This is a genomic window from Shinella sp. CPCC 101442, assembly GCF_024704725.1.
In the GTDB taxonomy this organism is placed as follows: domain Bacteria; phylum Pseudomonadota; class Alphaproteobacteria; order Rhizobiales; family Rhizobiaceae; genus Shinella.
Genome location: NZ_JALIQS010000003.1, coordinates 794,030 through 849,607 on the forward strand (window position 1 = coordinate 794,030; position 55,578 = coordinate 849,607).

57 protein-coding genes (2 of these 57 only partly in view) are annotated in these 55,578 nt (G+C 63.8%); 31 read left to right on the forward strand and 26 right to left on the reverse strand.

Annotated features, from left to right (window positions below; all coding sequences use genetic code 11):
* Positions 1–709, reverse strand: partial view of a branched-chain amino acid aminotransferase gene (locus MUO32_RS14330; protein WP_257948992.1) — the 5' portion only. It extends 179 nt beyond the left edge of the window; the window shows 709 of its 888 coding nt (coding positions 1–709); it begins with the start codon at positions 707–709; its stop codon lies off the left edge, out of view.
* A gap of 265 nt (positions 710–974) precedes the next feature.
* On the opposite strand from MUO32_RS14330, the gene MUO32_RS14335 reads away from it, so the two are divergent.
* From MUO32_RS14335 to MUO32_RS14350, 4 genes are all read left to right on the forward strand, one after another.
* On the forward strand, positions 975–1,451 hold the full coding sequence (locus tag MUO32_RS14335) for a MarR family winged helix-turn-helix transcriptional regulator (protein WP_257949227.1): 477 nt from the start codon (positions 975–977) through the stop codon (positions 1,449–1,451).
* A 24-nt stretch (positions 1,452–1,475) separates the two neighbouring features.
* Entirely contained in the window at positions 1,476–2,183 is a 708-nt protein-coding gene (locus MUO32_RS14340; protein ID WP_257948993.1) for a response regulator, read from the forward strand.
* Positions 2,184–2,274: 91 nt separating this feature from the next.
* Positions 2,275–3,657, forward strand: coding sequence for an ATP-binding protein (locus MUO32_RS14345; RefSeq protein ID WP_257948994.1), 1,383 nt, complete (start codon positions 2,275–2,277; stop codon positions 3,655–3,657).
* Between the two features lie 11 nt (positions 3,658–3,668).
* Positions 3,669–4,253, forward strand: coding sequence for a DUF1349 domain-containing protein (locus tag MUO32_RS14350; RefSeq protein ID WP_257948995.1), 585 nt, complete (start codon positions 3,669–3,671; stop codon positions 4,251–4,253).
* A gap of 2 nt (positions 4,254–4,255) precedes the next feature.
* On the opposite strand, the gene MUO32_RS14355 is transcribed toward MUO32_RS14350, so the two are convergent.
* From MUO32_RS14355 to MUO32_RS14370, 4 genes are all read right to left on the reverse strand, one after another.
* Positions 4,256–4,597: a tRNA-binding protein gene (locus MUO32_RS14355; RefSeq protein WP_257948996.1), complete on the reverse strand. Its 342-nt coding sequence runs from the start codon at positions 4,595–4,597 to the stop codon at positions 4,256–4,258.
* Positions 4,598–4,678: 81 nt separating this feature from the next.
* A complete protein-coding gene (gene proC / locus MUO32_RS14360) occupies positions 4,679–5,491 on the reverse strand; it encodes a pyrroline-5-carboxylate reductase (RefSeq protein WP_374708649.1) in 813 nt (270 codons plus the stop codon).
* A gap of 2 nt (positions 5,492–5,493) precedes the next feature.
* A complete protein-coding gene (locus tag MUO32_RS14365; protein ID WP_257948997.1) occupies positions 5,494–5,994 on the reverse strand; it encodes a YbjN domain-containing protein in 501 nt (166 codons plus the stop codon).
* 392 nt (positions 5,995–6,386) lie between these two features.
* Positions 6,387–6,644, reverse strand: a complete 258-nt coding sequence (locus MUO32_RS14370; RefSeq protein WP_257948998.1) for an accessory factor UbiK family protein — start codon at positions 6,642–6,644, stop codon at positions 6,387–6,389.
* 242 nt (positions 6,645–6,886) lie between these two features.
* Between MUO32_RS14370 and lgt the strand changes: the two genes are divergently transcribed.
* The 7 genes from lgt to MUO32_RS14405 all read left to right on the forward strand — a co-directional run bounded on the left by lgt (position 6,887) and on the right by MUO32_RS14405 (position 13,634).
* A complete protein-coding gene (lgt, locus tag MUO32_RS14375) occupies positions 6,887–7,699 on the forward strand; it encodes a prolipoprotein diacylglyceryl transferase (RefSeq protein ID WP_257949230.1) in 813 nt (270 codons plus the stop codon).
* Positions 7,700–7,711: 12 nt separating this feature from the next.
* Positions 7,712–8,812, forward strand: coding sequence for a class I SAM-dependent methyltransferase (locus MUO32_RS14380; RefSeq protein WP_257949000.1), 1,101 nt, complete (start codon positions 7,712–7,714; stop codon positions 8,810–8,812).
* Positions 8,813–8,910: 98 nt separating this feature from the next.
* Complete coding sequence (pgeF, locus tag MUO32_RS14385; protein ID WP_257949001.1) at positions 8,911–9,702, forward strand: peptidoglycan editing factor PgeF; 792 nt, start codon at positions 8,911–8,913, stop codon at positions 9,700–9,702.
* 36 nt (positions 9,703–9,738) lie between these two features.
* Complete coding sequence (locus MUO32_RS14390) at positions 9,739–10,890, forward strand: Xaa-Pro peptidase family protein (protein WP_257949002.1); 1,152 nt, start codon at positions 9,739–9,741, stop codon at positions 10,888–10,890.
* A gap of 126 nt (positions 10,891–11,016) precedes the next feature.
* Positions 11,017–11,769: a hypothetical protein gene (locus tag MUO32_RS14395; RefSeq protein WP_374708650.1), complete on the forward strand. Its 753-nt coding sequence runs from the start codon at positions 11,017–11,019 to the stop codon at positions 11,767–11,769.
* A 126-nt stretch (positions 11,770–11,895) separates the two neighbouring features.
* Positions 11,896–12,828 (forward strand): ribose-phosphate pyrophosphokinase, encoded by a 933-nt coding sequence (locus tag MUO32_RS14400; RefSeq protein WP_257949004.1) that lies wholly within the window; start codon positions 11,896–11,898, stop codon positions 12,826–12,828.
* A 155-nt stretch (positions 12,829–12,983) separates the two neighbouring features.
* Positions 12,984–13,634, forward strand: coding sequence for a Kazal-type serine protease inhibitor domain-containing protein (locus MUO32_RS14405; protein ID WP_257949005.1), 651 nt, complete (start codon positions 12,984–12,986; stop codon positions 13,632–13,634).
* 66 nt (positions 13,635–13,700) lie between these two features.
* Here the strand turns inward: MUO32_RS14405 and MUO32_RS14410 are convergent, their stop codons facing one another.
* From MUO32_RS14410 to MUO32_RS14420, 3 genes are all read right to left on the reverse strand, one after another.
* Positions 13,701–14,075 carry a DUF779 domain-containing protein gene (locus MUO32_RS14410; protein WP_257949006.1) on the reverse strand — a complete coding sequence of 125 codons (375 nt, stop codon included), beginning with the start codon at positions 14,073–14,075 and terminating at the stop codon, positions 13,701–13,703.
* A gap of 128 nt (positions 14,076–14,203) precedes the next feature.
* On the reverse strand, positions 14,204–15,712 hold the full coding sequence (gene adh, locus MUO32_RS14415) for an aldehyde dehydrogenase (RefSeq protein WP_257949007.1): 1,509 nt from the start codon (positions 15,710–15,712) through the stop codon (positions 14,204–14,206).
* Between the two features lie 150 nt (positions 15,713–15,862).
* Positions 15,863–16,822 carry a helix-turn-helix domain-containing protein gene (locus MUO32_RS14420; protein ID WP_257949008.1) on the reverse strand — a complete coding sequence of 320 codons (960 nt, stop codon included), beginning with the start codon at positions 16,820–16,822 and terminating at the stop codon, positions 15,863–15,865.
* A 208-nt stretch (positions 16,823–17,030) separates the two neighbouring features.
* Between MUO32_RS14420 and MUO32_RS14425 the strand changes: the two genes are divergently transcribed.
* On the forward strand, positions 17,031–18,215 hold the full coding sequence (locus MUO32_RS14425) for a benzoate/H(+) symporter BenE family transporter (protein ID WP_257949009.1): 1,185 nt from the start codon (positions 17,031–17,033) through the stop codon (positions 18,213–18,215).
* Positions 18,216–18,218: 3 nt separating this feature from the next.
* Here MUO32_RS14425 and MUO32_RS14430 read toward each other — a convergent pair whose 3' ends face one another.
* Positions 18,219–19,664, reverse strand: coding sequence for a hypothetical protein (locus tag MUO32_RS14430; protein ID WP_257949010.1), 1,446 nt, complete (start codon positions 19,662–19,664; stop codon positions 18,219–18,221).
* 241 nt (positions 19,665–19,905) lie between these two features.
* Between MUO32_RS14430 and MUO32_RS14435 the strand changes: the two genes are divergently transcribed.
* The 5 genes from MUO32_RS14435 (at position 19,906) to MUO32_RS14455 (ending at position 25,147) form a co-directional block, all read left to right on the forward strand.
* The gene (locus MUO32_RS14435; protein ID WP_257949011.1) at positions 19,906–20,514 is read left to right on the forward strand and encodes a 50S ribosomal protein L25/general stress protein Ctc; all 609 of its coding nucleotides are present in this window, start codon (positions 19,906–19,908) and stop codon (positions 20,512–20,514) included.
* A gap of 243 nt (positions 20,515–20,757) precedes the next feature.
* Positions 20,758–23,139: a bifunctional diguanylate cyclase/phosphodiesterase gene (locus MUO32_RS14440; protein WP_257949231.1), complete on the forward strand. Its 2,382-nt coding sequence runs from the start codon at positions 20,758–20,760 to the stop codon at positions 23,137–23,139.
* 19 nt (positions 23,140–23,158) lie between these two features.
* Positions 23,159–23,908, forward strand: coding sequence for an ABC transporter substrate-binding protein (locus MUO32_RS14445; protein ID WP_257949012.1), 750 nt, complete (start codon positions 23,159–23,161; stop codon positions 23,906–23,908).
* Positions 23,909–23,979: 71 nt separating this feature from the next.
* Positions 23,980–24,696, forward strand: coding sequence for an aminoacyl-tRNA hydrolase (gene pth, locus MUO32_RS14450; RefSeq protein ID WP_257949013.1), 717 nt, complete (start codon positions 23,980–23,982; stop codon positions 24,694–24,696).
* A gap of 1 nt (position 24,697) precedes the next feature.
* Positions 24,698–25,147, forward strand: coding sequence for a GNAT family N-acetyltransferase (locus tag MUO32_RS14455; protein ID WP_257949014.1), 450 nt, complete (start codon positions 24,698–24,700; stop codon positions 25,145–25,147).
* Between the two features lie 3 nt (positions 25,148–25,150).
* Here MUO32_RS14455 and clpS read toward each other — a convergent pair whose 3' ends face one another.
* Entirely contained in the window at positions 25,151–25,462 is a 312-nt protein-coding gene (gene clpS / locus MUO32_RS14460) for an ATP-dependent Clp protease adapter ClpS (RefSeq protein ID WP_257949015.1), read from the reverse strand.
* A gap of 179 nt (positions 25,463–25,641) precedes the next feature.
* Between clpS and ychF the strand changes: the two genes are divergently transcribed.
* Positions 25,642–26,745, forward strand: a complete 1,104-nt coding sequence (ychF, locus tag MUO32_RS14465; RefSeq protein ID WP_257949016.1) for a redox-regulated ATPase YchF — start codon at positions 25,642–25,644, stop codon at positions 26,743–26,745.
* A gap of 36 nt (positions 26,746–26,781) precedes the next feature.
* Here the strand turns inward: ychF and MUO32_RS14470 are convergent, their stop codons facing one another.
* Positions 26,782–27,900 (reverse strand): hypothetical protein, encoded by a 1,119-nt coding sequence (locus MUO32_RS14470; RefSeq protein ID WP_257949017.1) that lies wholly within the window; start codon positions 27,898–27,900, stop codon positions 26,782–26,784.
* Positions 27,901–28,019: 119 nt separating this feature from the next.
* On the opposite strand from MUO32_RS14470, the gene MUO32_RS14475 reads away from it, so the two are divergent.
* Entirely contained in the window at positions 28,020–28,490 is a 471-nt protein-coding gene (locus MUO32_RS14475; protein ID WP_374708651.1) for a MaoC family dehydratase, read from the forward strand.
* The gene (locus tag MUO32_RS14480) at positions 28,477–28,944 is read left to right on the forward strand and encodes a MaoC family dehydratase (RefSeq protein WP_257949019.1); all 468 of its coding nucleotides are present in this window, start codon (positions 28,477–28,479) and stop codon (positions 28,942–28,944) included. Before MUO32_RS14475 ends, MUO32_RS14480 begins: the two co-directional genes overlap by 14 nt.
* A 15-nt stretch (positions 28,945–28,959) precedes the next feature.
* Here MUO32_RS14480 and MUO32_RS14485 read toward each other — a convergent pair whose 3' ends face one another.
* From MUO32_RS14485 to MUO32_RS14510, 6 genes are all read right to left on the reverse strand, one after another.
* Positions 28,960–29,502, reverse strand: a complete 543-nt coding sequence (locus MUO32_RS14485; RefSeq protein ID WP_257949020.1) for an adenine phosphoribosyltransferase — start codon at positions 29,500–29,502, stop codon at positions 28,960–28,962.
* A gap of 107 nt (positions 29,503–29,609) precedes the next feature.
* Positions 29,610–30,488, reverse strand: coding sequence for a cytochrome c1 (locus MUO32_RS14490; RefSeq protein WP_257949021.1), 879 nt, complete (start codon positions 30,486–30,488; stop codon positions 29,610–29,612).
* A gap of 24 nt (positions 30,489–30,512) precedes the next feature.
* Positions 30,513–31,781 carry a cytochrome b N-terminal domain-containing protein gene (locus tag MUO32_RS14495; RefSeq protein WP_257949022.1) on the reverse strand — a complete coding sequence of 423 codons (1,269 nt, stop codon included), beginning with the start codon at positions 31,779–31,781 and terminating at the stop codon, positions 30,513–30,515.
* 14 nt (positions 31,782–31,795) lie between these two features.
* Positions 31,796–32,374 carry a ubiquinol-cytochrome c reductase iron-sulfur subunit gene (gene petA / locus MUO32_RS14500; protein ID WP_257949023.1) on the reverse strand — a complete coding sequence of 193 codons (579 nt, stop codon included), beginning with the start codon at positions 32,372–32,374 and terminating at the stop codon, positions 31,796–31,798.
* A 262-nt stretch (positions 32,375–32,636) separates the two neighbouring features.
* On the reverse strand, positions 32,637–34,505 hold the full coding sequence (locus tag MUO32_RS14505) for an ABC transporter ATP-binding protein (protein WP_257949024.1): 1,869 nt from the start codon (positions 34,503–34,505) through the stop codon (positions 32,637–32,639).
* Between the two features lie 90 nt (positions 34,506–34,595).
* Entirely contained in the window at positions 34,596–36,452 is a 1,857-nt protein-coding gene (locus MUO32_RS14510) for an ABC transporter ATP-binding protein (RefSeq protein ID WP_257949025.1), read from the reverse strand.
* Between the two features lie 348 nt (positions 36,453–36,800).
* Between MUO32_RS14510 and MUO32_RS14515 the strand changes: the two genes are divergently transcribed.
* Complete coding sequence (locus MUO32_RS14515) at positions 36,801–37,262, forward strand: tRNA (cytidine(34)-2'-O)-methyltransferase (protein ID WP_257949026.1); 462 nt, start codon at positions 36,801–36,803, stop codon at positions 37,260–37,262.
* A gap of 1 nt (position 37,263) precedes the next feature.
* On the opposite strand, the gene MUO32_RS14520 is transcribed toward MUO32_RS14515, so the two are convergent.
* On the reverse strand, positions 37,264–38,472 hold the full coding sequence (locus MUO32_RS14520; RefSeq protein WP_257949027.1) for an MFS transporter: 1,209 nt from the start codon (positions 38,470–38,472) through the stop codon (positions 37,264–37,266).
* Entirely contained in the window at positions 38,469–39,041 is a 573-nt protein-coding gene (locus MUO32_RS14525; protein ID WP_257949028.1) for an NADPH-dependent FMN reductase, read from the reverse strand. Before MUO32_RS14525 ends, MUO32_RS14520 begins: the two co-directional genes overlap by 4 nt.
* A 97-nt stretch (positions 39,042–39,138) precedes the next feature.
* On the opposite strand from MUO32_RS14525, the gene soxR reads away from it, so the two are divergent.
* Positions 39,139–39,582, forward strand: a complete 444-nt coding sequence (gene soxR / locus MUO32_RS14530) for a redox-sensitive transcriptional activator SoxR (protein ID WP_374708652.1) — start codon at positions 39,139–39,141, stop codon at positions 39,580–39,582.
* Here the strand turns inward: soxR and MUO32_RS14535 are convergent.
* Positions 39,579–40,862: a hemolysin family protein gene (locus tag MUO32_RS14535; protein WP_257949029.1), complete on the reverse strand. Its 1,284-nt coding sequence runs from the start codon at positions 40,860–40,862 to the stop codon at positions 39,579–39,581. The two genes, soxR and MUO32_RS14535, sit on opposite strands and share 4 nt — an antisense overlap.
* Before the next feature lie 112 nt (positions 40,863–40,974).
* Entirely contained in the window at positions 40,975–41,844 is an 870-nt protein-coding gene (locus MUO32_RS14540) for a LysR substrate-binding domain-containing protein (RefSeq protein WP_257949031.1), read from the reverse strand.
* Positions 41,845–41,935: 91 nt separating this feature from the next.
* Here MUO32_RS14540 and MUO32_RS14545 point away from each other — a divergent pair, with 91 nt between their 5' ends.
* Positions 41,936–42,328, forward strand: a complete 393-nt coding sequence (locus MUO32_RS14545; protein WP_257949032.1) for a tautomerase family protein — start codon at positions 41,936–41,938, stop codon at positions 42,326–42,328.
* A gap of 5 nt (positions 42,329–42,333) precedes the next feature.
* Here the strand turns inward: MUO32_RS14545 and MUO32_RS14550 are convergent, their stop codons facing one another.
* The gene (locus tag MUO32_RS14550; protein ID WP_257949033.1) at positions 42,334–43,509 is read right to left on the reverse strand and encodes an MFS transporter; all 1,176 of its coding nucleotides are present in this window, start codon (positions 43,507–43,509) and stop codon (positions 42,334–42,336) included.
* A 67-nt stretch (positions 43,510–43,576) separates the two neighbouring features.
* Positions 43,577–43,834 (reverse strand): hypothetical protein, encoded by a 258-nt coding sequence (locus tag MUO32_RS14555; protein ID WP_257949034.1) that lies wholly within the window; start codon positions 43,832–43,834, stop codon positions 43,577–43,579.
* Between the two features lie 185 nt (positions 43,835–44,019).
* On the opposite strand from MUO32_RS14555, the gene hemF reads away from it, so the two are divergent.
* From hemF to MUO32_RS14570, 3 genes are all read left to right on the forward strand, one after another.
* A complete protein-coding gene (hemF, locus tag MUO32_RS14560) occupies positions 44,020–44,931 on the forward strand; it encodes an oxygen-dependent coproporphyrinogen oxidase (RefSeq protein WP_257949035.1) in 912 nt (303 codons plus the stop codon).
* Between the two features lie 78 nt (positions 44,932–45,009).
* Positions 45,010–45,261, forward strand: a complete 252-nt coding sequence (locus tag MUO32_RS14565; RefSeq protein WP_257949036.1) for a hypothetical protein — start codon at positions 45,010–45,012, stop codon at positions 45,259–45,261.
* A gap of 163 nt (positions 45,262–45,424) precedes the next feature.
* Positions 45,425–45,616, forward strand: coding sequence for a DUF1059 domain-containing protein (locus MUO32_RS14570; RefSeq protein ID WP_257949037.1), 192 nt, complete (start codon positions 45,425–45,427; stop codon positions 45,614–45,616).
* Between the two features lie 12 nt (positions 45,617–45,628).
* On the opposite strand, the gene MUO32_RS14575 is transcribed toward MUO32_RS14570, so the two are convergent.
* From MUO32_RS14575 to MUO32_RS14585, 3 genes are read right to left on the reverse strand one after another with little or no spacing between them, the layout of a single operon-like run.
* On the reverse strand, positions 45,629–46,888 hold the full coding sequence (locus tag MUO32_RS14575) for a CCA tRNA nucleotidyltransferase (RefSeq protein ID WP_257949039.1): 1,260 nt from the start codon (positions 46,886–46,888) through the stop codon (positions 45,629–45,631).
* On the reverse strand, positions 46,885–47,517 hold the full coding sequence (locus MUO32_RS14580; protein ID WP_257949041.1) for a CoA pyrophosphatase: 633 nt from the start codon (positions 47,515–47,517) through the stop codon (positions 46,885–46,887). Before MUO32_RS14580 ends, MUO32_RS14575 begins: the two co-directional genes overlap by 4 nt.
* The gene (locus MUO32_RS14585) at positions 47,514–48,131 is read right to left on the reverse strand and encodes a DUF1285 domain-containing protein (RefSeq protein WP_257949042.1); all 618 of its coding nucleotides are present in this window, start codon (positions 48,129–48,131) and stop codon (positions 47,514–47,516) included. Before MUO32_RS14585 ends, MUO32_RS14580 begins: the two co-directional genes overlap by 4 nt.
* A 197-nt stretch (positions 48,132–48,328) precedes the next feature.
* Between MUO32_RS14585 and MUO32_RS14590 the strand changes: the two genes are divergently transcribed.
* From MUO32_RS14590 to MUO32_RS14610, 5 genes are all read left to right on the forward strand, one after another.
* Entirely contained in the window at positions 48,329–49,342 is a 1,014-nt protein-coding gene (locus MUO32_RS14590) for a MoxR family ATPase (RefSeq protein ID WP_257949043.1), read from the forward strand.
* Positions 49,343–49,356: 14 nt separating this feature from the next.
* Positions 49,357–50,277 carry a DUF58 domain-containing protein gene (locus tag MUO32_RS14595; RefSeq protein WP_257949044.1) on the forward strand — a complete coding sequence of 307 codons (921 nt, stop codon included), beginning with the start codon at positions 49,357–49,359 and terminating at the stop codon, positions 50,275–50,277.
* Positions 50,274–53,081 (forward strand): DUF4159 domain-containing protein, encoded by a 2,808-nt coding sequence (locus MUO32_RS14600; RefSeq protein WP_257949045.1) that lies wholly within the window; start codon positions 50,274–50,276, stop codon positions 53,079–53,081. The genes MUO32_RS14595 and MUO32_RS14600 overlap by 4 nt, the downstream gene beginning before the upstream one ends.
* Position 53,082: 1 nt before the next feature.
* Complete coding sequence (locus MUO32_RS14605) at positions 53,083–55,155, forward strand: hypothetical protein (protein ID WP_257949046.1); 2,073 nt, start codon at positions 53,083–53,085, stop codon at positions 55,153–55,155.
* A gap of 195 nt (positions 55,156–55,350) precedes the next feature.
* A protein-coding gene (locus MUO32_RS14610; protein WP_257949047.1) for an S-layer family protein crosses the window boundary here: on the forward strand, positions 55,351–55,578 show its beginning. It continues 6,537 nt past the right edge of the window; 228 of the gene's 6,765 nt are visible here — the first part of the coding sequence; the start codon lies at positions 55,351–55,353; its stop codon lies beyond the right edge, outside the window.

A 55,578-nucleotide genomic window follows, 5' to 3' on the forward strand; every position in this document is an offset into this window, starting at 1 on the left:
GCTCGACGACCTGATAGCCGCGGCGCTTGGCCAGGTCGATGACCGTGCGGCGGGTGATGCCGTCGAGGAAACAATCCGGCACCGGCGTATGGATGACGCCGTCTTTGACGAAGAACACGTTTGCGCCGGTCGCTTCGGCCACCTGGCCGCGATAGTCGAGCATCAGCGCATCCGCATAGCCCTTGGCTTCGGCGGCATGTTTGGAGATCGTGCAGATCATGTAGAGGCCGGCAGCCTTCGATTTCGACGGCGCGGTCTTCGGGTCGGGACGGCGGTACTCGGCGATATCGAGGCGGATACCCTTCAGCTTTTCGGCCGGATTGAAGTAGCTGCCCCACTGCCAGATGGCGATGGCGACGTTGATGCGGTTGTTCTGCGCCGAGACGCCCATCATTTCCGAACCGCGCCAGGCGATCGGGCGCGCATAGGCTTCGGAAAAGCCCTGGCGCTTCAGGAGCTCGGTCGTGGCCGCATCCAGCTCTTCCACGGAATAGGGAATCTTGAAGCCGAGGATCTCGGCCGAGGCGTGCAGGCGCTGGTTATGCTCGGTCAGCTTGAAGATGCGTCCCCCATAGGCACGCTCGCCTTCGAATACGGCACTCGCATAGTGCAGACCGTGCGTCAGCACGTGAATCTTCGCATCCTTCCAGTCGACGAACTCGCCGTTGAACCAGATTTGCCCGTCCAGTTGATCGAAAGGAACTGCCATGGTGTCATCCTCCGGCGCTCGCACGCCATTCTTTCTGTTGATTGTTTCGCCAGTTGCGGTCTAACCAGAAACAGACGGGATTACCTGTGTAAAAAGGTAGTCCAGATTGGCAGCCGGGAAAACACCTGACAACGGCGCCCGGGACCGCAATTACGAGGCGGACCCTAACAACGGCGACAAAATATGTCAACAAGACTGACATATTTTGCTATAAATTGCGCGAGGGCAGCAAGGCATGAAAGGAAATGACACCGTGGCCCGACAGATGCCGGACAAGAACGGCGCAGACGAGCTGCACCACGACGTCATGACGGGCGACGGGCGCATCGACCTGGAAATCATCGAAGGCCTGTTCTTCGCCTATCGCGACTTCATTTCCGATCCGGATGCCATTCTGGCAAAGAGCGGCTTCGGCCGCGCGCATCACCGCGTCGTGCACTTCGTCAACCGTGAGCCCGGCATGACGGTGGCCGACCTGCTCGACACGCTTAAGATCACCAAGCAGAGCCTGGCGCGCGTCTTGAAGGAACTCATCGATTCCGGCTATATCCAGCAGGTGGCAGGCCCCGAGGATCGCCGCCAGCGCAAGCTCTACCCCACGCGGACCGGGCGGGAACTTGCCCTGGCGCTCGCCGAGCCGCAATCCCGCCGCATCGCCCGTGCATTCGAGGACATGAGTGCGGGCGACCGCCGAGCGGTGGTGAAGTTCCTCGCCGGCATGCAGAACGCCAAGAGCGAATGAGAAACTGACAAGGAGGAGAAGACGATGACCGCTGCCGGCGCGCCCTCCGATGACGCATCCCATCTGCTCGTCGTCGACGACGATACCCGTATCCGCGAGTTGCTGAACCGCTACCTCAAGGAGCAGGGTTTTCGCGTGACCGTCGCGGGTGACGCGGACGAAGCCCGGCGAAAGCTGCGCGGCCTCGACTTCGACCTCATCATCATGGACGTGATGATGCCCGGCGAAAGCGGACTTACGCTGACCAAGAGCCTGCGCGACATCCGCCCTGTGCCGATCCTCATGCTGACGGCGCTTGCAGAGTCGAACGCCCGCATCGAGGGGCTGGAGGCCGGCGCGGACGACTACCTTTCCAAGCCCTTCGAGCCGCGCGAACTCGTGCTGCGCATCAACAACATCCTCAAGCGCAACGCGCCCCCGACCACGCCGAAGATCGAGCAGGTCATGTTCGGGCCCTATACCTTCTCCATTGTGCGCAAGGAGCTGAAGCGCGGCGGCGACGCCATTCGTCTGACCGACCGGGAACAGGAGATCATGCTGCTCTTTTCGCTGCGCGCAGGCGAAACCATACCGCGCCATGAACTGATCGGTGAAGAAACAGAAGTGGGTGAACGTACTATAGACGTGCAGATCAACCGCCTGAGGCGTAAGATCGAGGACGATCCATCCAACCCGGTGTGGCTGCAGACGGTGCGCGGCATCGGTTATCGATTGAGCGTGGAGCAGGGCTGAACGTGCGCAATCCCAAGCAGTTCCAGGAACAGTGTGGAGCGGTTTCCCGTTGGGAAACACGTGAACACACGATTTTGGAAACATCGGCCCGATGACCACGTTCGAGACCTTCAAGCGCGATATCGAGCGCGCGCCCGCGGCAGGTTGGAAGCGTATGGCGCGCTGGTTGCGCCGGCAGCTGCCGACAGGGCTCTACGCGCGCTCGCTGCTCATCATCATCATTCCGATGGTCCTGCTCCAATCGGTCGTCGCCTTCGTGTTCATGGAGCGCCACTGGCAGCTCGTCACGCAGCGCCTTTCCATGGCCGTCACGCGCGACATTGCCAGTGTCATCGACCTGATTGAAACCTACCCGCAGGATGCCAACTATTCCGAGATCACGCGGATCGCGCGGGAAAGGCTGGAGCTGATCATCTCCATCGAGCCCGGCACGGAACTGCCGCCGCCGCGCTCTAAACCGTTCTTCAACATCCTCGATGAAATCCTGAGCGAGGAAATCGTCCGCCAGATCCGCCGGCCGTTCTGGATCGATACCGTCGGTGACAGCAACCTCGTCGAAATCCGCATCCTGCTCGACAACAAGATTCTGCGTGTCTATGCGCGGCGCAGCCAGACCTATGCCTCGAACACGCATATCTTTCTGCTCTGGATGGTCGGCACATCGCTGGTGCTGATCACGATTTCCATCCTCTTCCTGCGCGGCCAGATCCGTCCGATCCTCGCGCTGGCGCAAGCGGCCGAGAGTTTCGGCAAGGGTCAGAAGATGCCGGACGATTTCGCGCCGCGCGGCGCGGACGAGGTGCGGCGCGCCGGCCTTGCCTTCATCCTGATGCGCGAGCGCATCGAGCGGCAGATGGAGCAGCGCACCGCGATGCTGACCGGCGTCAGCCATGACCTGCGCACCATCCTCACCCGCTTCAAGCTGCAGCTGGCGCTTGCCGGCGACAATCCCGACCTGCAGGGCCTCAACAAGGATGTCGAGGACATGCAGACCATGCTCGAGGGCTACCTCGCCTTTGCGCGCGGCGACGTGGAGGAAGACGTCAGGGAAATGCGGCTCTCGGACTTCTTCGACAAGCTGGCGATGGAGGCGGAGCTGCACGAGCGCGCCTTCTCCAGCGACATCGACGGCGAAGACGAGGTCATGGTGCGGCCCAACGCCTTCAGCCGGCTTGTCGGCAACCTCGTTTCGAACGCGCTGCGTTATGCCAAGACAGTGCATGTCGAAGCCCGCCACCGCGCCAAATGGCTGACGATCATCGTCGACGACGACGGTCCGGGTATTCCGGAACGCTCGCGCGACGACGTGTTCAAGCCGTTCTTCCGCCTCGACGAGGCCCGCAATCTCGATGCGTCCGGCACCGGCCTCGGCCTTGCCATCGCCCGTGATATTGCCCGCAGCCACGGTGGCAATGTCACCCTGTCGGATAGCCCCATGGGTGGCCTGCGTGCCACCATCCGCATTCCCGCCTGACGGATTTCCCCATGAGCACATTCAGCCTCGACAACCTGACATGGCTCAACCCGCCACGCGCCTCCGAGCTCAGCGACGGGCATCTGCATGTTCGCACCGGCCTCAAGAGCGATTTCTGGCAACGCACCTACTACGGCTTCACACCCGACAACGGCCATTTCCTGCACCGTGGCTGGGCGGGCGATTTCACGCTGGAAACGACGTTTCGCGGAACTTACGAAACGCTTTACGACCAGGCAGGCCTGATGGTCCGCAAGGACGAAAGCTGCTGGATGAAATGCGGCATCGAATTCACCGACGGTGCGAAACATTTCAGCGTCGTCGTGACGCGCGGCCATTCCGATTGGTCGGCCTTCCGCATCGAACACGATTTCGATCTGATCTCCGTGCGCGTGACGCGCAACGGCGACGCGCTGTTCATCCAGTACCGGACCGATGCGATGACGGACTGGCGCATGGCGCGCCTCGCCTATTTCCCGCCGGAAGTTTCGGATGTGTCGGTCGGGATCATGGCCTGCTCGCCGCAGCGCGAGGGTTTTCAGGCCGAGTTCACGGACTTCCGGCTCGGACCTCCCTTGTCACGGGATATCCACTAAGCTCAGCACATCTTCTTGCCGTTCGGCACCGCCTGGCCGACACCGGCGAGGACAATGTCGCCGTTTTCATCTTCGAAGCCGAGCGTGAGGACTTCCGAACGCACCGGGCCGATCTGGCGCGGCGGGAAGTTGACGACGGCAAGCACCTGGCGACCGACGAGTTCTTCCAGCGTATAATGCACGGTGATCTGCGCCGACGACTTCTTGGTGCCGATCTCGGGGCCGAAGTCGATCGTCAGCTTGTAGGCGGGTTTGCGCGCCTCCGGGAACGGCAATGCCTCGATGATCGTGCCGACGCGAATATCGACCCGCTCGAAATCGGGATAGGTGATGGTCTCGGTCATGGGAGTTTCCCTGAAAAGCCTAAAGCAATCCCAGGAAAAGTGTGAAGCCGTTTTCCGTCGGGAATTGCGACAAAAGAAAGCTCAGCCCGCCAGTTCCTCGGCGCGCGTGCGGGCGGCGGCAATCGCCTTGTCGAAAAGCGGCTGCATGCCATCCTCGGCCATGAGGACAGAGAGGGCGGCGGCCGTGGTGCCGCCGGGCGACGTCACGTTCTGGCGCAGCCGGCTGGCGTCGTCGGGGGACTGGTGAAGCAGTTCACCAGCCCCCGCGACGGTTTCCCGTGCGAGACGCATGGCGAGGTCCGCCGGCAGGCCTGCTTTACGGCCTGCCTCCGCCATGCACTCTACGAGATAGAAGACATAAGCCGGACCGCTGCCCGAGACTGCCGTGACAGCGTCGATATCGCCCTCGGTTGCGACCCATTCGACGGGGCCGCTGACCTTGAGCAGGGAATGCACGAAATCGCGCTGCGCGGCGGTGACACGCGCATTGGCGAAAGCCCCCGTGACGCCGCGGCCGATCATTGCCGGCGTGTTCGGCATGGCGCGCACGGTGGCGGCCTCGCCGAGATGGCTTTCGAGATTGGCGATGGTCTTGCCGGCCGCAACAGAAACGATCACCGTTTCGGGGCCGACGAGCCCCTTCAGCGGCGGCAGAACCTGATCGATGACCTGCGGCTTGACGGCGACGAAGATCACGCCGGCCTTCACGCCATCAGGCGCGGAGGTCTCGTGGCGCGCGCCATTGTCGGCGATCAACTTGGCCATGAAAGGCGACGGGCCGGGATCGATGACGAGGATGGAAGAGCCGGCAATGCCGCTCTTCAGCCATCCCGCGAGCATGGCGCCGCCCATATTGCCGGCGCCGATGAGAACGATGGGATCCGAAACCGACATTCTTATGCTTCTCCAACCGTTTCGAACAGCACAGCATCAACGGCGGACTGGGCATCCATGCCGGACCAGACGACGAACTGGAAGGCCTGGAAATAGGCCTCGCAGGCTTCAAGCGCGCTGGACAGCAGCACTTCGACCTGGCGGTTGGTGGGCTCGGCGCCACCGGCCAGCAGCAGCGACTGGCGGAAGATCACGACATCTTCCCGGCGCCACAGGTCGAAATGCCCCATGAGCACCTGACCGTTCACATGTGACAGCAGGCAATGCACTTCGTTGACACGGCTTTCGGGGACCTTGATATCGAAGGCGCAGGCAAGATGCAGCGCCTCGAACTCTTCCATCCAGGAAAAGGAGACGTGGTAGTCGGCCCACTTGCCTTCGACCGTCATGGCGATTTCGTCTTCGCCGGAGCGTTCGAACGTCCAATCATTGTTGGCCGCGACGAACTCGATCATATCGACCGGGTTGGACTGACGCCCGATATCCAATTCCATAAGGCTCATGCATCACCTTCAAGGCCGGAAGGCATGCGCCATCGTGCTCACACACACGACGCGGGCAAACCATACTCCGGATACAACACTGAATGATTGCTCGGCACTTTGCACACTCTGGACGACTTACCCTGCCCGAAGCTTGCGTTGCCTGTTTCGAATCATCATTTAAAATCAGTGTATAACGGCGGAGTCACGACGCCAGCCCCCGGCCTGCCATTTTCTCCGCACGGTTGTGGACAGAGCCTGCAAAAAAGATTCAGGATGGGGGCTTAAGAGACTCTGCCGAAAGAGCTTTTCGGGAGTGTCCACAGGGGTAAAATTTTTATTAAAAAAAACGGTTGGCGCGGGGTGAATCACGCCAACCGAGTCTTGTGGAGTAAAACCTGTCCTGAAACGGCTCAACTACCCGCGTTGAGGCGGGCTTCCAGCGCCTCGATGCGCTTCAGGAGCGCGTCGTTTTCGTCGCGTGCCTTGATCGCCATTTCACGCACCGCCTCGAATTCCTCGCGCTTGACGAGATCCATGCCGTTGATGAAGCGCTCGGCCTGGGCGCGGAACACGGTCTCGGCCTCCTTGCGCACGCCCTGGGCAGCGCCGGCGGCGTCGGTCATCAGCTTGGCGAAGTCGTCGAGAATGCGGTTCGCACCTGTCGTCATGGTCTGTCCTCCCTTGGGGGATCGATGGTCCAGCGGGCCTGTCACGGCCCACGCTCTGGGACTGAGGTAGGGTCTGAAAGCCCGCCTTGCAAGCGGATTCCGGTGGATCGCCGCCCGTTCTGGCGGGTTGAGGTCCGTCTATCACGATTTATCGCCTTGACCCTGCCATGCCACGTCGCCATCTTCCCCGCGAAACCCGGAAGACATAAGCCTTGACGAATATTACAAACCTCTTCGCCATCATGCCCTACCCGGAAATCGATCCGGTCGCCTTTTCGATCGGCCCGATCGCCGTGCACTGGTACGGCATCGCCTATGTCATCGGCATCCTGCTCGGCTGGTTCTATGCCCGCCGGCTGGTCGAGACGCCGCGGCTGTGGGCCGGTGAAGCGCCCGCGACACGCGTGCAGCTCGACGACTTCCTCGTCTGGGCCGCCGTCGGCATCATTCTCGGCGGCCGCATCGGCTATATCCTGTTCTACGATTTCCCCAATGTCGCGGCCGACCCGCTGCGCGCCCTCCAGGTGTGGAACGGCGGCATGTCCTTCCACGGCGGCTTTGCCGGCACCACGCTCGCCATGATCCTGTTTGCGCGGCGCAACAGCATCCCGATCTGGAGCCTGTTCGATATCGTCGCCGCCGTCGTTCCGATCGGCCTGTTCTTCGGCCGCGTCGCCAATTTCGTCAACGGCGAGCTCTGGGGCCGCCTGTCGGATGCGCCCTGGGCGGTGATCTTCCCGGAAGCCGGTCCCTTCGCACGCCATCCGAGCCAGCTCTATGAAGCCGGTCTCGAAGGCGTCTTGCTGCTCGCGGTTCTGGCCATCGCCATCTACCGTTTTGGCGCTCTGAAGCGTCCCGGCCTCGTCACCGGACTTTTCGTCGCGGGCTATGCGCTGTCACGCATCACCGTCGAGTTCTTCCGCGAACCGGATCCGCAGCTCGGCTATCTCTTCGGCGGCTGGCTGACTATGGGCATGCTGCTTTCGCTGCCGATGGTCGCCGTCGGTCTCTGGGCGATTTTTCGCGCCCGTGCGGCCCATCCGGCCAGCGCCTGAGCGGACGCCGCCATGACGACACCCCTTGCCCGCAAGATCAAGGCGCTGATCCGCACCAACGGCCCGATCAGCGTCACCGACTATTTCGCGCTCTGCCTCGCGGACCCGCAACATGGCTACTATCGCACACGCGATCCCTTCGGCCGCGCCGGCGATTTCATCACGGCACCGGAAGTCAGCCAGTTGTTCGGTGAAATGCTCGGCATTTTCCTCGTCCATGCCTGGCAGAAACATGGCGGGCCGGAAATCGTGCGCATCGCCGAGATCGGTCCCGGTCGCGGCACGATGATGGCCGACATGCTGCGCGTCGTGCACAGGCTGGCCCCGCAGCTCTATGACAGCGCCACCTTCCACCTCATCGAGACCAGCCCGAAACTGCGCACCATCCAGCATGAGACGCTCGGCACCCATGCCGCGCGCGCCAGCTGGCACGACAGTTTCGAGGAGCTTCCTGACGGTTTCGTGCTGCTCGCCGCCAACGAACTGTTCGACGCCATTCCGATCCGCCAGTTCATCAAGACCACCGCCGGCTTCCGCGAACGCCTGGTCGGCCTCGATGCCGAGGACGAACTGACCTTTGCCGCCGGCGTCGCGACCCTTGATCCCGCCGCGCTGCCGGATCACCACAAAAGCGTGCCGCACGGCACGATCTTCGAGATCGCCCCGGCGCGCGAGGCCGTCATGGCGACGATCGGCGAGCGCATCGCCCGCTTCGGCGGCTCGGCCGTCGTCATCGACTACGGCCACTTCGTCACCGGCTTCGGCGATACGCTGCAAGCGGTGCTGAAACACGATTTCGACGCCCCGCTCGCCCATCCCGGCGAAGCCGATCTCACGAGCCATGTGGATTTCGAACGCCTTGCGGGAGCCGCCGCAAGCGCCGGCCTTCATGTGCACGGCATGTTGCACCAGGGCGACTTCCTCGTCGGCCTGGGCATCGGCGAACGCGCCTCCGCGCTCGGGCGCAACCGCGACGCTGAGACGCAGCAATCCATCCTTGCCGATGTCGACCGGCTCGCCGGCTCCGGTGCCGGAAAAATGGGCGATCTTTTCAAGGTTCTGGCCGTCGGCAGCGCGCCGCTCTCGCTCTTTCCTTTCCGCCAGCCGGATTGACAGGCCGGAAAAGGCCGGACAACATCCGGCCCGATCTGCACCCCGCATCCCCGGCCGCGTTCCTGCCTGGCGACCATCCAAAACTCAGCCGAGAGATCATGAAGGACCAAGCGCTCCCCTCCCCGATCGAAAGCCCGCTTCTGGCCGACCGCGCCGGACGTGCTGCGCAGCACGGCTTCTTCACGCGTTCCGGCGGCGTTTCCGACGGCATCTATCGGGGCCTCAATGTCGGACTGGGCTCGAAGGACGAGCGCGAGAACGTTCACGAGAATCGCGCCCGCGTCGCCCGCTGGTTCTCCGCAAAACCGGAAAAGCTCGCGACCGTGCATCAGGTCCATTCGCCCGATGTCGTCGTCGTCGACGAAACCTACGATGGCGCACGGCCGCAGGCCGATGCCCTGGTCAGCGCCACACCCGGTGTCGTGCTCGGCGTGCTGGCGGCCGATTGCGGCCCGATCCTCTTTTGCGACCCCGAGGCCCGTGTCGTCGGTGCCGCCCATGCCGGCTGGAAGGGCGCTCTCTATGGCGTGCTGGAAAACACCATTGCTGCCATGGAAACGCTCGGCGCGACACGCGGCAACATCCTTGCCAGTCTCGGCCCGTCGATAAGCCGGCGGAACTACGAGGTCGGCCCTGAATTCATCGAGCGCTTCCTCGCCGTCGACAAGGCCTATGAGCGCTATTTCACACCTTCTGGCAAGGAAGGACACGGGATGTTCGACCTGCCGGGCCTGACGACGCAGCGGCTCGTCAATGCGGGCGTGACGGCGGAAAATCTCGACATCTGCACCTATCCCGACGAGGATCGCTTCTTCTCCTACCGGCGCACCACGCACCGGCAGGAACCGGACTATGGCCGCCAGATCTCGGCGATCATGGTTAGGGCCTGACGCCCGCACAAAACAAACAGGACGAGGGAGACACCCATGGCACTTCACTTCGATAGCGAGGAATACGCCAACCGGCTCCAGCGCCTCACCTCCCGGATGCGGGAGGAAAAGCTCGACGCCATGCTGCTCTTCGCGCAGGAGAGCACCTACTGGCTGACGGGCTATGACACCTTCGGCTACTGTTTCTTCCAGACGCTCGTCGTCAAGGCGAACGGCCAGATGGTGCTGCTGACACGCTCCGCGGACCTGCGCCAGGCACGCCGCACATCCACCATCGAGAAGATCGAGGTCTGGATCGACCGCGTCAACGCCGACCCGACGATGGACCTGAAGAACCTCCTGTCCGATCTCGATCTGCTCGGCTGCCGCATCGGCGTCGAATATGACACGCATGGCCTGACCGGCCGCAATGCGCGCCTCCTCGACAACCAGCTCCAGAGTTTCGGCGAGCTCATCGACGCCTCCACGATCGTCAGCCGCCTGCGTCTCATCAAGAGCCCGGCCGAGATCGCCTATGTCGAACGCGCCGCCGCCCTTTCGGATGAGGCTCTGGATGCGGCGCTGCCGCTCATCAAGGCCGGTGGCGACGAGGCAGCGATCCTTGCCGCCCTGCAGAACGCCGTCCTGTCGGGCGGCGGCGATTATGCGGCCAACGAATTCGTCATCGGCTCGGGTGACGATGCCTTGCTCGTGCGTTCGAAGTCCGGCCGCCGCCGGCTGGAGGAGCAGGATCAGCTCAGCCTCCAGTGGGCGGGCGTCAGCGCGCGCTACCACGCGCCGATGATGCGCACCGCCGTCATCGGCCAGCCGACCGCGCGCCACCGCGAACTGTACAGCGCCTGCCGCGAGACCATCCAGGCGATGGAAATGGTGCTGCGGCCCGGCAATACTTTCGGCACGGTCTTCGAGACCCATGCCCGCATCCTCGATGAACGCGGCCTGGCCCGTCACCGGCTGAATTCCTGCGGCTATTCCGTCGGCGCGCGTTTCGCGCCCTCCTGGATGGAACACCAGCTGTTCCTTTCCGGCAATCCACAGGAGATAGAGCCGAACATGTCGGTCTTCGTGCACACGATCCTGCTCGATTCCGACAGCGGCACCGCCATGACGCTTGGCCAGACCTATCTCACGACGACAGACACGCCAAAGCCGCTTTCCCGTTACGGGCTCGATTTCATCGAGGTTTGATTGCGCAATCCCAGGCTCGCGAGATCCTGTAATTGACAGGGCTTTGAGGGCCACCCATAAATCGTTGCGGGGAACGGAAGGGCAAAAGCCCTTCGAAGGACACGGACGACAAGGATGCACGAGCTGATGAAGCGGCTGGCAGTGATCGGCCTCATCGCGACCCTTTCCGGCTGCAACAGCACGGATGCGCTGACGCCGCAGGTCGATGTCGGTGGCGGTTTCAATTCGCCGCCCGTCACGCAGCGCGATCTCGACCAGATGAGTGCCCAGACGACGCCCGTCACCACGACAACGCAACAGACCGCTTTCGCCACCCCCGCCGAAACAGGCACCACGACAGGCGCGGAAACAGCCGGCACGCTGCAGGGCCAGGCCGATGCGTTGGCGCGCAACAATGCCGGCAGCAGAACCACGACCGACACTGCGCTTGCCCGCGAAACGGCCCAGCGTTCGCTGGCCGCCGAAACCTCCGGCGGCGCGGAAGACGTCGCCGTCGCCTCGCCAGCAAAATCCAGCGAGACGATTCGCTTCCTGCCGATCATCGGCGCGCCGGTCGAAGCCGTGACGCCGCTTTCCAAGCGCCTCGGCGCGGAGGCGCGCTCCAACGGCCTGACGATCCGCAGTGCGTCGGACAATTCCAGCAAGTACATTCTGAAAGGCTACTTCTCGGCCGTGAACGACAACAGCAAGACGACCGTCGTCTATGTCTGGGACGTGCTCGATGGCCAGGGGGCACGACTGCATCGCATCCAGGGGCAGGAGACCGTTCCGGGCACGGCGTCCGATCCCTGGTCGGCGGTTCCCGCCCGCACGATGGAAGGCATCGCGCAGAAAACCATCCGCGAATATCTAGACTGGCGTGGTTCGGCGCCCGGTTAAGAGCCACAGAACGTTAAATCACAGCGAAATGCGGAGATTCGCTTTCTGAAGGTGGCAAGGGCCTTGCATTCGAGGGTCTAGCCCCTTAAACGCCCCCCCATCAGCAGAATAACAGGCGGACCATAGATGAAGGTTTTCGCGGGCAATTCGAACCGGCTTCTGGCCGAAGCGATCTGCAACTATCTGAATGTTCCGCTCGGCCGTGCTACGGTCCGGCGCTTTGCAGACCAGGAGATCTTCGTTGAAATCCAGGAGAACGTGCGCGGCGAGGACGTCTTCATCGTCCAGTCGACCTCCTTCCCGACGAACGACCACCTGATGGAAATGCTGATCATGATCGATGCCATGCGCCGCTCCTCGGCGCGCCGCATCACCGCCGTGATCCCCTATTTCGGCTATGCCCGCCAGGACCGCAGATCCGCTCCGCGTACGCCGATTTCCGCCAAGCTCGTTGCCAACCTCATCACCGAAGCTGGCGCCAATCGTGTAATGACACTCGATCTGCATGCCGGCCAGATCCAGGGCTTCTTCGACATCCCGACCGACAACCTCTACGCCGTGCCGATCCTGGCGCGCGACGTGAAGGAAAACTACAATCTCCAGAACGTCATGGTCGTCTCGCCCGACGTCGGCGGCGTGGTGCGCGCCCGTGCGCTTGCCAAGCGTCTCGATTGCCAGCTGGCAATCGTCGACAAGCGCCGCGAACGTGCCGGCGAATCCGAAGTCATGAACGTCATCGGCGATGTCACCGGCAAGGACTGTCTGCTGATCGACGATATCGTCGATTCCGGCGGCACGCTTTGCAACGCGGCCGAGGCGCTTCTGAACAAGGGCGCGACCAGCGTCACCGCCTATATCACGCACGGCGTTCTCTCCGGCGGCGCGGTTGCCCGCGTCACCTCGTCGAAGCTCAAGGAACTTGTGATCACCGACTCGATCCAGCCGACCACGGCTGTCCAGTCGGCGCACAATATCCGCGTCATCTCGACGGCCAACCTGCTCGGCGAAGCGATCAACCGCACGAGCGCCGAAGAGTCGGTTTCGAGCCTCTTCGACTGAGCGGACGGCAATTTCACTGTTCCTGAGCCTGCGCGCCCGTTTCGGTTGCGCAGGCTTTTTATTGGCGCAACTCCGCCCTGCTTTTTTGTTCACGGCCGATATCGGTCCGATCAAATTTGCGTTAGGGTCGACCCAGATTCGCGAGGAGGAATCCTATGATATCACTATCTTTCTTCAGCCGCCTGACAGCACGCGCCGCCATCCTTCTTGCTGCGGGCACGCTTGCGGCCTGCCAGGTCGAGGTCGATGAAGGCCGGCCGGATTATCGTCCCCGTCCGCAGGCCTGCACGATGGAATATATGCCCGTCTGCGGCACGCGCGGCGGCGAAATCCAGACCTTCCCCAATGCCTGTGAAGCACGTTCGAACGGTTATCGCATCGTCAGCCGCGGCGAATGCCGCTTTGGCGGCCGGCCCGATCCGCGGCCGGACGAAGGCCGTGCCTGCACACGGGAATACGCGCCGGTCTGCGGCTCGCGCGGCCGCGACCGCCAGACCTTCGCAAACGCCTGCGAGGCGCGCTCGAGCGGCTTTGATGTGATCGGTCGCGGCGAGTGCCAATCACGCCGCCCGGACACCGGCTGGCAGGACCAGAGCCGGGATCGCGACGATCGCTCGAGCCGTGAGCGCAGAAGAGACCGGGATCGCGAGCGCAGCGACAACAGACGCCAGGACGCCGATATCAGGCTCGGCCTCGACGACAGCGGCACGCGGGCGGATCGCATCGGACGCGAAGACCGCGAGCAGGATCCCCGCTGCGCGGACAAGCGCCGGGCAAAACGCGACCCGGCCTGCGCCGTAAACTGAGGCAGCCGCCAACCGAACAGAAAAGCCCGCCATTCGCATGGCGGGCTTTTTCATGCGCGCACCGGCTCAACGTTGCGGCAGCGGACAGGCCTCGCCGCCGCCAAAAATCCGGGAGCGGGTGAGAAAACGCTTCTCCCGACCATTATCGAGCGAGAACATGCCGCCGCGGCCGGGCACCACGTCGATGATCAGCTGCGTGTGCTGCCAGACACCGAACTGGCTCTCGCTGATATAGACGGGCACGCCGCCGATCTCGCCGAGCTTCACATCCCGGTCGCCGACAATATAGTCATCCGCCGGATAGCACATGGGCGAGGAACCGTCGCAGCACCCGCCCGACTGGTGGAACAGGATTTCCGGGTGATCCGCCTGGATCTCCCGGATGAGAGCAAGCGCGGCATCGGTCGCCACCACGCGCGGCTCGGTCAGGACGTCGGACATCGCGGCTCTCCTTGAATGCGGTTTCCCTCTCCCCGGGCAGGGGGAGAGGGAACGGACAGAAGCCATGATGGAAGCCTCTGCCCTTTGGTCGCCTTCTCCACGGGGGAGCGGGAGAAAGCGGCGGTCGCTCAGAAGAAACCGAGCGCCTTGGGAGAGTAGCTGACCAGCATGTTCTTGGTCTGCTGGTAGTGGTCGAGCATCATCTTGTGCGTCTCGCGACCGATACCCGACTGCTTGTAGCCGCCGAAGGCAGCATGGGCCGGATAGGCATGGTAGCAGTTGGTCCACACACGGCCGGCCTGGATATCGCGGCCGAAGTGGTAGCAACGGTTCGCCTCGCGGCTCCACACGCCGGCGCCAAGGCCGTAGAGCGTGTCGTTGGCGATGGCGAGCGCTTCCGCATCGTCCTTGAAGGTCGTGACCGAAACCACCGGTCCGAAGATTTCCTCCTGGAAGATGCGCATCTTGTTATGGCCGCGGAAGACGGTCGGCTTGACGTAATAGCCGCCGGAAAGGTCACCGCCGAGATCGTTGCGCCCGCCGCCGGTCAGCACTTCCGCACCTTCCTGCCGGCCGATGTCGATATAGGACAGGATCTTTTCCAGTTGCTCGGAGGAGGCCTGCGCCCCGATCATCGTCGCGGTGTCGAGCGGGTTGCCCTGCACGATCTTTTCGACGCGCTTGATCGCCTTTTCCATGAAGCGGTCATAGATCTTCTCATGCACCAGCGCGCGGCTCGGGCACGTGCAGACCTCGCCCTGGTTCAGCGCGAACATCGCAAACCCCTCGAGCGCCTTGTCGAGATAGTCGTCGTCCTCGTTCATCACGTCGGAGAAGAAGATGTTCGGCGACTTGCCGCCCAGCTCCAGTGTGACCGGAATGAGGTTCTGGCTGGCATATTGCATGATCAGGCGGCCGGTCGTCGTCTCGCCGGTGAAGGCGATCTTGGCGATGCGCGGGTTGGAGGCGAGCGGCTTGCCGGCTTCCAGACCAAAGCCATTGACGATGTTGAGCACGCCGGCCGGCAGCAGGTCGCCGATGAGCTCGGCCCAGACGAGGATCGACGACGGCGTCTGTTCGGCAGGCTTCAGCACCACGCAGTTGCCGGCGGCAAGGGCCGGTGCCAGCTTCCAGGTGGCCATCAGGATCGGGAAGTTCCACGGAATGATCTGGCCGACGACGCCGAGCGGCTCGTGGAAGTGATAGGCGATGGTCTCATGGTCGACCTCGCCGATCGTGCCTTCCTGCGCGCGAACGCACGAGGCGAAGTAGCGGAAATGGTCGATGGCGAGCGGGATGTCGGCGGCGAGCGTTTCGCGCAGCGGCTTGCCGTTGTCCCAGGTTTCGGCGCGGGCGAGGAGGTCGAGATTGTCCTCCATGCGCTGGGCGATCTTCATCAGGATATTGGAGCGCTCGGTTGCCGAGGTGCGGCCCCACTTGTCCTTGGCGGCGTGGGCCGCGTCGAGGGCGAGCTCGATATCGGCAGCGTCGGAGCGGGCGACTTCGCAGAGCTTGCCGCCAGTGATCGGCGTGACGTTATCGAAGTAGCGGCCCGCGACCGGCTCCTTCCATTCACCACCGATGAAGTTGCCGTACTTCGCCTTGTACGGATTTTCGACGATCTTCTGATGCAGCATGTCAATTCCTCCCAAAGAGACCCGGTTGGGCCGTCGAGGAGAATGGTGCTGCGCTTTCGGTGTTTGCGGTAGAGCCCCGCGGGCGATGGTTGCGACGACTGTTTCAGATTTGAGACAGGTCGGCGGCGCAGGCTGTGCTGCGCCGCAACATCAGTTGAGAGCGAGCTTCTTCATCTTGCGATAGAGCGTCGCGCGGCTGATGCCGAGCAGGTCGGCGGCCTGGCTGATATTGCCGCCGGCGCGCGTGAGGACGCGGCGAAGTGCCGCCCGTTCCGCATCGTCGAGGTCGCGCCCGTCCCCGGAACGGTCTTCGTGCAGAAGGTCGGAGGCGGCAACGCCCGTCGCGATGCGCCGGTCGTCGAGGCCGAGCACTTGCCGCGCCGCGCGCGTGGCGCCGAGCACGAGATCGTCGCGGTCGACGGCGAGCAATGCCGGCGCCGCCCGCCCGTCGACGGGCACTAGCAGGATGCGGGCAGCGGAGAAAGCGCGGCGGAAGAGACCGGCCTCGATGCGAGCAGCGGCATCGCGGATCGCCTGCGAAAGGATTGCCATGGTCATCTCGTTGGCATCGTCGCGGCAGGTGGAGATATCGATGGCGGCGGCAATGCGGCCGGTATGGTCGCGGATCGTCGCAGTGGTGCAGGAAAGGCCGGTGTTCTGCGACAGGAAATGCTGGTCACGCAGGATGAGGACCGGCCGCTCGTCGGCAAGTGCCGTTCCGATACCGTTGGTGCCGACGCTTGCCTCGCTCCAGACCGTACCTGACCAGAGACCCACGCCGCGAAACTCCCGGTCGTCGCCGGCCGCCCCGCGCCGTTCCAGCGCGATGCCGTTCTCATCCGTCAGGAGCAGGCAGCAGCCCGCCTTTCCGACCGTCGCAAAAAGCCGGTCGAGTTCACCCGAGGCCTCCTCGACGAGAACGCTGGAGCGGGTGCGGGCGTGACGGAATTCGCTCTCGGTCAATCGCCAGGGGGCACGGGCCTCCTCCGGCGACAGGCCGTGCAGGGTAAGGCAACGGCGCCAGGAAGCGGCGACAGGCGAACTTGCCGCGGCGGACGCATGGCCTGCCACGGTGTGCACATGATCCGCGTGGTGGACACGCAATGACATCCGCTCTCCTCCCCGAAAGCTTCCGACCGATCGTCACGCCAAAATATAACGACGCCCACTATAGCCCCGTTTCCGAGGGGAGGTCCAGCGAGACCAAGGTCCTAGTTCGGGCCGCAGACCAGCGTCGTCCCCATCGCGGCATAACCCTGTTTTCAAGCTCTTCGCCGCCTGTTACGACTGCGCATTCCTTTCCATGACCGATGTTGCCATGCTTCGTGATTTTTCCGCCCAAGCCCTTTTCATGGGCCTGCTCACCGCTTTCGTCGGTTTTGCCAGTTCCTTCGCCGTCGTGCTGCACGGCCTCACCGGCGTCGGCGCCACGGAGGCGCAGGCCGCCTCCGGGCTGATGGCGCTTTCGGTATCGATGGGCGTCTGCGCCATCGTGCTCAGCATTGCGACGCGCCTGCCGGTCTCCATCGCCTGGTCGACGCCCGGCGCGGCGCTTCTGGCGAGTTCCGGCGCCGTCGAGGGCGGTTTTGCCACCGCTGTCGGCGGCTTCATCGTCTGTGCGGTGCTGATCGTCATCGCGGGTCTCTGGAAGCCGCTCGGCCGCATGGTTGCCGCCATTCCCGCAGCGCTCGCCAATGCCATGCTGGCCGGCGTGCTGATCGGCCTCTGTTTCGCGCCGGTGAAGGCCATTGCCTTCAATCCGTGGCTCGGCCTACCGATCGTGCTGGCCTGGGTCATCGTCGGCAGCATCAACAGGCTCTATGCCGTGCCGGCGGCGCTTGCCGCCTTCGTCGCCGTGCTCGCTTTCGGCGTCGATATTCCCGACGGCGCCTTTGCCGGGCTAGCCGAAGCCCTGTTGCCGAAACCCGAAATCGTCACACCCGCCCTCACCTTTGCCGGCCTCGTGAGCATCGCGCTGCCGCTGTTCATCGTCACCATGGCCTCGCAGAACATTCCGGGCATCGCGGTGCTGAAAGTCAACCACTACGAGCCGAACCCCGGCCCGCTCTTCGCGGTCACCGGCCTCTTCTCGCTGCTGTCCGCCCCCTTCGGCGGCCATGCGGTGAACCTTGCCGCCATCACCGCCGCCATGTGCGCGGGAAGCGACGCCCATCCCGATCCGGCGAAACGCTACTGGGCGGCAATCAATGCCGGTGTCTTCTACGTGATCTTCGGCCTTGCCGCAGGCGCGGTCACCGCCTTCGTCAGCCTCGCGCCGCCCGTTCTCATCCAGGCCGTTGCCGGACTTGCGCTGATCAGCGCCTTCGCCAATTCGGCCCTCAACGCGTTCAAGGAGGTCGATGGACGGGAGGCCGCCGCGGTGACCTTCCTCGTCACCGCCTCGGGCGTCTCCTTCGCCGGCATTTCAGGCGCCTTCTGGGGTCTGCTCGCCGGCGGCCTGATGCTGGCGCTGTCGCGTTTCACCGCCAAGCGCCGCGCATAGATATCACTGCTGGAAGGGCAGCGGCTGGCCGTTGATCAACACCTTGCCGTCCTCGCCGACCGTCAGGTCCCAGATCTGCGCATTATCGCCGCCCTTGCGGGCAAGGCCCTTCATCATCAGGAGGCCGAAGGAGGCCTGGCCGAACTGCGGCACCTTCCCGGCATTTCGCTGCAGATAGGTGATCGTCTTGTCGAAGTCGCGCATGGTGATCGTGATATCGGCGCTGCGGCGGTCCTGCTGGTCGGGATAGACCGTCATCTTGCCGGAAACCTGCAGGTCATAGATCGGCGAGATGGCGGAAACATCCTCGAACTCGACAGTCATCGCGCCGTTCGGCAGAATGATGCGTCCGATCTCCTTGTTCTGCTCTTCCGTCAGCGGCTCCGGCTTGGTGAAGTCCGCATGATCGATGAGATAGGTGACGGCGCCGGCCAGGTCGAGATTGGTCACGGCTGCCTTGAAATTCGCCTTTTCCGGCAACGCCTCGGCAAATTCCGCCGGCAATATACCGGCCGGCGGCTTGGGATGTTCCACGCCAAAACCGAAACCGACACGCGTCGAATGGGCGATGCCGTTCATGTCGATATTGTAGGTGACGGCGTCGGCGCCGAAGATGCCCTTGTCGGTGCCGACCGTGACGTTCGAGGCCTTGATCGTTTCGGTCAGGTTGTCGAAGACCGGCAAGGAGGCGCGCAGCAGGTCTTTCAACCGGGCCGCGTCTGCCGACTCGAGCTTGTCCTTGTGCATGTTGTCGAGCACGAAGAAGACAAGATCCTGAAAGACCTTGTAGCGCGCGCCGTCCATGCTGACATCGATGTCGAGCGTATCGGCGCCGATATCGACGCGGCCGGAGGGACCGCCGGTGATCGTCTCGGCAAAGGCCTTCATCACGCCCGTGCTCGAAATGTCGACCGTATCGGGCGCCGTCTTCTCGGCCGTTACGCGCATGACCGATTCGCCGAAACTCGCCGTCACGCTCTCCTGCTGCGAGGTACTGGAGAAGGCGATACGCTTGGCCGACCAATCCGCCTTGGTGAAATAGAGGATTTCCGGGTCGTAGATCCCGTCCATCTTCATCGTGTCGATGAGATAGGTGAACGAGCCCTGGCCGGGCACCGTGCCTTTGATATCGAAACTGTCATTCGCCTCGATGCGGTAGGTGCCCTCCGGCTGCGGCCTGAGATAGGCCGTCATCGGCTTCAGGCCCTCGACCTGAACCGCGCCCTGTTTCGCCCTGTCCACGAGAACGGTCGGGTTGAAGCGCAGTTCATAGAAAGAGGAGGCAGCCTTCACCGTGATGAGGCCGGCATCGACGACGTCCTTCGGCAGATAGTGCGTCAGGCGCTGCTGGAGGCTTTCGGCACCGGCGGGCGATATATCCTGGGCAACGGCGGGGCTCGTAAAACCGAGCGCAAAAGCGGCCGAGGCCATCAGGATCTGTCGTCTCATTCTGTTCTCCTTCACCGAACCGGTTCCTATCGAGCATCCAATCGTGACGGCGGCGTGTCAATCCTGGCGCAATCGAGGGCCGGGCCTTGCATTTCCGGGCATTCTTGGCTATGGAGCCCCGTCCGCGTAGACACCCTTGGAGGCAACGTGGATGAGGCTTTCACGAAATCCTCAAGTTTTGCGCTGCCGGCGAACGCGCCAGCCGTGGAAAACTCTCCAGTAACACACGAAAGGTAAAGCCATGAGCCACGAAACTTACGAGCTCAAGGCCGAGACGCGCGAACGGGTTGGTAAGGGGTCCTCCCGTGAACTTCGCCGCAACGGCCTTATTCCTGCAGTAATCTATGGCGACAAGCAGGCCCCCCTGTCCATCGCCCTCTCGACGAAGGACGTCACGCAGCGTATCCACGCTGGCGGCTTCAAGACGACGGTCGCCACGATCGACGTCAACGGCGAGAAGATCAAGGTTCTGCCGAAGGACTTCCAGCTGGATCCGGTCCGCGACTTCACCGTACATGTCGACTTCCTGCGCGTTTCGGGTAACACCCACGTCGTCGTCGAAGTGCCGGTTCACTTCGTCAACGAAGAGAAGTCCCCGGGCATCAAGGTCGGCGGCGTCCTGAACATCGTTCGCCACGCAGTCGAGCTGCACGCTCTGGCCGGCGACATTCCGGAATTCCTGACGGCCGATCTCTCCGGCCTCAAGGTCGGCGACGGTATCCACATCTCGCACATCAAGCTGCCGAAGGGCACGAGCCCGGTCATCACCGACCGCGACTTCACCATCGCCACGATTGCCACCCCGGCAGCCGGCGTGAAGCAGGAAGACGCCGAAGGCTCCGCAGAATAATCCCATTTTCCGGGATCTTTCTCGAAACCCCGCGCCTTACCCAAGGCGCGGGGTTTTTCTTTGCCCGCACGAAACCGCACTACCCCAACGGGAAGTTTGAATTATCAGCACTTTTGCGAATGACCATTTTAGCAACATTTAAGACTTTGATGAAAATCTAGGTCCCGGGGAAAATTGGCAAAAGCCAAAGAGGGGCACCATGAACTGGCTTTGCAACCTGGCGCAGGAACGACCGGCATGAAAATGCATTCGGTTGAAAGCCGCTTCATTGCCATCGTCATTGGCGCCCTGCTCGTTTTCGTCGCACCGCTCTTCGTCCTCTTCCTGATCCTTTCCTCCGACCGCGTCGCGCGCGAGCGCCTGCACAATACCGAAGTGCTGCTTGAGGCGAATGTCCAGGCGCTTGGCAAGCCGCTATGGGATTTCGACAAGGACAGCGTCGACCAGATCGTTTCAGCCCTGCAGGCCGATGCCGATATCAGCTATGTGCATGTGCGCGATACGTCCGATGTCATCGACATCAGCAGGCCCGCCATCTCGCCCGACCCGGACGACGCCCGCTCCATCGTCAAGGCCGACATCCTCTACAAGGCGGCCGGCGGCATCAAGAAGGTCGGCACGGCGGAAATCTGGATCCGTAAGGAGGGCCTGTTCTCGCGCTTCTCCAAGGATGAGATCAGCATCTTCGCGATCTTCTTCTTTGCCGTCGCAACCCTCTTTACCGCAACCATCATCGGCAACCGCATCACCATCATCCGCCCGCTGATGCGCCTGACCGCCGCGATCGAGGCGACGCGCCGGCTTGGCTCCCGCCACCATGTCGACTGGACCTCGAACGACGAGATGGGCGCGCTCGCCCATAACTTCAACGAGATGCAGAGCAAGCTGGAGCGCGAGGAGAACGAACTGAAGCTGGCGCATGCCCGCGCCACCGATATCTACAACTTCACCCCGGCCATGCTGTTTTCCATCGATGCGGAAAACCGCATCACGGCCGTCAGCGACTATTGGCTGACCGCGACAGGCTACCGCCGCGAACAGGTGATCGGCCAAGGCTTCACCGACTTCGTCGAAGAGGATTCGCGCGCCGCCTACCGCAAGCGCCATGATACGTCAGATAGCGGCATCTGCGAGGTCACGGTGCGCTTCCGCTGCGCCGACGGCAGCGTGATCGACGTGCTGATCCTGGAAACCGGCGCGGCCGCGAGCAGCGGCCGGCAGGCACTGTCGCTTTCGGTCATGACCGATGTCACCGACCTCAAGGAGGCGGAGACCCGCAACCACCACCAGGCGATCACCGACCATCTGACGGGTCTGCTCAACCGCCAGGGCTTCGAGGCCGTGCTGGACGAGCTGATCGGTGAAGCCGATGCGCTCGGCCAGGAGCTCGCCTGCCTCTTCGTCGATCTCGACCGCTTCAAGTGGATCAACGACAATCTCGGCCATGCCAGCGGCGACGACGTGCTCTGCCAGGTGGCGATGCGCCTGCGCCGGCAGCTGCGCGCCAATGACGTGATCGCCCGCCTTGGCGGCGACGAGTTCGCCATCCTGCTGGCCGCTCCCAATGCCCGCCAGCTCGCCATGGATATCAGCGACCGCCTGGTCGCGAGCCTGCGCGCGCCGCTGGTGGTCAACGGCGCGGAACTCAATGTCAGCGCCAGCATCGGCATCGCGGTCTATCCCGACCATGCCGCCACCGCCGCCTGCCTGCTGCAGAAATCCGACATGGCCATGTATGCGCGCAAGCGCGACGGCAAAAACGGCGTCCAGCTCTTCGACAACAACATGGTCGACATCGCCCGCAAGCGGCTCGAAACCGAGCAGTACATCGACCAGGGCCTGCGCGACGACTGGTTCACCGCCCATCTCCAGCCGATCGTCAGCCTTGCCGACGGACGTGTTGCGGGTTTCGAGGCGCTGATGCGCCTTCGCCATCCCGAACACGGCATCCTGCCGCCGGCCGAGATCATCGGCATTGCGGAGGAGAATGGCTCTATCGGCCGTATCGGCGATTGCATTCTGACGAAATCCATCGCCAGCCTTGCCGTCATCTCGAAGCTCGCTGGCCTTGGCGACACGTATCTCGCGGTCAACTTCTCGCCGCTGCAATTCGAGCCCGCCCTGCCCGCCCGCATCGCGACGCTCCTCCTCGAAAACGGCATCACGCCCTCGCGCATCGTCATAGAGATCACCGAGGCCGTACTGATGCTCGACAATCCCGTCGTGCGCGACGTCCTCGACGCCCTCTCCGATCTCGGCTGCCGCATTGCGCTCGACGACTTCGGCACGGGATACTCCTCGCTCAGCTACCTCAACCGCTTCCCCGTCGATATCGTCAAGATCGACCAGTCCTTCACCCGCTCGCTGTCCTCCGACCAGTCGGACGTGCGCCGCAAGAGCCGGATGCTCGTGGAAGGTATCCGCACCATTTCGCACCAGATGGGATGCGCGGTGGTGGCCGAAGGCATCGAGACGACGGAGCAGTGGGATATCCTGCAAGGCATGAACATCGAATTCGGCCAGGGCTATCTGCTGAGCAAGCCCTTGCCGCTTGACGCGCTGCTCGAAAAGCTGGACGAATTTGCAATGCCCGACGTGCCCGAGCGCCGGGCCGTGGCCTCCTGACGGTTTGAGGGACAAGACGATGAAGACACTGCTTTTGACGCTTTGCCTGTCGCTTGCCCCCCTCTCCTCCACGCTCGCCGACACGATCCATTTCGTGACCGAAGAATATGCACCCTTCAACTACACCAAGGACGGCAAGATCACCGGTATCGCGGTCGACCAGGTGGAGACGATCGCCAAGGCCGCCGGCATCGACTATTCGCTGGAGATCATGCCCTGGGCCCGCGCCTTTGCCATGGCCGAGAACCAGCCAAACACCTGCGTCTTCACGACGGGCTACAACCGTGAGCGCGCCGAGCGCTTCATCTGGGTCAATCCGCTGCTGAAGGACCAGATGGTTCTCCTCAAGCGCAAGGGCGACGCCCATGCCGGCCTGACGATCGTCAAGGCGCGCGAGCTCAAGGTCGGCTCGCAGCGTGGCGATTTTGCCGTTGAAGCGCTTGAACTGGTCGGCTTCAAGGACATCGACCTCGCCGCCGATATCGACATCACGCTGCGCAAACTCATCTCCGGCCGCATCGACCTGATGCCGACTTCGATCAAGACCTACAAAAAGCTGGTCAAGGACGGATACGCCGTTGAAAAAGCCATGTTGATGGCCGGCCAGGTCTACGGGCTCGCCTGCAACAGGCAGACACCGCAGGGCCTCATCAAGGGGCTTCAGGCCGAACTCGACAAGCTCATCCTGAGCGGCGAGCAAGACCGCATCTTCACCGCCTACGGCCTGCCGCCGGACGCGCGCACGGCCCACAACGGCGCGAAGAATTGACCGAGGACGGTTGACTTCCGCCTGCTTTCGCGGTGGTGAAGGCGTAACGAACCATTGTGCGGACCACTTCCATGCAGATCATCGCGGGGCTCGGCAATCCGGGCGCAAAATATGCGGGCAACCGCCACAATATCGGTTTCATGGCGCTGGACGCGATCCACCGCAAGAACCCGTTCTCGCCCTGGTCGAAGAAGTTCAAGGCCGAGATCGCCGAAGGCGAGATCGCCGGCGAGAAGGTGCTGCTCGTCAAGCCGCAGACCTTCATGAACCTCTCGGGCGAATCCGTGGGAGAAGCGATGCGCTTCTACAAGCTCGCGCCCAAGGACATCGTCGCGATCTATGACGAGTTGGATCTCGCGCCTGGCAAAGCGCGCATCAAGATCGGCGGCGGCCATGGCGGGCACAACGGCATCAAGTCGATCGACGCCCATTGCGGCAGGGAGTACCGGCGGCTTCGCCTCGGCATCGGCCATCCCGGCGCCAAGGAACTCGTGACGAACCACGTGCTCGGCGATTTCGCCAAAGCCGACCATACCTGGCTCGACCCGTTGCTCGACGAGCTCGCGCTCAATGCCGATATGCTGGTGCGTGGCGAGGATTCGCAGCTGATGAACAAGCTGGCGCTCGCCACCGGCAGCAAGCCGGAGGAGAAGCCCGCTCCCGAAAAGAAGCCCGCCGGCCAGTCCCACATTCGTCAGGCGCGCAACCACAACCAGCCGAAGATTTTGCCCGCGACAGGCCCGATGGCGGAGATGCTGAAGAAGCTGCTCGGCAACAAGGGCGACTGACATGGCCGATGATGCCATCCTTCGCCCCGCAAAGCTGGTCGATCTTCCCGGCCTGCTCGCGCTTTATGCCGAGCTCAATCCCGACGATCCACCGATGGACGCGGCAACGGCGGAAGCGCATTTCGCCGCCATCCTCGCCCAGCCGGGCATGACGGTCTATCTTGCCGTCAAGAGCGATATCCCCCTCGCCTCATGCACCCTCGTCGTGGTGCCGAACTTGACGCGCGCCGGCGCGCCCTATGCGCTGATCGAGAACGTCGTCACCGCTGAGGCCGCCCGCCGCACGGGCCTGGGCCGCGCCGTCCTCGCACACGCCGTGGATAGGGCATGGCAGGCCGGCTGCTACAAGGTGATGCTGCTCACGGGTCGCGGCGATACCGGTGCTGCCGATTTCTACGCAAGCTGCGGCTTCAAGCAGGACAAGACCGGATTCCAGATCCGTCGCCCCTGAGACCTATTCCTCCGGCTCCGTCTGGAAGAGCAGCGGATAGCCTGCCTCCTTGGCAAGATCCGTCGCTTCCTTCGCCTTCGTCTCGGCGATGTCGCGCGCGCAGATGACGACCACACAGGTGCCCATCTTGTGAGCGGTCATCATGACCCGGTAGCTCGTCTCCTCCGCCATGCGGAACACCGCCTTCAGCACCAGCACGACGAATTCGCGCGGCGTGTAGTCGTCGTTGACGAGCAGGACCTTGTAAAGCTTCGGCCGTTCGATCTTCGGCTTGGTGGTCGTCTTCGGGATGAGGGTCGTGTCACCATTGCTCATCGGAAGCTCCTCATGACATTGGCTTCGAGCGATGTTGGCCTATTGTGCATTGCAAGAGGCGTGAGTTCAAGGCCCTGCGGCGTCACTTGGCAGTCCTGCGAACGGCGGGGTCTTGACCCTGCCCCTCCCATCCCCCATAGCGAGGGCAACGATTTTCTTACGACGAATGGACCATCTCCATGGGCTTCAAATGCGGTATCGTCGGTCTGCCGAATGTCGGCAAGTCGACCCTCTTCAACGCGCTGACCAAGACGGCGGCAGCGCAGGCTGCGAACTATCCCTTCTGCACCATCGAGCCGAACACCGGCGAAGTGGCGGTTCCCGATCCGCGCATGAAGGCGCTCGCCACCATCGCGGGCTCCAAGGAAATCATTCCGACGCGCATCTCCTTCGTCGACATCGCCGGCCTCGTGCGCGGCGCCTCGAAGGGTGAAGGCCTCGGCAACAAGTTCCTCGCCAATATCCGTGAAGTCGACGCCGTCGTGCACGTCCTGCGCTGCTTCGAGGATGACGATATCACCCATGTCGAGGGCCGCATCAATCCGGTCGGCGATGCCGATACGATCGAGACCGAGCTGATGCTCGCCGACCTCGAGAGCCTGGAGCGCCGCGTCGAGCAGACCCGCAAGCGCGCGGCCAGCAAGGACAAGGAATCGCTCGCCCAGCTGCCGATCATGGAAGCCGTGGTGAAGCTGCTCAACGAGGGCAAGCCGGCCCGTATTCTCCTGAAGACGCTGGCGCCGGAGGAAATCGAGGTCCTGAAGGGTCTGAACCTCTTGACCTCGCACCCGGTTCTCTACGTTTGCAACGTCGCGGAAGCCGATGCCTCGACCGGCAACGAACACACCGCAGCCGTCGCCGCCATGGCGAGGGAACAGGGAGCCGAATGCGTCGTCATCTCGGCTGCAATCGAATCCGAAGTCGCGCAGCTCCCCGAGGAAGAAGCGGCTGAATTCCTCTCGGCACTCGGCCTTGAGGAAGCGGGCCTGGACCGGCTCATCCGCGCCGGCTACCACCTGCTCGACCTCATCACCTATTTCACCGTCGGCCCGAAGGAAACGCGCGCCTGGACCATCGTGCGCGGCACCAAGGCCCCGCAGGCCGCCGGCGTGATCCACACGGACTTCGAACGCGGCTTCATCCGCGCCTTCACCATCGCCTATGACGACTACATCGCCTACAAGGGCGAAGTCGGCGCCAAGGAAGCCGGCAAGGGCCGCGACGAAGGCAAGGAATACGTGGTCAACGACGGCGACGTCATCCACTTCCGCTTCAACACGTAAGCGGCAAGATATCCGGCATTTTCGAACTGCCGTCCCTCACCGGAGGGGCGGCAGTTTTTCTTTGAGCGCCAAAGGCAGCGGCGTCACCGTCCAGCGCCGGAAATGCGGCCAGCCGATACCGATGGTCAAGACGACGACGCCGACGATCAGGAGCGTCAGGAAAACATAGCTTTCGGGTGCCGCCGCCGTGCGCTGGAGCAGGCTTGCCGTGGCAAGCCCGAGCGACAGCAGGCCCGAGGTGACGAAGGCGCGCCGGTCGATGGCAAGGCCGATCCCCATCAGCACGACGACGATAGCGACGATGATCAACGCCTCCGGCAGGCCCTTGTCGCTGCTGAACAGTGTATCGTTGGCGAAATCACCGAGGAAGACGAAGCACAGCGTAGAATAGAGCAGCGCCGGCGCCGTCACCAGATGCAGCCAGAAGGCAATGTCGGAGCGGCGCGAGACGCGAAACCGGTCCGAGAGGTCATAGGCCATCGCCACGGCAAACAGGACCAGCGCGGCGGCAAGGAAGATGCCGGCCGAGAGCATGGGCTGGGTGGCAATGAGATCGGCGCTGCCCGTCAGCCGCGCCAGCGCAAGGAAGACGAGGCCGAGCGCCACGGCCGCCAGCGACAGGAACCAGAGGCTGAGCGACAGCGGAATGCGGTAGCGCCAGTAGAACGGCGGCAGCAGGATCGCGAAGGGCAGCATGGTCAGCAGGAAATCGAGATAGCGGTTTTTCTCCGCACCCAGAACATCGTCCAGAAGCAGGATCGTCGTGATGGCGATCCAGTGCGCATAGAGAAGGGTCAGCAGCACGGCGGGCAAGGCGAGACGCTGCCGCTTCACCAGGATTTCCGCAAGGATGATGATGGCCGGCAGCGCGGCGAGGAAGGCGCCGATGCCCCAGACGCCCGCCATGACGATGGCCACGCCGATGGTGATCAGCACGTCATGGAAGCCGCGGATGAAGCGCGGCGCTTCCGTGTCCTCGACGGGCGCGATGGCCCGGTCTTCGGCAGGGCCGGCGATATCGAGCACGCGCGCTTCGGGCGGTGCACCAAGTGCCACACCGCGTGCTTCCATATAGCGCAGCAGCGTGCCTGCCTGCTCGGCGGAGAGAATCCCCTCGCCGGCCGCACCGTCGAGCACGGATTTCAGCGTCTGCATATGTCGTCGTCTCCTCGCGCGGCGTCGCGCGCACCTTACCCGTCCGTTGCCCGCTGGCAAGAGCTTGCAAAACGACGCCTCGCTCGCCATTGTCTGCCCGCAACAGGATGGACGAGACGGTGCCCAACTACACGTTTGAAGACTTTACGCCGGGCCGGCGCTTCGACTTTTCGAAGCGCACGATGACGGCGGACGAGATCATCGCCTTCGCGCGGGAATTCGACCCGCAGCCGATGCACATGGACGAGGCCGCCGGGCGCGCCAGCATTCTTGGCGGCCTTGCCGCTTCCGGCTGGCACAGCAGTGCCGTGATGATGCGCATGCTTTTCGAGGCCTATATTGACGGCTCGACCTCCGAAGGTTCACCCGGCGTCGACCTCATGGAATGGAAGCGTCCGGTGCTTGCCGGCGATACGCTTGGCGGGCACTGCGCGGTGCTGGACGCCCGCCTCTCGCGCTCGCGCCCCGAGATCGGCATCGTGCGCATGCGCGCCGAGGTGACGAACCAGCGCGGCGAACTCGTCGCCGTCTCGGAATATATCAACATGATGCGCGTTGCCGGAAAGGGTGCCGACCATGCGGATGGCTGAGCTCTACCCGTTCGGCGAGGCCGTCGAGATCGGCAGCAATACGTTTACCGCCGCAGACATCATCCGCTTTGCCGAGAGCTACGACCCGCAACCCTTCCATCTCGACGAGGAACTGGCCAAGAACGCGCTCTTCGGCGGCCTCTGCGCCTCAGGCTGGCACACCAGCGCGGGCTGGATGAAATGCTTCGTGCCGTTCTGGCTCGGCGAATGCAAACGCCTCGCCGCCGAAGGCATCGTGCCCCCCAATCTCGGCCCTTCACCCGGCTTCACCAAGCTCAGCTGGCTGAAGCCGGTCTTCGCGGGCGACACCATCACCTATTCGGTGACGCTGCTGGCCTCCCGCGAACTCGCGACGCGGAAGGACCGGCTGATCAATTCGATCCTCTGCGCCGGTCGCAACCAGAACGGCGAGCCGGTCATCCGTTTCGAGAGTACCGTACTGGAATTCGTCTGAGGGTAGGCGACGGGCTCAATGCCCGTCGAAGGACACCAGGGTGCGCACTTCCACACCCAATGCTTCCAGCTTCTTGCGGCCGCCGATTTCCGGCAGGTCGATGACGAAGCAGGCGGCGACGATGTCGGCGCCGATCTGGCGCAGCAGTTTTACCGCCGCTTCCGCCGTGCCGCCCGTCGCGATGAGGTCGTCGACGAGGATAACCTTCTCCCCGGGCTTGATGGCGTCCTTGTGCATTTCCATCTCGTCCACGCCGTATTCCAGGCTGTAGGCGATGCGCACCGTCTCGTGCGGCAGCTTGCCCTTCTTGCGGATCGGCACGAAGCCGGTCGACAGCTGGTGCGCCATGGCGCCGCCGAGAATGAAGCCGCGTGCCTCGATGCCGGCGACCTTGGCAATGCCGATGCCGGCATAGGGATGCACCAGCTCGTCCACGGCGCGGCGGAAAGCGCGCGGATTGCCGAGCATGGTGGTGATGTCGCGGAAGATGATGCCGGGTTTGGGATAGTCCGGAATGCTGCGGATCGCGGCGACGAGTTCTTGTTCAACGGTAGACATGGGTTTTCCCGACTGCGGAGAGCTTCTGGGGTTATTGCAGGTGCAGAACTGCCCCACAACAAAAAAGGCGGCCCGAAGGCCGCCTTTTGACCGGGCGGTAGAACCGCTCAGTGTTCCTTGTTCGCGTAGACCGACTTCTTCGTCAGGTAGATCAGGCCGGTGAAGATCACCAGGAAGATCATGACCATGAAGCCGGTGCGCTTGCGTGCTTCGAGATGCGGCTCGGCGGCCCACATCAGGAAGGCGGAGACGTCGTGGGCATACTGGTCGACCGTCTGCGGCGAACCGTCGTCATAGGTGACCTGATCGTCGGAGATCGGCTTGGCCATGGCGAGTGCGGCTGCACCGGCGAAGTACGGGTTGAAATGCGTGCCTTCGGCGACTTCGATATGCGCCGGCTTCTCTTCGTCGTAACCTGTCAGCAACGAGTAGATGTAGTCCGGGCCACCTTCCTGGTACTGCGTGAAGATGTCGAAGACGAACTGCGGGAAGCCGCGGGTGATGCCGCGCGCCTTAGCGATCAGCGAGAAGTCCGGCGGCGCCGCACCGTTGTTCGCGGCCGCAGCCGCCTGCTGGTTCGGGAAAGGCGACGGGAAGTGGTCGGACGGAACGGCCTTGCGGGTGAACATCTCACCGTCGCTGTTCGGGCCGTCCTGCACTTCGTAATTCGCCGCAAAGGCCTTTACCTGCGCTTCCGAATATCCCAGGCCTTCCAGCGTGCGGAAGGCGACGAGGCTCATCGAATGACAGGCGGCACAGACCTCGGTGTAGACCTTCAGGCCGCGCTGCAGCTGGCCCTTGTCGTACTTGCCGAACGGACCGGCAAAGGTCCAGTCCTGCTCCCGGGGCTTATGCATCGGGAAATGGGGCGTGGCGTGTTCCGCTCCGGCACCGGCGGCGGGGGCAGCCTCTTCCGCCACGGCGAAGGAGACGCCGAGACCGGCGACGAGTGCGAGCGACAGAATGCCTGCAACAAGCTTTTTCATTGTCTTAGTTCCTTTCGCTCGCTCTCAGGCCTTGGCCAACTTGGCGTTCTTCTTTTCCAGAACCGCTTCCGTGATCGAATTCGGAATGCGCTTCGGGGTCTCGATCAGGCCGAGCACCGGCATGATGACGAGGAAGAAACCGAAGTAGTAGAGCGTACCGAGCTGCGAGAGGACGACGTAGATGCCTTCTGCGGGCATGGCGCCGAGCCAGCCGAGCAGGATGGCATTCACCACGAACAGCCAGAAGAACAGCTTGTACCAGGGGCGGTAGACGGCCGAACGGACCTTCGACGTGTCGAGCCAGGGCAGGAAGAACAGCACGATGATCGCGCCGAACATCACGAGGACGCCGCCAAGCTTGGAGTCGATCGGGCCGACGTTGAAGGTGATGGCGCGCAGCATCGCGTAGAACGGCAGGTAGTACCATTCCGGAACGATGTGGGCAGGCGTCTTCAGCGGGTCCGCCGGAATGTAGTTGTCCGGGTGGCCGAGATAGTTCGGCATGTAGAAGACGAACCAGGCAAACGCGATCAGGAAGACCGAGACGCCGAGCGCGTCCTTGAGCGTCGCATAGGGAGTGAAGGGGACCGTGTCGGTCTTGGACTTCACTTCGACGCCGGTCGGGTTCGTCTGGCCGGTGACGTGCAGCGCCCAGATGTGCAGGATGACAACACCGGCGATCATGAAGGGCAGCAGGTAGTGCAGCGCGAAGAAGCGGTTCAGCGTGGGCTGATCGACGGCAAAGCCGCCCAGCAGGAACTGCTGAATCCATTCGCCGACCCACGGGAAGGCCGAGAAGAAGCCGGTGATAACCGTGGCGCCCCAGAAGGACATCTGACCCCAGGGCAGAACGTAGCCCATGAAGCCGGTTGCCATCATCAGAAGGTAGATGACGACGCCGAGGATCCAGAGGATTTCGCGCGGTGCCTTGTAGGAGCCGTAGTAGAGGCCGCGTGCAATGTGCAGGTAGACAGCGATGAAGAAGAAGGACGCGCCGTTGGCGTGCATGTAGCGCAAGAGCCAGCCGTGGTTCACGTCACGCATGATCTTCTCGACCGAGACGAAGGCCTCGTTGACGCTGGCGATGTAGTGCATCGCCAGAACGATACCGGTCAGGATCTGTACGATCAGCATCACCGACAGCATGGCGCCGAAGGTGTAGGCATAGTTCAGGTTGCGCGGAACCGGGTAGGAGACGAAGCTGTCATGGATCATGCGCGGCAGAGGCAGGCGCGAATCGACCCACTTCTCGATGCCAGTCGTCGGCTGGTAGGTGGAATGTTCAGCACTCATTATCAGGTGTCCCCTCAACCGATCTTGATGACTGTGTCGGATACGAACGCGAAGGTCGGCACAGCGAGGTTCTCCGGGGCCGGACCCTTACGGATACGTCCAGCAGTGTCGTAGTGCGAACCGTGGCAGGGACAGAACCATCCGCCGAAATCGCCGGCCTGGCCGAGCGGAATACAGCCGAGATGCGTACAGACGCCGACCATGATGATCCAGTTTTCCTTGCTCGCCCCGGCAGAGCGGTCGAGATCGGTCGCCTGCGCGTCGGCCGCGATGTTGGCGTTACGGGCAACCGGGTCCTTGAGGTCGGAAAGCGCAACAGCCTTGGCTTCCTCGACTTCCTTGTCCGTGCGGTTGCGGATGAAAACCGGTTTGCCGCGCCACTTGACGGTCAGGGACATGCCGGGGGTCAAGCTGGAGACATCGACCTCGATGGCGCCGAGCGCAAGCGTCGATGCGTCCGGACGCATCTGGTCGATGAACGGCCAGGCGACAGCTACGCCGCCCACGACGCCCGCCATACCCGTGGTCAGGTAAAGAAAATCACGGCGAGTGGGCTCGCCCAGGGATTCGCTTGTTGTCTCGTGTTCGCTCACGGCTAAACCATCCTCTCACGCAAAGTCTGCGGAAACCGCAACGCCCCTTTGGAAACCGGCAATTCCGGACACAATACGGCCATAGATTCCCCGTCAATCCGGCGCGTTCTATGCTTGATCGCAAATTATGTCCAGCCTTGGCAAGGGGAGGTGGGCACATTGTCGCGGGAAAAACGGAGCATCTTGACAAGGCGCATGCATCGCCTTGAACATCCAGCGCTTCCCGGCTGAAAAGACAGTCGCGAAACGACGCTTCGCCGTCCTACTGCGCCGCTTCCTCATGGCCAAGAAACCCGCCGGACTGGCGCGACCAGAGATCCGCATAGAGCCCGCCCCTGGCGACGAGCTCCGCGTGGCTCCCCTCCTCCACGATGTGACCGCGATCCATGACGATCAACCGGTCGAGGGCGGCAATGGTGGAAAGGCGATGGGCGATGGCGAGCACGGTCTTGCCGCGCATCAGCCGTTCGAGGTTCGACTGAATCGCCGCCTCGACTTCGGAATCGAGCGCCGACGTCGCCTCGTCGAGCACCAGGATCGGCGCATCCTTCAGCATGACGCGGGCAATGGCGATGCGCTGGCGCTGGCCGCCCGAGAGCTTGACGCCGCGCTCGCCGACATGCGCGTCATAGCCCGTTCGGCCACGCTGGTCCTCGAGCGCAAGGATGAAATCGTGCGCCTCGGCCTTCTTCGCCGCCTCGATCATCTGCGCTTCGCTGGCATCGGGGTTGCCGAAGAGGATGTTGTCGCGGATCGAGCGATGCAGCAGCGCCGTATCCTGGCTGACCATGCCGATATTGGCGCGCAGACTCTCCTGCGTGACCGCGGCAATATCCTGCCCGCCGACAAGGATGCGGCCGCCTTCGAGATCGTAGAAGCGCAGCAGCAGGTTGACGAGCGTCGACTTGCCGGCACCGGAGCGGCCGACGATGCCGACCTTCTCGCCGGAGCGCACAAGAAGCGTCAGGTCATCGATGACGCCTGAGGCGCGGCCATAGTGGAAGCGGACATGCTCGAACCGGATTTCAGGATGCGCCACCGTCATACCCTTGGCATCCGGCCTGTCGACAAGGCCGATCGGCTGGGAGATGAGGTCGGCGGAATTCTGGATCGTGCCGATGTTGCGCATGATGCTGTTGAGCTGCGTCATCAGGCGGTTCAGCAGGAAATTCAGCCGGAGCACCAGCGCCATGGTGAAGGCGACGGCGCCCGAACTGATGATGCCGGTCAGCCACAGATGGATGCACAGGACCGCCATGCCGGCAATCATCAGACCCGACAGGAAGGCGAGCGAGGCGCGCAGCGTGGTGAGGAGCCGAGTGAAATTGAGGATCGTGGCCTGGAACGTGTCGAACCCGTCGCGCATGTAGCGGTCGTTGGCATCGTCACGGCCAAAGAGTTTCAGCGTCTGGATATTCGAATAGGCATCGACCATGCGGCCGCTGATCATCGATCCCGCTTCCGCGGACTGGCGCGCATGCTCGCGGATGCGCGGCACGAAGAAGCGTGCCAGCACCGCGAAGATCGAGAGCCAGACAAGCAGAACCGCAGCCAGCCGCCAGTCGAGCTGACCGAGCAGTACGAGCGTCGAAACCGTGTAGATCGACACGAACCAGATGCTTTCCATGAAGGACGTGATGACGTCGCCCGTCGCCTGCCCCGCCGACCAGACCTTCGTGACGATGCGGCCGGAAAAATCGTTCTGGAAGAACGAGAGCGACTGGCGCGCGACATGCACATAGGATTGCCAGCGTACGAGATTGTAGAAGCCCGGCGTGATGACCTGCTGATCGACCAGCGCCGTCAGGAAGGCCACGACGAAGCGCACGACGCCGATCAGCACGAGCATCATCAGAAGCTCGGGCCCATGCGCGGACAGCAGTCCGCTCCACCCCTCGCCCGGCTTGACCGTCGCCAGCATATCGACGAGCCGCCCGACAAACCAGAACGTCGCCGCCTCGATGCCCGCCGTGATGCCGCCAAGCACGAGCAGCGCCGCGAACGGCGCCTTGGCCTGCCCGACATAGAACCAGACGAACGCCATCAACCCCTGCGGCGGCCGCAGGTCATCGCGCCGCGCGAAGGGCTGGATCCAGTTCTCGAAGAAGGAGAAAAGCCGGCGGAAGATCATATGTCCGATATAGGCCGTTTCGGCTGCGGGGCAAATTAAAGATCGGAAAGAAACGGGCCGGTCCCTGATCCGGAACCGGCCCCTCATTTTTTACTCGGCCGCCGCTTCCGCTTCGGTCGCGTCATCGGCGATGAAGCCGCCGGACTGGCGGGTCCATAGGTCGGCGTAGATGCCGCCCCTGGCGACGAGCTCGGCATGCGTGCCGGTCTCGTGCAGCCGGCCCTTGTCGAGCACGACGATGCGGTCCATCTCCGTCAGCGTCGACAGGCGGTGGGCGATCGCGATCACCGTCTTGCCCTGCATGAGGGCGAAGAGGTTTTCCTGGATCGCCGCCTCGACTTCCGAATCGAGCGCCGACGTCGCCTCGTCCAGCACCAGGATCGGCGCGTCCTTCAGGAAGACGCGGGCGATCGCGATACGCTGGCGCTGGCCGCCCGACAGCTTCACGCCACGCTCGCCGACCTGGGCATCGAGGCCGGTGCGGCCCTGCTGGTCGGTGAGGCTTTCGATGAAGTCCCAGGCATTCGCGCGCCTTGCCGCCTCGATGATCTCCGCATCCGTCGCCTCCGGCTTGCCGTAGGCGATGTTGTCGCGGATCGAGCGGTGCAAGAGCGAGGTGTCCTGCGTCACCACGCCGATCTGCGAGCGCAGGCTGTCCTGCGTCACCGTCGAGACATCCTTGCCGTCGATGGTGATCTTGCCGGACTCCAGATCGTAGAACCGGAGCAGCACGTTCATCAAGGTCGTCTTGCCCGCACCCGAGCGGCCGACGAGACCGACCTTCTCGCCCGCACCGATGGTCAGCGACAGATCCTCGATCACGCCCTTGTTCTTGCCGTAGTGGAAGCGGACATGATCGAAGCCGATGGCGCCCTTGGCGGCCGGCAGTGCCGGAGCCTCCGGCCCGTCCTGGATGTCGTGCGGCTTGGTCATCATGCCCATGCCGTCATAGACCGTGCCGATGTTCTCGAACAGCGCGGTCACTTCCCACATCACCCATTGCGACATGCCGTTGATGCGCATGACGAGGCCCATGGCCACCGCGACCGCGCCGACCGACACGTCACCGTTCATCCAGAAATAGATGCCGATCGCCGCCGTGAAGAACATCGCGATGACGTTGTTGATGTCGATCGCAATGTTGAACAGCGTGATCTTGCGCATCTGCTTGTGCACGGTCTGGAGAAACTCGTCCATGCCGTCGCGGGCATAGGTTTCTTCCCGCCCGGCATGCGAGAACAGTTTTACCGTCGCGATGTTGGTGTAGCTGTCGACGATCCGGCCCGTCATCATCGAGCGCGCATCCGCCTGCTCGCGCGAAATCCGCATGAGCTTCGGCACGAAGTAGCGCAGGATGCAGACATAGACGACGAACCACACGAGCAGCGGCACGACGAGACGCAGGTCCGCCGCGGCGATGATCGCGATCATCGAGATGAAATAGCTCACCACATAGATGAAGACGTCGATGATCTTCATCACGGTTTCGCGCACGGCGAGCGCCGTCTGCATGACCTTCGTCGAGACGCGGCCGGCGAACTCGTTGGAGAAGAAGGTCATGCTCTGGCGGATGAGGTAACGATGCATCTGCCAGCGGGCGATCATCGGGAAATTACCCGCAAGCGCCTGGTGCATCGTCATGGTGTGCAGCGCGCCAAAACCCGGAATGAGGACGAGCAGCAGCACGGCCATCCAGATCAGCGTACCGCCCTCGCGGGCCAGGAACGTGTGGGGATCACCGGCCGAAAGCCAGTCGACGATATTGCCGAGAAACTGGAACAGCAGCACCTCTGCAATGCCGAGCGCCATGGAGCAGAAACCGAGCACGAACAGCCAGGGCGCGGCGGGCTTCGTATAGTGCCACAGGAAGGCGAACAGGCCCTTCGGCGGAAGCGAGGGGGCCTCGGGGGGATAGGGATTCAAGCGTCTTTCGAACCAGCCGAGCATGGCTATCTCCGTAATAAAAAGACGGAACCGATGCGGACGACGCAAAGAGGGCGCAGTCAGGAACGAGGTTCCGGTAAGGTGTACCGTGGGGCGACAAAAGCGTCACGCGGCGAATCGAAATGGGTCTGCGAAGGGAATTGGGCGGCGAGGTGCCTACGCGAGGATTGGCGTGATGCCAGCCGGGAGGCGTAGCCGATGTGTGATATCCATCATGATCCTCCCTGTTCTCGCGTTGAAGATGCGCTTTGGTTAGCCTGAAACGACGCAATTTACCAGTCGCTTCGTCGCAGATTCGCATCTGAGGCCAATTCTGTTGCCTTCCAGCCACATCCCGGCTACCTGCAAAACATGTCCGCGCTCCACATCGCCCTCTACCAACCCGACATTGCCGGCAATACCGGCACGATCCTGCGTTTTGCCGCCTGCCTCGGCCTTGCCGTCGATATCGTCGAGCCGGCCGGCTTTGACCTCTCCGACCGCAATCTCAAGCGGGCCGGCATGGACTATCTCGCTGCGGTGACGCTGACGCGACATGTCAGCTGGGACCGATTCGAAGAATGGCGGCAGGCGAGCGGTCGCCGACTCATCCTTGCCTCGACCAAGGCTGCCGGGCTCTATACCGACTTCAACTACCGCCCGGACGACATCCTGCTTTTCGGCCGCGAAAGCGCTGGCGTACCGGACCGCGTTCATGACATCGCCGACGGTCGCGTGCTCATTCCCATGATCGAGGGCCAGCGCTCCATCAATGTCGCGCTGTCCGCCGCGATGATCTGCGGCGAGGCGCTGCGCCAGACCGGGTTTGCCTGACCTACCCATCGCCCCACCGGAACAGGCGGGCGGCGAAGGCCGCGATGCCGAGGAACAGAACGACTGTGCCGACGATGGCATAGGCTGCGCCATACCCGAACGACGTGATCAGCGGCTGCGAAACGATCGGCGACAGGAACTGCCCCGCAAAGATGCTGGAAACCAGCAATCCCGAAATCCGGCCGCGCGCGGCGGACGGCGCGAGCAGCATGGCGCTGGCGGCAAAGTTCGGCATGATCGTGCCCATGCAGATGCCCGAAACGGCCATCGCGGCCAGCACGCTCCCATAGCTTTCCGCGCCCGACAGCAGCAGGAAAGAAAGTCCCGCCGACGTGAAGCCGAGGCCGAACACGCCCATGAGGCCAATCCGCCGACGGAGCGGCGCGAAGGCGAGCGAACTCAGCACGCCGACAAGCTGGCCGGCGCCAATGGCCGTACCGGCAAGGCTCGGTGCGGCAAAACCCAGATGCTCAAGATAGAACGGCAGCTGTGTCGGGATCATGTAGAAGGCGATCATGTTGATGGCCGCGGCGAAGAACAGCGTGCCGAGCAGCGCGACCTTGCGCCCGCCAAGCCTGCCCTCTCCCGCCACGGGCGCAGCCTGGCGAAGCCGGCGAGGCTCGGGCAGGAAGACCATGACGGCCGGCACCAGCAGAATCGCCACCGTGTAGATGAAGAACGGCCCGCGCCAGTGGACCTCGGCCAGGAAACCGCCGCCCGTCAGGAAGAGCGTGCCGCCGATGCCGACAAAAGCCTGCTGCAGGCCCATGTAGCGATCCCTCGCCGCCCCCTGGAAGAAGTCGCCGACCAGCGCCGTCGTCGCCGTCATGATGCCGCCGACGGCAAGACCCAGCACCGCGCGCCCGACGAGCAGGCCCGGCAGCGTATCCAGAAAGAGGCCGGACGCACCGGCGACGGTGAACAGGCCAAGCGATGCGACGAGCAGCGGCTTGCGGCCGAAGCGATCGACGAGAAAGCCCGCCGCCGGCGAAAACAGCGCGATGAAGACGGCAGGCAATGTCAGCACCAGCCGGCTGAGCAGCGCGACATTCTCCACGTCGGCAAACCGCGCGGCGATCCCCGGCAGCGAAGCGGAGATGGTGGCGCCCGACATGATCGTGAGCGTGCTGACAAAGAGCAGCGTCGCGTTGCGCCAGCGCTCCTGCGGCGAGCGCGCGATTTCCGCTGTCGCATATTGTTCCGGTTTCATGCCGCCGCCTCGTCGTAACGGGTCGCGATGCGCGCCGTCTTCAGTGCGTTCGCCCACCAAGTCAGACGCCTCATCAGCACAGTCAGCTGGCCGTTCAGCTGACCGGGGCGGAAGGGATTGCCGGCGGGATCGAACTGCGTCCAGGCATGGGCGAGACTCACCGTTTCGCGAATGGCCACGGCATGCAGTTCGGCAAAGACCAGCCGCAACTGCTCGACCGCACGAAGCCCGCCGGAAACGCCGCCATAGGAGATGAAGGCGATGGGCTTGGCATGCCAGGGCCGGAAGCAACTGTCGATGATCGCCTTCAGCGCGGCCGGATAGGCGTGGTTGTATTCCGGTGTCACGATGAGGAAGGCATCCGCCTGAAGAATTTGGCTTTCGACCCGTTCCGCGGACGCCTCGTCGAGGCCACCGGGCGTGAAAACCAGCTCGGCCGGGTCGATGCGGATGATATCGTATTGATGAAAGCCGGCCAGTTCCGGCTCCAGCCATCCCGCGATCGTATCGGCAAAGCGTCCCTCACGGCCGCTGCCATAGATGAGGGCGATGGTCAGTCTTTCTGTCATGCGTCGGAGCTCCGTTTGAAATCAGGGAGCTCGTGGTATAAAACCTCAAGCAAAGTTGAGGTCAACAGCCATGATGGAAAAATGTCCAAACAGCAAAATGCCGCGCGAACTCAGCGTCGGCGAGGTTGCCGAACGCAGCGGGGTGGCCGTTTCCACCTTGCATTTTTATGAGACGAAGGGACTGATCCGCAGCCAGCGCAACCGCGGCAACCAGCGACGCTATCCACGCAGCATCCTGCGCCGTGTCGCCGTCATCAAGGTGGCGCAGCGCACCGGCATTCCGTTGTCTGAGATTGCGGATGCGCTGTCCGTGCTGCCGCATGACCGGCCGCTGACGGCCGAGGACTGGCGCATGCTTTCGAAAACCTGGCGCCGTCAGCTGGACGACCGCATCGCGCGCCTCACCAAGCTGCGCAACCAGATCGATGGCTGCATCGGCTGTGGCTGTCTCTCGATGCAGGAATGCCCTTTGCGCAACCCGCTGGATACGCTTGCCATGGAAGGTCCGGGCCCGAGATTGCTCGAGCCCGATCCGGCCTAAGGGTCCAGGCGCGTTGCCAGCAGCTTGTCGACGCGGCGGCCGTCCATATCGACGACTTCGAAGCGCCAGCCCTGGGTTTCGGTGATCTCGCCGGTCTTCGGCAGCCTTTGCAGCGTTTCGATGACCAGGCCGGCGGCGGTCTGGTAGCCGCGGCGGCCGGGTAGCGACAGGCCGAGGCGGTCGGCCATCTCGTCGATCGGCATGGAGCCGGAAATCAGCCACGAACCGTCCTCGCGCTGAACCGCGTGTTCGTCGTCGCCTTCCTCGATATCGGCGCGGAACACGCCAGCAATCGCCTCCAGCACGTCGGCGGGCGTGATGACGCCTTCGAAGTGGCCGTATTCGTCATGGATGAGCAGGATAGGCACTTCGGAACTGCGCAGCGATTCCAGAACGCGCATGGCATCCATCGTATCGGGCACGATCGGTGCGGGACGGATGAAGGCGCGAATGTCGAGCGACTGGCCCGTGAGCAGGGCGGAGAGCAGCTCGCGCTTCTGCACGATGCCGACAATGGTTTCGGGTCCGCCATCGGCGACCGGCAGGCGCGAGTGCTGGCTGTCGACAAGCTGCTGGTGGATTTCCTCGACCGTGTCTCCGAGATCGATCCAGTCGACGTCGTTGCGCGGGGTCATGAGGCCGCGCGCCTCGCGGTCGGAAAAGCGCATGACGCCGGCGATCATCAGCTTCTCGCCGCCCTCGATGACGCCAGCGGCTTCCGCTTCGGCGACGATGGTCCTGATTTCCTCGTCGGTGACGATGCTTTCGGCAACCTCGTGCTGGCCGAGCAGCCGGAAGATCAGGCGCGTCGAGGCATCGAGGATCCACACCGCCGGCGCACCGACCCTGGAAAGCAGGGACATGGTGGGTGCCACGAGTGTGGCGAACCGCTCCGGGTTCTTCAACGCGATCTGCTTGGGCACCAGTTCGCCGACGACGACGGAAAGGAAGGTGATGAGAAAGATGACGATACCGTAGCCGAGCGGATCGGCCAGCCAGTCGGGAACACCCTCGGCGAAGAGAATGTCACGCAGGCGTCCACCGAGTGCCGCGCCGGAAAACGCACCGGCGAGAATACCGATAAGCGTGATGCCGATCTGGACGGTGGAAAGAAATTTCCCGGGATTCTCCGCCAGTTTCAGCGCCGACGCGGCACCGCGCGAGCCCTGCGCCGCCATGGTCTTAAGGCGTGGCTTGCGCGCGGAAACGATGGAAAGTTCGGAAAGAGCAAAGACCCCGTTGAGGAGGATCAGGAAGACGGCAATCGCGAGTTCGAACAAGGACTGTGAGCCGTGCTTCAGAACCGCAACGGCGCCTTTCTATTGATGACGATGGCCGCAAGATAAGGGCGCGGCGGGCTGACGTCAATCGAACTTGCAGATCACGCTCGCGTCAGGCGGGCATGACGAGCATTTCCGTGAGAATATCGCGCAGCCGCGCGACGGGTGCGGCCGGCACGGCCTCGGCGGTATGCAGCATCAGATCGACGCTGCCGAGCGCTGGCAAGCCGGCCCGTTCCGGGTCGAGGGGAACAAGATGCGCCGGCATGCCGGCAGTGGTGCGGATGGTTACGCCGAGCCCTGCCGTCACCGCCGCCCACAGGCCTGCAAGTCCGGGACTGGCGAAGACCTGCCGCCATTCCCGGCCCGCCGTGGCCAGCGCATCGACGGCAGCGGCGCGGAAGGAACAGGGTGGGTCGAAGGCGATCAGCCGCACCGGCTCATCGGCCGGCACCGCATAGTCGGGCGCGGCGATCCAGACGATCGGATGCGTGGCGATGTGCCGGCAATGATCGCTGCGCTGGCCACCCCATGTAACGGCCATGTCGAGATCGCCGCGCTGCACCGCCGCAACGAGCTTGGCACCGCGATCCACCCGCGCCTCGACGCGCAATTTCGGATGAGCCCGTGAAAACTGCCCGAGCACTGGCGGCAGCGACGTCTCGGCAAAATCCTGCGGAATGCCGATGCGCAGCCATCCGTCCAGCGAGCGGCTGGAGCCGAGCATCATCATCGCCTCGTCGTTCAGATCGAGAATGCGCACCGCATAATCATAGAGTGCCTCGCCGGCATCGGTAAGCGCCAGGCCCCTGCCCTGTTTGGTGAACAGCGTCTGGCCGCTGAGATCGGAAAGCTTCTTGAGTTGCAGGCTGACCGCCGGCGGCGTGCGTCCCAAGGCTTGCGCCGCCTTGGCGAAACTACCGAGCCGCACCCCCGTGACGAAGGTGCGCAGGACATCCATGTCGAAATTGCGCGAAATCATTCAGTTTTCCAAAACAATAAGCTTAACACTTCTCAATTTTAAAAACGATCTTCGCGCAATAGGCTTGCCCCGTCAACGACAGGAGATGACCATGCCCTTCCTTCACATTCGCCTCGCCGGCCGCGACCTCACGGACAGCGAACGCCTGCATCTCCAGGACGAGGCGACACGCCTTGCCGTCACCATCCTCGGCAAGCGCGCCGACGTGACCGCCGTGCTGGTCGAGGGATCGCCGATTGCCAACTGGACCGTCGGTGTACGCCCGCAGAAGATGGCCGGTCACTTCGAGATCCTGATCAGCGAGGGCACGAACACCGCGGGCGAAAAAGACCGCTTCATCGCCGCCGCCTATGGCCTGCTGCAGGAAGTGCTGGGCGCGCCTCTCAATGCCGCGACCTATGTCGTGATCCGTGAGATCCCGATGGAAAACTGGGGTTATGGCGGGCGCACACAGGAAAGCCGGCGGATCGCCGTCGCGGCGTAGGCAGGTCAAACGGCGCGTGACGGATCCCGGAAACGCGCGAGCAGCACGAGGCATGCAAGCGTGCCGAGCGAGCACGCAACAGCCAGTGCCAGCGCGCTCGCATTGCCGTAGTCGCTCAGTACGCGGCTGAAGATGGGCGGGGCTGCGGCAAAGGCGAGGTTGAGCGGAAGGCCGAGACGGGAGAGAACGCTGGCATAGACCTCCCGCTCGAAAAACACCAACGGCAGGGTGGCACGCCCGACCGACATCGCCCCGCTCGACAGTCCATATAGCAGGATGAAGGCAACGACGCTCCATTCGGCGCCGTGTCCGAGGCCGAGCATCAGCAGCGCGACCGGCATCAGCATGCCTGCGGCCAGGCTGGTGACGAAACCATCCCACCGGTTGCCGCCGAGAAAATCGATGAGCCGCGCCGACATCTGCGCGATGCCGATTGCCGAGGCCATGCCGACCGCAATGCCCTCCGCGACATCGTAGCTGCGCATGATGTCGATGACGACGAGCTGGAAACCCCAGGTCACGAAGCCGTTCAGCGCGATGGCGAGCGTCATCAAAACAATGATCGTTCGCACCCTGCCTCGGTCACCCGCCCTGTTGGCGTGTGTCTTGCTGTCCGTCGCGGCCGGTGCCGTATCCGGTTTCAGCCCGAAGCGCAGTAGCGGCAGCACGACCACGAGCATGACAAGGGCAAAGACGAGATAAGTGTGCCGCCAGCCGAGCCAGCCGGAGAGGAACGAGGTCAGCGGCCAGGAAATGGTCGGCGCCAGCGCCATTGCCAGCATCTGCGCGCCGATGGCCTGCTTGGCTCGCGCCCCCGCCTTTACGGCGAGATAGACATGGGCGGAATTCGTCAGGGCTCCGGCCCCGGCCATGCCAAGGATCGTCCAGCCGGCATAATAGCCGAAGGGGCCATCGCACCAGGCGAGCAGCAGAAAACCGGGCACGGTGACGACCGTTCCGGCCGACATCACGAAACGTGCGCCATGTGATCGATAAAGCGGCGCCATCAGCGGGGACATGACCGCCATCGCCACCAGCATGACGGACGGGCCGAGATAGACGAGCGCGGGCGTCAATCCCAGCGTTTCTCCAACCGGGGCGCCCAGCACGGAAATGGCCATGAACATCGCGCCCCAGCTGATGATCTGGGTAAGGGAGAGGACGACGACATCGGCAAACATGGAAACCCGGCAGGATCGAAAACGTTGCCGCTGTCCTATCGCCATCGACCTATCGGGGAAAGCGCTATCAGTCGGCGCTCGGCAGCCGGCGCATGGTGAACTCTATGCGGTCGCCTTCCAGCATCCGCCAGCTCTCCACCTCGGTCCAGTAGGCGGCTTTCGGCCAGAGATCGAACCATTCGCGCGCCTTGTCCCGCGCTGCATGTCGCTCCATGCAGAAGGTCTCGCGCACGAAATGTCCCTCGCCGGCAGGCTTTTCGCGCCGGCGGCGCTCGATGTGGCGCCGGAGCCCCTCGAGGGGCGGGGGTCCTGGAACACGCGCCATGCAGATTTCCTCCTGGCAGCACATTCAACACCCCAAACATAGGCTGGCGCCGCCCGTTTTGCCAGTCCCGCCATCCCCAGCGCAAACGTCCCTTTTTGTTGCCAAACGGGCCAAAGTTAAAGAGTGTGACCAAAATGCGATTCGGCGGCAGGGCCGCCAATGGGAAACACCCGGCGAGACACACCATGGAACGACCAGACCTGCCGAAAGGCCTGCCCGAGGACATCGAAGACAAGAAGGATGCTGCGCGCGCGTGGTTCCAGCACCTGCGCGATGCGATCTGCTCCAGCTTCGAGGCACTCGAGGACGAGCTGGCCGGCCCGCTTTCCGACCTGCCGCCCGGCCGCTTCGTCGCCAAGGACTGGCAGCGCGACGGTGGTGAAGGCGGCGGCGGCCGCATGTCCATGATGGAAGGCCGCGTCTTCGAAAAGGTCGGCGTCCACACCTCCACGGTTTATGGCGAGTTCTCGCCGGAATTCCGCAGCCAGATCCCCGGTGCCAGCGAAGACCCGCGCTTCTGGGCCTCCGGCATCTCGCTGATCGCCCATCCGGTGAACCCCAACGTGCCCGCCGTACACATGAACACACGCATGGTCGTCACCACCAGCCGCTGGTTCGGCGGCGGCGCGGACCTGACGCCGGTGCTCGACCGTCGTCGCACGATGGACGATCCGGATACCCAGCTCTTTCACAAGGCGATGGAGATCACCTGCAACCGTCATCCGGTCGCCGATCACGGGAAATTCAAGGACTGGTGCGACGACTACTTCTTCCTGAAGCACCGCAACGAGCCGCGCGGCACGGGCGGCATCTTCTATGACTGGCTGCATTCGCCGGAAGAGCTTGGCGGCTGGGAGGCGGACTTCGCCTTCACGCAGGATGTCGGCCGCGCCTTCGCCATGGTCTATCCGCGCATCGTGCGCACGAACTTCAACACAGGCTGGACGGAAGAGGACCGCGACGAACAGCTCGTGCGCCGCGGCCGCTATGTCGAGTTCAACCTGCTCTACGATCGCGGCACGATTTTCGGGCTGAAGACCGGCGGCAATGTCGATTCCATTCTTTCGTCACTTCCGCCGGTGGTGCGCTGGCCCTGACAATCCCGCTCTTGTGATGACGGTTTTACCTCCTTTGTGGTACAATGCTTCTTGCATGAGTCCATGGAGGAGGCAGTCATGATCCCAGCATCACAGGATGCGACGATCGCGGACCTCAATCCGCAATCGCCTGATTTTCTCGACCGTTTTGCCGAAACCATGCGCGCTGAAAGCGGCATGGACCTTCCGCATGCCTATTTTCTCGTAGAAGCCCGGCGGCGGCTTGCGGGCGGCATTGTCCATCATCTCGCAGACCATCACACGAAGCCGGACCAGTTCCAGTCGTCCGCCTGCTTCGATGCCTGGGCGAAGGATGAAGACGCCGCCTGACGGCCTGTCTGTCGGTGTCGGAATATTGCGCGCCGGGAGGGAACCCCGGAGCCTGCTTTCCGTTTCCAACGACGGCTCGGCAGGGCCGCCGACCGGGGTCGCGGTTTGGCCGATGCGGCCATATCTGCTACACTGGTCCCGCTGAAACGACAGGAGACAGGTCATGAGACTTTTTGAATGCGGTTCACTCGTGCCCGGATGCGAATGGCATACGCGGGCCAATGACGATGCCGAAGTCGTGCGCCGCGCGGTCGAGCACATGCGCACCGCCCACGGCGAAACGACGATCCGGGAAAGCATGGTCGATCACATCAAGGAACGCATCATCGATGAGAAGGCGGCCGACGCCGCCTGACCGCCGTGACGATCAGCCCTCTTTCGCGAGGGCCTCCAGCCGGGCAAGCAGCTTTGCCCGGCCGTCATGGAAATTCCCCGCCACCCACGCATCCTCGATCGTGCCCAGCAGCGCGCCGACCTTCGGTCCGGCCGATATGCCGGTCGCCAGTACATCCGCGCCATTGAGCGGGAAGGACGGCTTCTGCCACTTCTGCGCCCGCGCCAGCAGCCGCTGGCAGAGGCCGGCGAAGGCCAGCGCCTCAGGATCGCCAAGTCCGCGTGCCCTTGCGGAGGCAAGGGCCAGCTTCAAACGCATTGCCAGACCTTGCGGGCCATTGCGATAAAGCAGCCGGTCGAAGGCGGTTTCGGCCAGCTTCTGCCCGATCTCCGGGGCGGAGGCCCAATAATCGAGCGTCGCTGCTTCTGTCTTGGATAGACGCAGCCGTTCGGCAAGTGCCTTCAACCGTTCGCGATCCGCCGGCACCATCGCCGCAAGGCGCAACAGCGCATCTGGCTTCCAGCCAAAGGCCTTCTCCGCCTCGACCAGACCGGGGATCGCGTCGATGCCCCACTTTTCCGTCTCCGGCAGGATTTCGGTGAGCACGCCCGCCTGACGCATCCAGAGCAGCGCGCGGCCCGGATCGGGCGCGGCAAGCAGCTTCTTCGTCTCCGACCAGACCCGTTCGGCCGAGAGTTTTCCAAGGCTCTCCTTTGCCCGAGCGCAGGCCTTCAGCCCTTCCGCGTCCGGCCGGCCGCTGCCGTAGAGCGCGAAGAAACGGAAGAAGCGCAGGATGCGCAGGTGATCCTCCGCAATGCGCATCGCCGCATCGCCGATGAAGCGCACCGTTCGGCTTTCGATATCCGCCAGGCCGTTGACGAGATCGACAACCGTGCCGTCGATGGTCGCATAGAGCGCGTTGATCGTCAGATCGCGCCGCTCGGCATCCGCCTGCCAGTCCGTGCCAAAGGCAACCTCGGCGTGACGGCCATTCGTCGCAACGTCGCGGCGCAACGTCGTCACCTCGAAAGGCTTTCCGTCGACGACGAGCGTTACCGTGCCGTGCTCGATACCCGTCGGCACCGGCTTGATGCCGGCGGCCTTCGCCCGCTCGACCACCACTTCGGGCTTGAGCGTGGTCGCGATATCCACATCGGCGACCGGCAGGCCCATCAGGCTGTTGCGCACGGCCCCGCCCGCGACCCGCCCCTCGCCGCCGTCGCTGTTGAGCAGCGCCAGCACGCGCACGAGCGCCGGATCGGCAAACCATGCCTCGCCCGAAACAGACGTCATGCATAAAGCCTTTCATAGATCACCCGCACGATGCCGGCGGTGATGCCCCAAATGTTATGCCCCTCGTAGGGCATGCGATAATAATGCCGCTCGCCGCCGAGCCAGATGCCGCTGCCCTGTTCGTGGTTGCGCGGATCCATGAGGAAGGAGAGCGGTACGTCGAAAACCTTTTCGACTTCGGCCGGATTGGGGATCAGCTCGAAACCGGGCTGCACGACGGCCAGGACCGGCGTGATGGAAAAGCCCGACAGTGCCTTGTAGTGGGGCAGGCGGCCGACCGGTTGAACAAAACGGCGGTCGAGGCTGATCTCCTCCTCCGCCTCGCGCATGGCCGCCGCCTCGACGTCTTCGTCCTCCTCATCCACGGCCCCGCCCGGAAAGGCGACCTGGCCGGAATGTTTGCGCATCGTCGCCGTGCGCTGCGTGAAGATCACGCGGGCTTCGTCGCCATCGTCCACGACGGGGATCAGCACGGCCGCATCGCGCAGTTTCATATCCTCGATATGCGGAATGACGCCCGGATTGAGCAGGCTGTCGCCATGGTCGCGCCAGCTCTCCTCGCCGAGCGTCAACATCTGCTCGATTGCCCTGCGGCGAAATTCCGCGGCACTGTAGGGAGGAAAGCTCATCGCGACAGCGCATCCAGCTCAGCCGCCGGCATGACCGGGAAGACCACGCCGCCGGAGCGTACTGCAAACATCTCCACGCCGTCGATTTCAACGGTTTCGCCCAGCTCGACGAGATCGTACATGACCGCCCGCGAGACCAGCGCCTCCAGCCGGCCACGCACGAGAAGATACGGCTTCAACTCGTTGTTTTCGCCAGCGATGACGAAACGCAACGGATGCTCCGGCCCTATCTCGACGACATCTCCGACATTGGTGCGGAAGGTGAGTTTCCGGCTCTCGCCCTCTTCGCTCGAATTCATCTCGACCGCCAGGAACGGCGCATCGACGATCCGGATGCCGACCTTCTCCACCGGCGTCACCAGATAGGTCCTGCCGTCCTCGTCCTTGCGCAGCACCGTGGAAAAAAGCCGCACCAGCGGCGCGCGGCCGATCGGCGTTCCCAGATAGAACCACGTACCGTCGGCGCGGATTTCCATGTCGATGTCGCCGCAGAACGGCGGGTTCCAGCGCTCGACCGGCGGCAAGCCGCGCCCGCCGGTTTCCGCGGATGCCCGTGCGATCAGCGCGGCCAGACCCGCCGCGTCGCTGCTGCCCTGAATTTCACCCGCTGCCATTGTTCCGTCCCGGTTCAACCCTATCTCCGCGTGAGACCCCTATTTCTAGAGGAAGGAGTGGATACATCCTTTTTCACGAGATAGTCATTTCGTGGCCGCTTGTCAGCCACAAGTGAGCTAATAAGCTTTCTATGTAGGAAGCGAACGCGGCAAGGCCACGATTCGCCAAGAGTTTATAACCGGTAGTGGAGATTCCCATGGGCGTTCAGAATTCCCCCGAGGCTGGCCTGGACGAAAAAGCGGTCGTCGCCGCGGCCGAGCGGGCGCTCTCCGACATCGCCCTCATCCGCCAGGAAGTCGCCAAGGTCATCTTCGGCCAGGAAAGCGTGGTCGAGCAGACCATGCTCGCCGTGCTCTCGGGCGGCCATGCGCTGCTGGTCGGCGTGCCCGGCCTTGCCAAGACCAAGCTCGTCGCGACCCTCGGTACCGTGCTCGGCCTAGCCTCCAGCCGTATCCAGTTCACCCCGGACCTGATGCCGTCGGACATTTTGGGCTCCGAGGTGATGGACCAGGATGAGAACGGCAAACGCTCCTTCCGCTTCGTGCCCGGCCCGATCTTCACGCAGCTTCTGATGGCAGACGAGATCAACCGCGCCTCGCCGCGCACCCAGTCCGCCCTGCTCCAGGCCATGCAGGAATATCACGTGACCGTCGCCGGCCAGCCGAACGACCTGCCGAAACCCTTCCACGTGCTCGCCACCCAGAATCCGCTGGAGCAGGAGGGCACCTACCCCCTGCCCGAGGCCCAGCTCGACCGCTTCCTGCTGCAGGTCGACGTGCATTATCCGGAACTCGCCGCCGAACGGCAGATCCTGCTGGAGACCACCGGCGTGCGCGAGGCGCATGCGGAAGCCGCCGTCTCCGCGACCCGCCTCATCGAGATCCAGACCCTCATCCGCCAGATGCCGGTCAGCGAAAAGGTGCTCGACGCGATCCTGTCGCTCGTGCGTTCCGCCCGCCCCGGCAACGGCGTCGCCTCCACCGACAAGCATGTCGCCTGGGGTCCCGGCCCGCGCGCCGGTCAGGCGATGATGCTCTGCGCCCGCGCCCGCGCGCTCTATGAAGGCCGCCTCGCGCCCTCCGTCGATGATGTGCTGGCGCTTGCCGAACCGATCCTCCAACATCGCATGGCACTGACGTTTGGCGCCCGCGCCGAGGGCATGTCCGTTCGTGACGTCATTGCGGGGCTCGTCCGGCAGGCGGGCGGCTGAGCGGAGAGATACGCATGGCGTCCGTCGGCCAGATCGTCGAGCCAACACCGACCCGCGAGGTGCTTTCACGGGCGCAGGCGCGTGCCGCCCTCATTCCCGATTGCATGGTGGAGGCCCAGCGCCTTGCCAACACCGTCATTGCCGGCTGGCACGGCCGCCGCAAGCGCGGCATCGGCGAGAATTTCTGGCAGTTCCGTCCCTATGTCGATGGCGAAAGCCTGTCCCGCATCGACTGGCGGCGCTCGGCCCGCGATGATCACACCTATGTGCGCGACCGCGAATGGGAAGCTGCCCATACCGTCTGGATCTGGGCCGACCTTTCGCCGTCGATGATGTACAAATCCACGCTCGGCAGCGTGTCGAAGGAAAGCCGCGCGCTGGTTCTCATGCTGGCGCTCGCCGAGATCCTTGCCCGCTCCGGCGAGCGCATCGGCTGCCCGGGCATCATGGAGCCCATCGCCGCACGCAACGCCGCCGAACGCCTCGCCACCGCCCTCATGCACAACGGCACGACGGGCGGCCTGCCGGAGACCGACATGATCCGCGGCAGCAGCGATATCGTGCTGATCGGCGATTTCCTCGACCCCGTCGAAGATGTCATGAACCGCCTCGGCCCGCTTGCCCGCCGTGGCCTGCGCGGCCATGTCGTCGAGATATCGGACCCTGCGGAAGAGACCTTCCCCTATGCCGGCCGCACCGAATTCACCGATCCCGAGAGCGGCCAGAAGCTGACGGCCGGCCGGGCCGAGACGCTGAAGGACGATTATGCCCGCGCCTATATCGCGCGCCGCGAAACGCTTGCCGACAATCTTCGCCATCTCGGCTGGAGCTTCGTGCCCCACCGCACCGACAGGCTCGCCTCCGAGGCATTGGTCGCCGTGCATATGTATCTCTCCGGCATGCCGGCCATGAAGACGGAGGGCCGCGGCCGATGAGCGCCTTTGCCTTCGCCTTCCCCGCCGTGCTGACGACGCTGGTGCTGCTGCCGGTCATCTGGTGGCTGTTGCGCCTCACGCCACCGAAGCCGCTCGTCGAGGTCTTCCCGCCCTTCGCGATCCTCGCCTCGATCATGAAGCGCGAGGAGACGCCTGCGCAAAGCCCGTGGTGGCTGACGCTGCTGCGCATGCTGATGGCCGCCGCCGTCATCTTCGCCATCGCGGACCCGGTCTTCAACCCGCGCACCAACACGCTGGCTTCCAGCGGCCCGCTCGCCCTTGTCATCGACAACAGCTGGGCATCGGCCACCGACTGGCAACGCCGCGTCGAGACCGCCACCGCGCTGATCGACGATGCCGAAAGCCGCGACCTGCCGATCTCGCTGGTACTGACCGCCGACCGCCAGCATGACGCCGTACCCGTCGATGCCATCACCGCGCGCAACCGCCTCGCCGCCGCCGAACCGCGCCCGCTGCCCGCCGACCGCGCCTCGGCCATAGCATCGCTGCGCACCGCGCTCGACGGTGCGGCACCGGGCACCATCGCCTTCATCAGCGACGGCATCGCGAGCGGTGAAGCGGACGAAACGGTTACGGCGCTCAAGGCACTCACGCCCGCCGAATTCCGCCTGATCGAGGGCGATGGCGCTTCCGCCGTCGCGATCACGGCCGCGACGAACGGCGCCGATGCTCTTTCCGTCACCCTCACACGCCTCGATGGCCGCGCGCCGCGCAGTCTGCCGCTGACGGCGCATGATTCCCGGGGAAGGCCCATCGCAACCGGCATCGCCGAATTCGCCGCCGGCGCGACGACCACGACCGGCACGATCACCGCACCCTTCGAGCTGCGCAACGATTTCGCCCGCCTCGCTATCGACGGCCTCGCCAATGCCGGCGGCACCTACCTGCTCGACGACGGCTTTCGCCGCCGCCGCGTTGCGTTCCTGTCCGGCGAAGTCGTGGATGCAAGCCAGCCGCTGCTTTCGCCGCTGCACTACATCAACCGCGCGCTGGCACCCTATGCCGACCTGATCGAGCCCAGCGTCGCCGATCTCTCGGTCGCCGTACCGGAGCTCATCGAGCAAAACCCCTCCGTGCTGATCATGGCCGATATCGGCCGCCTGCCGGAGGACGTGCAGGGCGAGGTGAAACGCTGGGTGGAGAGAGGCGGCATGCTGATCCGCTTCGCCGGCCCGCGCCTGGCCGCCGCCCCGGCAGACGATCCGCTCGTGCCGGTGCTGCTGCGCAAGGGCGAACGCGCGCTTGGCGGCGCCCTCTCCTGGTCGGAACCGCAGCCGCTTGCCGCCTATCCGGCCAACAGCCCGTTCTTCGGCATGCGCGCGCCGGACAATATCCTCATCAAGCGCCAGGTGCTGGCCGAACCGACGCCGGATCTGGCCGAGCGCACCTGGGCCGGCCTTGCCGACGGCACGCCGCTGGTGACGACCGGGCCGCTCGGCTCGGGCCGCATCGTGCTGTTCCACATCAGCGCGGAAACCGGCTGGTCGAACCTGCCGCTGTCAGGCGATTTCGTCGAAATGCTCCGCCGCACCGTGCAGCTGTCGCGCGGCGGCGGCGTTTCGTCGAAGGGTGGCGAAGTGCAGGGGCTGCCGCCTTACCGCCTTATGACCGCCAACGGCACGCTGGCCGCCGCCACCGGCGAGGCCAAACCGCTCGCCGCCACCGACGGCACCAAGGCGATCGCCACCTACGACAATCCGCCCGGCCTCTATGGAACGGAGGACGGCTATGTCGCGCACAACCTCTTGCCCCCGGGCCATGAAATCCGGCCGCTGGCCATCGCCGAGGGCACGACCATCCTGCGTGAGCCGCTCGCCGGCAAGGAGACCTGGTCGCTGAAACCGCATCTCTTCACCCTCGCGGCGCTGCTGCTGATTGCCGACTGCGCCATCGTGCTCTTCATGGGCGGCGCCTTCGCCGCGGCGGCGCGCCGCACGCCGGGCCGCGGCGCGACCGCCGCCATGCTGCTGGCGCTGATGGCCGGCGCGCTGGTGGCACTGCCGGGCGAAAGCCGGGCCGATGACGCCAAACCGGGCGACGAGACGATCCTGTCGCGGCTCGATACCACCCATATCGCCTATGTCGTGACCGGCGAAGGCGAGGTCGACCGGATTTCCGAGCGTGGCCTTGCGGGCCTCACCGAATTCCTCACCTACCGCACGACGCTGGAGCCCGGCGAACCGGTCGGCATCGATATTGCCAAGGACGAACTGGCGCTCTACCCGATCATCTACTGGCCGGTCAGTGCCTCGGCCGAGATGCCGTCCAGCGCAGCCATCAGCCGCATCGACGCCTATATGCGCAACGGCGGCACGGTGCTGTTCGACACCCGCGACCAGTTCGTCTCGCTCGACGGCAATTCGACGAGCCCGAACACCGAGCGCCTGCAGGCGATCCTCGCCAATCTCGACATACCGCCGCTGGAACCCGTCCCGGCCGATCACGTGCTGACCAAGGCCTTCTACCTGCTCGCCAATTTCCCCGGCCGCTATGCCGGAAGCCCGCTCTGGGTGGAGGCCGAGCTCGACCGCAAGGAAGACCCGTCCCGCCCGGCGCGCGCGGGCGATGGTGTGTCGCCGATCATGATCACCGGCAACGACTTTGCCGGCGCATGGGCGGTGGATGCCAATGGCATGGCGCTCCTGCCGACCGTACCCCCGGACGAGGTGCAGCGCGAACACGCCTTCCGCTCCGGTGTCAACATCATGATGTACATGCTCACCGGCAACTACAAGGCGGATCAGGTCCACGTGCCCGCCCTCCTCGAACGGCTGGGACAGTGACATGACCGTACAGTTTTCCCCCTTCCTGCCCTGGATCGTCATTGCCGCGCTCGGCCTTGCCGGCGTGCTCCTCGCCGCCCTCGGCCTCTGGCGGGGCCTGCGCGGTGCCCTCGTGCGCGCCGTAGCCCTTGCCCTTCTGGTGCTGGCGCTCGCCAACCCCGTGCTGATGCAGGAGGATCGCGAGGCGCTGTCGACCGTCGTGCCCGTTATCGTCGACCGCAGCCAGAGCCAGGACAACGCCTCGCGGACCGCCGAGACGGATGCGGCACTCGCCGGCCTGAAGGAACGTTTCGCCCGCTATCCACGCATCGAGCCGCGGATCGTCGAGGCCGGCGACGACGGCACCTCCGACACACCCTCCACCCGTCTGTTCGACGCCCTGAACTCGGCAATCGCCGACGTGCCGCGCTCACGCGTCGGCGGCGCGATCTTCATCACCGACGGTCAGGTTCATGACATTCCCGACGCAAGCGCCTTCTCCGGCTTCGACGCGCCGGTCCATGCCCTCGTCACCGGTCGGCCGGATGAATTCGACCGCCGTATCGAGGTCGTCAGCGCGCCGCGCTTCGGCATTGTCGGCGAGCGGCAGGAGCTGAAGTTCCGCGTGGTGGACGATGGCGCCGGACCCGATGGCACGGCCCGCGTGACGGTAAGGCTCAACGGCAACGAGATCGCCTCGGAAATCGCCGAACCCGGCACCGAACAGCCACTCGGTTTCACCGTGCCGCGCGGCGGCAACAACATCCTCGAATTCGAGGTGGAGCCTGTCGAGGGCGAGATCACGACGGCGAACAACCGCGCCGTCCATGTCATCGAGGGTATCCGGGAGAACCTGCGCGTGCTGCTCGTCTCCGGCGAGCCGCATGCCGGCGAACGCGCCTGGCGCAACCTCCTCAAGTCCGACACCGCCATCGACCTCGTCCACTTCACCATTCTGCGTCCGCCGGAAAAGCAGGACGGCACGCCGATCAACGAACTGTCGCTGATCGCCTTCCCGACCCGCGAGCTCTTCGTCGACAAGATCAACGAGTTCGACCTCATCATCTTCGATCGCTACCAGCACCGCGGCGTGCTGCCGATCCTCTACTACGACAACATCGCGCAATATGTGGAAAATGGTGGCGCCCTGCTGATCGCCGCCGGGCCGGAGCATGCCGGCAACGATTCGATTGCGGGAACGCCGCTCTCCGTCGTGCTACCGGCCAATCCGACCGGCGAGATGAATGTCGCGCCCTTCTATCCGCGCCTTTCCGACCAGGGCAAAAAACACCCCGTGACACGCGGCCTCGAAGGTGCCGATTCCGAGCCGCCGCATTGGGGTCGCTGGTTCCGCACCGTCGATGTGCAGCGCCCCAGCGGCAATGTCGTGATGGAAGCCAATGACGGCAAGCCGCTGCTGGTACTGAACCGCGCCGGCAAGGGCCGCGTCGCCATGCTGCTGTCCGACCAGGGCTGGCTCTGGGCGCGCGGCTTCGAAGGCGGCGGCCCGCATGTCTCGCTCTACCGGCGCACGGCCCATTGGCTGATGCAGGAACCGGCGCTGGAAGAGGAGGCGTTGACGGCGCGCACCTTCGGCCGCACGCTGCAGATCAACCGCCAGACGATCGGCGACGCGCCCGGCGAGGCGACGCTGAAACTGCCGTCCGGCAAGACCGAGCAGGTGACGCTTGCGGAGGCCGAGCCCGGCCTCTACCGCGCCGAGGTGCCGACGACAGAAACGGGTCTTTACGAGATTACCAATGACGATCTCAGCGCCCTCGTCCATGTCGGCGCCGTGGATGCACCAGAGTTCAAGGCGACGATCTCGACGACCGAAACCCTCAGGCCGCTCGCCGACGCCACCAGGGGCACGGTGCGCCGGCTCGTCGACGCGAACGGCGACGCGGTCTCGCTGCCCCCGCTCCTGCCCGTCGCCGGCCAGGTGCGCACGGTGGACGAGAACCGGTTGTCGCTGCGCATGACGGACGAGACCGTGCTCAAGGGCATTAACTCGATGCCGCTCTTTGCCGGTTTTGCCGGTGTCGGCCTGCTGTTGCTGGCCTTCTCGGCCACCTGGTATCGCGAAGGCCGATAGTAGCAGGGAAGGCGCTCGCGCCTTCCCTCTTCGCCTGAAAATTCCCATACGAGAACCATCAAATCCGGCCGCCTCGCGCGTGCCGGGGCGGGACGCCTGCAACTACAGGCTCGGGCAAGCTCATCCGTGTACCGGATAGGCTGCCCGAACGTGGATTTGTGTGTTTTTTCATCTCATTCTCTCAGGAATTTGCTTATGACGTCGATCGTTTCTTCCTTGAGCATCAATCAGATCAAGGCGCTTTCAACGGCAGCGATCAACAGCTGGACGACAGAGGATGTCGCCGCGCTTTCCACCGGACAGCTCAACGCCTTTTCCTCCAAGCAGATCGCCGCCCTGGAAGCAGAGGACATCGAGACACTCGATTCCCGCCAGCTGAGCGCCATTTCGCGGACCGCCATCATCGGCCTTACGCTGGAGCAA

Bases quoted from the DNA above. Each gene is read 5' to 3' on its own strand.
- MUO32_RS14540 (WP_257949031.1), bottom strand. From the start codon at position 41,844: ATGATTTCGCGCAATTTCGACATGGATGTCCTGCGCACCTTCGTCACG.
- MUO32_RS14505 (WP_257949024.1), bottom strand. From the start codon at position 34,505: ATGATCTTCCGCCGGCTTTTCTCCTTCTTCGAGAACTGGATCCAGCCC.
- hemF (WP_257949035.1), top strand. From the start codon at position 44,020: ATGGAACGACCAGACCTGCCGAAAGGCCTGCCCGAGGACATCGAAGAC.
- MUO32_RS14570 (WP_257949037.1), top strand. From the start codon at position 45,425: ATGAGACTTTTTGAATGCGGTTCACTCGTGCCCGGATGCGAATGGCAT.
- MUO32_RS14395 (WP_374708650.1), top strand. From the start codon at position 11,017: ATGAAGCGGCTGGCAGTGATCGGCCTCATCGCGACCCTTTCCGGCTGC.
- MUO32_RS14485 (WP_257949020.1), bottom strand. From the start codon at position 29,502: ATGTCTACCGTTGAACAAGAACTCGTCGCCGCGATCCGCAGCATTCCG.
- MUO32_RS14410 (WP_257949006.1), bottom strand. From the start codon at position 14,075: ATGTCCGACGTCCTGACCGAGCCGCGCGTGGTGGCGACCGATGCCGCG.
- MUO32_RS14355 (WP_257948996.1), bottom strand. From the start codon at position 4,597: ATGACCGAGACCATCACCTATCCCGATTTCGAGCGGGTCGATATTCGC.
- MUO32_RS14340 (WP_257948993.1), top strand. From the start codon at position 1,476: ATGACCGCTGCCGGCGCGCCCTCCGATGACGCATCCCATCTGCTCGTC.
- MUO32_RS14390 (WP_257949002.1), top strand. From the start codon at position 9,739: ATGGCACTTCACTTCGATAGCGAGGAATACGCCAACCGGCTCCAGCGC.
- MUO32_RS14520 (WP_257949027.1), bottom strand. From the start codon at position 38,472: ATGAAACCGGAACAATATGCGACAGCGGAAATCGCGCGCTCGCCGCAG.
- MUO32_RS14365 (WP_257948997.1), bottom strand. From the start codon at position 5,994: ATGAGCCTTATGGAATTGGATATCGGGCGTCAGTCCAACCCGGTCGAT.
- proC (WP_374708649.1), bottom strand. From the start codon at position 5,491: ATGTCGGTTTCGGATCCCATCGTTCTCATCGGCGCCGGCAATATGGGC.
- MUO32_RS14405 (WP_257949005.1), top strand. From the start codon at position 12,984: ATGATATCACTATCTTTCTTCAGCCGCCTGACAGCACGCGCCGCCATC.
- MUO32_RS14400 (WP_257949004.1), top strand. From the start codon at position 11,896: ATGAAGGTTTTCGCGGGCAATTCGAACCGGCTTCTGGCCGAAGCGATC.
- MUO32_RS14380 (WP_257949000.1), top strand. From the start codon at position 7,712: ATGACGACACCCCTTGCCCGCAAGATCAAGGCGCTGATCCGCACCAAC.
- MUO32_RS14515 (WP_257949026.1), top strand. From the start codon at position 36,801: ATGTCCGCGCTCCACATCGCCCTCTACCAACCCGACATTGCCGGCAAT.
- MUO32_RS14470 (WP_257949017.1), bottom strand. From the start codon at position 27,900: ATGCAGACGCTGAAATCCGTGCTCGACGGTGCGGCCGGCGAGGGGATT.
- MUO32_RS14425 (WP_257949009.1), top strand. From the start codon at position 17,031: ATGCTTCGTGATTTTTCCGCCCAAGCCCTTTTCATGGGCCTGCTCACC.
- MUO32_RS14350 (WP_257948995.1), top strand. From the start codon at position 3,669: ATGAGCACATTCAGCCTCGACAACCTGACATGGCTCAACCCGCCACGC.
- soxR (WP_374708652.1), top strand. From the start codon at position 39,139: ATGCCGCGCGAACTCAGCGTCGGCGAGGTTGCCGAACGCAGCGGGGTG.
- MUO32_RS14605 (WP_257949046.1), top strand. From the start codon at position 53,083: ATGACCGTACAGTTTTCCCCCTTCCTGCCCTGGATCGTCATTGCCGCG.
- MUO32_RS14555 (WP_257949034.1), bottom strand. From the start codon at position 43,834: ATGGCGCGTGTTCCAGGACCCCCGCCCCTCGAGGGGCTCCGGCGCCAC.
- MUO32_RS14565 (WP_257949036.1), top strand. From the start codon at position 45,010: ATGATCCCAGCATCACAGGATGCGACGATCGCGGACCTCAATCCGCAA.
- MUO32_RS14455 (WP_257949014.1), top strand. From the start codon at position 24,698: ATGGCCGATGATGCCATCCTTCGCCCCGCAAAGCTGGTCGATCTTCCC.
- MUO32_RS14445 (WP_257949012.1), top strand. From the start codon at position 23,159: ATGAAGACACTGCTTTTGACGCTTTGCCTGTCGCTTGCCCCCCTCTCC.
- MUO32_RS14430 (WP_257949010.1), bottom strand. From the start codon at position 19,664: ATGAGACGACAGATCCTGATGGCCTCGGCCGCTTTTGCGCTCGGTTTT.
- MUO32_RS14525 (WP_257949028.1), bottom strand. From the start codon at position 39,041: ATGACAGAAAGACTGACCATCGCCCTCATCTATGGCAGCGGCCGTGAG.
- MUO32_RS14440 (WP_257949231.1), top strand. From the start codon at position 20,758: ATGCATTCGGTTGAAAGCCGCTTCATTGCCATCGTCATTGGCGCCCTG.
- MUO32_RS14495 (WP_257949022.1), bottom strand. From the start codon at position 31,781: ATGAGTGCTGAACATTCCACCTACCAGCCGACGACTGGCATCGAGAAG.
- ychF (WP_257949016.1), top strand. From the start codon at position 25,642: ATGGGCTTCAAATGCGGTATCGTCGGTCTGCCGAATGTCGGCAAGTCG.
- MUO32_RS14595 (WP_257949044.1), top strand. From the start codon at position 49,357: ATGGCGTCCGTCGGCCAGATCGTCGAGCCAACACCGACCCGCGAGGTG.
- pth (WP_257949013.1), top strand. From the start codon at position 23,980: ATGCAGATCATCGCGGGGCTCGGCAATCCGGGCGCAAAATATGCGGGC.
- MUO32_RS14580 (WP_257949041.1), bottom strand. From the start codon at position 47,517: ATGAGCTTTCCTCCCTACAGTGCCGCGGAATTTCGCCGCAGGGCAATC.
- MUO32_RS14435 (WP_257949011.1), top strand. From the start codon at position 19,906: ATGAGCCACGAAACTTACGAGCTCAAGGCCGAGACGCGCGAACGGGTT.
- MUO32_RS14510 (WP_257949025.1), bottom strand. From the start codon at position 36,452: ATGCTCGGCTGGTTCGAAAGACGCTTGAATCCCTATCCCCCCGAGGCC.
- MUO32_RS14480 (WP_257949019.1), top strand. From the start codon at position 28,477: ATGCGGATGGCTGAGCTCTACCCGTTCGGCGAGGCCGTCGAGATCGGC.
- MUO32_RS14345 (WP_257948994.1), top strand. From the start codon at position 2,275: ATGACCACGTTCGAGACCTTCAAGCGCGATATCGAGCGCGCGCCCGCG.
- MUO32_RS14590 (WP_257949043.1), top strand. From the start codon at position 48,329: ATGGGCGTTCAGAATTCCCCCGAGGCTGGCCTGGACGAAAAAGCGGTC.
- MUO32_RS14490 (WP_257949021.1), bottom strand. From the start codon at position 30,488: ATGAAAAAGCTTGTTGCAGGCATTCTGTCGCTCGCACTCGTCGCCGGT.
- MUO32_RS14420 (WP_257949008.1), bottom strand. From the start codon at position 16,822: ATGTCATTGCGTGTCCACCACGCGGATCATGTGCACACCGTGGCAGGC.
- MUO32_RS14550 (WP_257949033.1), bottom strand. From the start codon at position 43,509: ATGTTTGCCGATGTCGTCGTCCTCTCCCTTACCCAGATCATCAGCTGG.
- adh (WP_257949007.1), bottom strand. From the start codon at position 15,712: ATGCTGCATCAGAAGATCGTCGAAAATCCGTACAAGGCGAAGTACGGC.
- MUO32_RS14335 (WP_257949227.1), top strand. From the start codon at position 975: ATGCCGGACAAGAACGGCGCAGACGAGCTGCACCACGACGTCATGACG.
- MUO32_RS14585 (WP_257949042.1), bottom strand. From the start codon at position 48,131: ATGGCAGCGGGTGAAATTCAGGGCAGCAGCGACGCGGCGGGTCTGGCC.
- MUO32_RS14370 (WP_257948998.1), bottom strand. From the start codon at position 6,644: ATGACGACAGGTGCGAACCGCATTCTCGACGACTTCGCCAAGCTGATG.
- MUO32_RS14575 (WP_257949039.1), bottom strand. From the start codon at position 46,888: ATGACGTCTGTTTCGGGCGAGGCATGGTTTGCCGATCCGGCGCTCGTG.
- clpS (WP_257949015.1), bottom strand. From the start codon at position 25,462: ATGAGCAATGGTGACACGACCCTCATCCCGAAGACGACCACCAAGCCG.
- MUO32_RS14600 (WP_257949045.1), top strand. From the start codon at position 50,274: ATGAGCGCCTTTGCCTTCGCCTTCCCCGCCGTGCTGACGACGCTGGTG.
- lgt (WP_257949230.1), top strand. From the start codon at position 6,887: ATGCCCTACCCGGAAATCGATCCGGTCGCCTTTTCGATCGGCCCGATC.
- MUO32_RS14545 (WP_257949032.1), top strand. From the start codon at position 41,936: ATGCCCTTCCTTCACATTCGCCTCGCCGGCCGCGACCTCACGGACAGC.
- pgeF (WP_257949001.1), top strand. From the start codon at position 8,911: ATGAAGGACCAAGCGCTCCCCTCCCCGATCGAAAGCCCGCTTCTGGCC.